Source organism: Sunxiuqinia sp. A32, assembly GCF_052690465.1.
Genome location: NZ_JBQYLI010000010.1, coordinates 1 through 57,671, shown reverse-complemented (window position 1 = coordinate 57,671; position 57,671 = coordinate 1). Strand labels below are relative to the sequence as shown.

Annotated in this window: 45 protein-coding genes and 1 tRNA gene; 30 read left to right on the top strand and 16 right to left on the bottom strand. The window is 38.4% G+C overall.

Features of this window, described 5'->3' with window-relative positions:
• Window positions 1-2: 2 nt before the first annotated feature.
• The gene (locus ACUNWD_RS11720; RefSeq protein ID WP_445587997.1) at window positions 3-2,096 is read right to left on the bottom strand and encodes a GH92 family glycosyl hydrolase; all 2,094 of its coding nucleotides are present in this window, start codon (window positions 2,094-2,096) and stop codon (window positions 3-5) included.
• Window positions 2,097-2,140: 44 nt separating this feature from the next.
• The gene (locus tag ACUNWD_RS11715) at window positions 2,141-3,487 is read right to left on the bottom strand and encodes a Gfo/Idh/MocA family protein (protein WP_445587996.1); all 1,347 of its coding nucleotides are present in this window, start codon (window positions 3,485-3,487) and stop codon (window positions 2,141-2,143) included.
• Between the two features lie 249 nt (window positions 3,488-3,736).
• Here ACUNWD_RS11715 and ACUNWD_RS11710 point away from each other — a divergent pair, with 249 nt between their 5' ends.
• Window positions 3,737-7,738, top strand: coding sequence for a response regulator (locus tag ACUNWD_RS11710; RefSeq protein ID WP_445587995.1), 4,002 nt, complete (start codon window positions 3,737-3,739; stop codon window positions 7,736-7,738).
• Window positions 7,739-7,969: 231 nt separating this feature from the next.
• Entirely contained in the window at window positions 7,970-8,203 is a 234-nt protein-coding gene (locus tag ACUNWD_RS11705) for a GDCCVxC domain-containing (seleno)protein (RefSeq protein ID WP_445587994.1), read from the top strand.
• Between the two features lie 202 nt (window positions 8,204-8,405).
• On the opposite strand, the gene ACUNWD_RS11700 is transcribed toward ACUNWD_RS11705, so the two are convergent.
• Entirely contained in the window at window positions 8,406-8,846 is a 441-nt protein-coding gene (locus ACUNWD_RS11700) for a DUF4395 domain-containing protein (RefSeq protein ID WP_445587993.1), read from the bottom strand.
• 495 nt (window positions 8,847-9,341) lie between these two features.
• Here ACUNWD_RS11700 and ACUNWD_RS11695 point away from each other — a divergent pair, with 495 nt between their 5' ends.
• The 8 genes from ACUNWD_RS11695 (at window position 9,342) to ACUNWD_RS11660 (ending at window position 18,675) form a co-directional block, all read left to right on the top strand.
• Complete coding sequence (locus ACUNWD_RS11695) at window positions 9,342-11,480, top strand: glycoside hydrolase family 36 protein (protein ID WP_445587992.1); 2,139 nt, start codon at window positions 9,342-9,344, stop codon at window positions 11,478-11,480.
• Window positions 11,481-11,562: 82 nt separating this feature from the next.
• Window positions 11,563-11,997, top strand: coding sequence for a PaaI family thioesterase (locus ACUNWD_RS11690; RefSeq protein WP_445587991.1), 435 nt, complete (start codon window positions 11,563-11,565; stop codon window positions 11,995-11,997).
• Window position 11,998: 1 nt separating this feature from the next.
• Complete coding sequence (locus ACUNWD_RS11685; RefSeq protein ID WP_445587990.1) at window positions 11,999-13,105, top strand: chorismate-binding protein; 1,107 nt, start codon at window positions 11,999-12,001, stop codon at window positions 13,103-13,105.
• The gene (gene menD, locus ACUNWD_RS11680; RefSeq protein ID WP_445587989.1) at window positions 13,102-14,784 is read left to right on the top strand and encodes a 2-succinyl-5-enolpyruvyl-6-hydroxy-3-cyclohexene-1-carboxylic-acid synthase; all 1,683 of its coding nucleotides are present in this window, start codon (window positions 13,102-13,104) and stop codon (window positions 14,782-14,784) included. Before ACUNWD_RS11685 ends, menD begins: the two co-directional genes overlap by 4 nt.
• A gap of 8 nt (window positions 14,785-14,792) precedes the next feature.
• Window positions 14,793-15,617 carry a 1,4-dihydroxy-2-naphthoyl-CoA synthase gene (menB, locus tag ACUNWD_RS11675; protein ID WP_445587988.1) on the top strand — a complete coding sequence of 275 codons (825 nt, stop codon included), beginning with the start codon at window positions 14,793-14,795 and terminating at the stop codon, window positions 15,615-15,617.
• 23 nt (window positions 15,618-15,640) lie between these two features.
• Window positions 15,641-16,552, top strand: coding sequence for a 1,4-dihydroxy-2-naphthoate polyprenyltransferase (locus ACUNWD_RS11670; protein ID WP_445587987.1), 912 nt, complete (start codon window positions 15,641-15,643; stop codon window positions 16,550-16,552).
• Entirely contained in the window at window positions 16,549-17,577 is a 1,029-nt protein-coding gene (menC, locus tag ACUNWD_RS11665) for an o-succinylbenzoate synthase (RefSeq protein ID WP_445587986.1), read from the top strand. The genes ACUNWD_RS11670 and menC overlap by 4 nt, the downstream gene beginning before the upstream one ends.
• A gap of 48 nt (window positions 17,578-17,625) precedes the next feature.
• The gene (locus ACUNWD_RS11660; protein WP_445587985.1) at window positions 17,626-18,675 is read left to right on the top strand and encodes an AMP-binding protein; all 1,050 of its coding nucleotides are present in this window, start codon (window positions 17,626-17,628) and stop codon (window positions 18,673-18,675) included.
• An 8-nt stretch (window positions 18,676-18,683) separates the two neighbouring features.
• Here the strand turns inward: ACUNWD_RS11660 and ACUNWD_RS11655 are convergent, their stop codons facing one another.
• Window positions 18,684-19,685: a fatty acid desaturase gene (locus ACUNWD_RS11655; protein WP_445587984.1), complete on the bottom strand. Its 1,002-nt coding sequence runs from the start codon at window positions 19,683-19,685 to the stop codon at window positions 18,684-18,686.
• Between the two features lie 442 nt (window positions 19,686-20,127).
• Here ACUNWD_RS11655 and ACUNWD_RS11650 point away from each other — a divergent pair, with 442 nt between their 5' ends.
• From ACUNWD_RS11650 to ACUNWD_RS11610, 9 genes are all read left to right on the top strand, one after another.
• Window positions 20,128-21,663 (top strand): SUMF1/EgtB/PvdO family nonheme iron enzyme, encoded by a 1,536-nt coding sequence (locus ACUNWD_RS11650; RefSeq protein ID WP_445587983.1) that lies wholly within the window; start codon window positions 20,128-20,130, stop codon window positions 21,661-21,663.
• A gap of 13 nt (window positions 21,664-21,676) precedes the next feature.
• A complete protein-coding gene (locus tag ACUNWD_RS11645; RefSeq protein WP_445587982.1) occupies window positions 21,677-23,026 on the top strand; it encodes a Gfo/Idh/MocA family protein in 1,350 nt (449 codons plus the stop codon).
• A 198-nt stretch (window positions 23,027-23,224) separates the two neighbouring features.
• Window positions 23,225-26,677, top strand: coding sequence for an isoleucine--tRNA ligase (gene ileS / locus ACUNWD_RS11640; RefSeq protein WP_445587981.1), 3,453 nt, complete (start codon window positions 23,225-23,227; stop codon window positions 26,675-26,677).
• A gap of 119 nt (window positions 26,678-26,796) precedes the next feature.
• On the top strand, window positions 26,797-27,171 hold the full coding sequence (locus tag ACUNWD_RS11635) for a TraR/DksA family transcriptional regulator (protein ID WP_445587980.1): 375 nt from the start codon (window positions 26,797-26,799) through the stop codon (window positions 27,169-27,171).
• Between the two features lie 62 nt (window positions 27,172-27,233).
• A complete protein-coding gene (locus ACUNWD_RS11630; RefSeq protein ID WP_445587979.1) occupies window positions 27,234-27,923 on the top strand; it encodes a lipoprotein signal peptidase in 690 nt (229 codons plus the stop codon).
• A 184-nt stretch (window positions 27,924-28,107) separates the two neighbouring features.
• Window positions 28,108-28,181 (top strand) — tRNA-Ile (locus ACUNWD_RS11625).
• 114 nt (window positions 28,182-28,295) lie between these two features.
• Entirely contained in the window at window positions 28,296-28,922 is a 627-nt protein-coding gene (locus ACUNWD_RS11620) for a phage integrase SAM-like domain and Arm DNA-binding domain-containing protein (RefSeq protein ID WP_445587978.1), read from the top strand.
• On the top strand, window positions 28,856-29,266 hold the full coding sequence (locus ACUNWD_RS11615) for a tyrosine-type recombinase/integrase (RefSeq protein WP_445588120.1): 411 nt from the start codon (window positions 28,856-28,858) through the stop codon (window positions 29,264-29,266). The genes ACUNWD_RS11620 and ACUNWD_RS11615 overlap by 67 nt, the downstream gene beginning before the upstream one ends.
• Before the next feature lie 371 nt (window positions 29,267-29,637).
• A complete protein-coding gene (locus ACUNWD_RS11610; protein WP_445587977.1) occupies window positions 29,638-31,620 on the top strand; it encodes a fibrobacter succinogenes major paralogous domain-containing protein in 1,983 nt (660 codons plus the stop codon).
• A 302-nt stretch (window positions 31,621-31,922) separates the two neighbouring features.
• Here the strand turns inward: ACUNWD_RS11610 and ACUNWD_RS11605 are convergent, their stop codons facing one another.
• Window positions 31,923-32,768, bottom strand: a complete 846-nt coding sequence (locus ACUNWD_RS11605) for a DUF4382 domain-containing protein (RefSeq protein ID WP_445587976.1) — start codon at window positions 32,766-32,768, stop codon at window positions 31,923-31,925.
• A 258-nt stretch (window positions 32,769-33,026) separates the two neighbouring features.
• Window positions 33,027-33,380: a hypothetical protein gene (locus tag ACUNWD_RS11600; RefSeq protein ID WP_445587975.1), complete on the bottom strand. Its 354-nt coding sequence runs from the start codon at window positions 33,378-33,380 to the stop codon at window positions 33,027-33,029.
• Between the two features lie 777 nt (window positions 33,381-34,157).
• Here ACUNWD_RS11600 and ACUNWD_RS11595 point away from each other — a divergent pair.
• Window positions 34,158-34,508 (top strand): DUF4260 domain-containing protein, encoded by a 351-nt coding sequence (locus tag ACUNWD_RS11595; RefSeq protein WP_445588119.1) that lies wholly within the window; start codon window positions 34,158-34,160, stop codon window positions 34,506-34,508.
• Window positions 34,509-34,560: 52 nt separating this feature from the next.
• Window positions 34,561-35,232, top strand: coding sequence for a DUF4386 domain-containing protein (locus tag ACUNWD_RS11590; RefSeq protein ID WP_445587974.1), 672 nt, complete (start codon window positions 34,561-34,563; stop codon window positions 35,230-35,232).
• A gap of 42 nt (window positions 35,233-35,274) precedes the next feature.
• On the opposite strand, the gene ACUNWD_RS11585 is transcribed toward ACUNWD_RS11590, so the two are convergent.
• The 4 genes from ACUNWD_RS11585 to ACUNWD_RS11570 are packed head-to-tail and all read right to left on the bottom strand — an operon-like array spanning window position 35,275 to window position 38,887.
• Complete coding sequence (locus ACUNWD_RS11585; RefSeq protein ID WP_445587973.1) at window positions 35,275-35,967, bottom strand: vitamin B12 dependent-methionine synthase activation domain-containing protein; 693 nt, start codon at window positions 35,965-35,967, stop codon at window positions 35,275-35,277.
• Complete coding sequence (locus tag ACUNWD_RS11580) at window positions 35,964-36,857, bottom strand: CobW family GTP-binding protein (RefSeq protein WP_445587972.1); 894 nt, start codon at window positions 36,855-36,857, stop codon at window positions 35,964-35,966. The genes ACUNWD_RS11585 and ACUNWD_RS11580 overlap by 4 nt, the downstream gene beginning before the upstream one ends.
• Entirely contained in the window at window positions 36,857-38,203 is a 1,347-nt protein-coding gene (locus ACUNWD_RS11575) for a uroporphyrinogen decarboxylase family protein (RefSeq protein ID WP_445587971.1), read from the bottom strand. Before ACUNWD_RS11575 ends, ACUNWD_RS11580 begins: the two co-directional genes overlap by 1 nt.
• Window positions 38,204-38,218: 15 nt before the next feature.
• Complete coding sequence (locus ACUNWD_RS11570; RefSeq protein WP_445587970.1) at window positions 38,219-38,887, bottom strand: cobalamin B12-binding domain-containing protein; 669 nt, start codon at window positions 38,885-38,887, stop codon at window positions 38,219-38,221.
• A gap of 140 nt (window positions 38,888-39,027) precedes the next feature.
• On the opposite strand from ACUNWD_RS11570, the gene ACUNWD_RS11565 reads away from it, so the two are divergent.
• Entirely contained in the window at window positions 39,028-39,891 is an 864-nt protein-coding gene (locus ACUNWD_RS11565; protein WP_445587969.1) for a helix-turn-helix domain-containing protein, read from the top strand.
• Between the two features lie 156 nt (window positions 39,892-40,047).
• Here the strand turns inward: ACUNWD_RS11565 and ACUNWD_RS11560 are convergent, their stop codons facing one another.
• Both ACUNWD_RS11560 and ACUNWD_RS11555 read right to left on the bottom strand, forming a co-directional pair.
• Complete coding sequence (locus tag ACUNWD_RS11560) at window positions 40,048-41,277, bottom strand: dipeptidase (protein WP_445587968.1); 1,230 nt, start codon at window positions 41,275-41,277, stop codon at window positions 40,048-40,050.
• Between the two features lie 6 nt (window positions 41,278-41,283).
• Complete coding sequence (locus tag ACUNWD_RS11555) at window positions 41,284-42,705, bottom strand: UDP-N-acetylmuramate--L-alanine ligase (RefSeq protein ID WP_445587967.1); 1,422 nt, start codon at window positions 42,703-42,705, stop codon at window positions 41,284-41,286.
• A gap of 195 nt (window positions 42,706-42,900) precedes the next feature.
• Here ACUNWD_RS11555 and ACUNWD_RS11550 point away from each other — a divergent pair, with 195 nt between their 5' ends.
• Window positions 42,901-43,725: an MBL fold metallo-hydrolase gene (locus tag ACUNWD_RS11550; RefSeq protein ID WP_445587966.1), complete on the top strand. Its 825-nt coding sequence runs from the start codon at window positions 42,901-42,903 to the stop codon at window positions 43,723-43,725.
• Window positions 43,726-43,728: 3 nt separating this feature from the next.
• Here the strand turns inward: ACUNWD_RS11550 and ACUNWD_RS11545 are convergent, their stop codons facing one another.
• On the bottom strand, window positions 43,729-44,592 hold the full coding sequence (locus ACUNWD_RS11545) for an AraC family transcriptional regulator (RefSeq protein ID WP_445587965.1): 864 nt from the start codon (window positions 44,590-44,592) through the stop codon (window positions 43,729-43,731).
• A gap of 145 nt (window positions 44,593-44,737) precedes the next feature.
• On the opposite strand from ACUNWD_RS11545, the gene rhaT reads away from it, so the two are divergent.
• The 6 genes from rhaT (at window position 44,738) to ACUNWD_RS11515 (ending at window position 53,390) form a co-directional block, all read left to right on the top strand.
• Entirely contained in the window at window positions 44,738-45,790 is a 1,053-nt protein-coding gene (rhaT, locus tag ACUNWD_RS11540) for an L-rhamnose/proton symporter RhaT (RefSeq protein ID WP_445587964.1), read from the top strand.
• A 66-nt stretch (window positions 45,791-45,856) separates the two neighbouring features.
• Window positions 45,857-47,071 carry a glycosyltransferase WbsX family protein gene (locus tag ACUNWD_RS11535; RefSeq protein ID WP_445587963.1) on the top strand — a complete coding sequence of 405 codons (1,215 nt, stop codon included), beginning with the start codon at window positions 45,857-45,859 and terminating at the stop codon, window positions 47,069-47,071.
• Between the two features lie 24 nt (window positions 47,072-47,095).
• Entirely contained in the window at window positions 47,096-48,985 is a 1,890-nt protein-coding gene (locus ACUNWD_RS11530; RefSeq protein ID WP_445587962.1) for a glycoside hydrolase family 127 protein, read from the top strand.
• A gap of 2 nt (window positions 48,986-48,987) precedes the next feature.
• Window positions 48,988-49,302, top strand: a complete 315-nt coding sequence (rhaM, locus tag ACUNWD_RS11525; RefSeq protein WP_445587961.1) for an L-rhamnose mutarotase — start codon at window positions 48,988-48,990, stop codon at window positions 49,300-49,302.
• A gap of 24 nt (window positions 49,303-49,326) precedes the next feature.
• Window positions 49,327-52,065 (top strand): glycoside hydrolase family 78 protein, encoded by a 2,739-nt coding sequence (locus ACUNWD_RS11520; protein ID WP_445587960.1) that lies wholly within the window; start codon window positions 49,327-49,329, stop codon window positions 52,063-52,065.
• 59 nt (window positions 52,066-52,124) lie between these two features.
• The gene (locus ACUNWD_RS11515; protein ID WP_445587959.1) at window positions 52,125-53,390 is read left to right on the top strand and encodes an L-rhamnose isomerase; all 1,266 of its coding nucleotides are present in this window, start codon (window positions 52,125-52,127) and stop codon (window positions 53,388-53,390) included.
• Between the two features lie 51 nt (window positions 53,391-53,441).
• Here ACUNWD_RS11515 and ACUNWD_RS11510 read toward each other — a convergent pair whose 3' ends face one another.
• The 3 genes from ACUNWD_RS11510 to ACUNWD_RS11500 all read right to left on the bottom strand — a co-directional run bounded on the left by ACUNWD_RS11510 (window position 53,442) and on the right by ACUNWD_RS11500 (window position 56,639).
• Entirely contained in the window at window positions 53,442-54,428 is a 987-nt protein-coding gene (locus ACUNWD_RS11510) for an NAD-dependent epimerase/dehydratase family protein (RefSeq protein WP_445587958.1), read from the bottom strand.
• Window positions 54,352-55,233, bottom strand: coding sequence for an SDR family NAD(P)-dependent oxidoreductase (locus ACUNWD_RS11505; RefSeq protein ID WP_445587957.1), 882 nt, complete (start codon window positions 55,231-55,233; stop codon window positions 54,352-54,354). The genes ACUNWD_RS11510 and ACUNWD_RS11505 overlap by 77 nt, the downstream gene beginning before the upstream one ends.
• A gap of 665 nt (window positions 55,234-55,898) precedes the next feature.
• Window positions 55,899-56,639 (bottom strand): peroxiredoxin, encoded by a 741-nt coding sequence (locus tag ACUNWD_RS11500; protein WP_445587956.1) that lies wholly within the window; start codon window positions 56,637-56,639, stop codon window positions 55,899-55,901.
• A gap of 528 nt (window positions 56,640-57,167) precedes the next feature.
• Between ACUNWD_RS11500 and ACUNWD_RS11495 the strand changes: the two genes are divergently transcribed.
• Window positions 57,168-57,557 (top strand): hypothetical protein, encoded by a 390-nt coding sequence (locus ACUNWD_RS11495; protein ID WP_445587955.1) that lies wholly within the window; start codon window positions 57,168-57,170, stop codon window positions 57,555-57,557.
• Window positions 57,558-57,671 lie beyond the last annotated feature (114 nt).

Here is a 57,671-nt window from a genome sequence, read left to right as displayed (position 1 = left end):
TGTTATCGTGTTTTAAATCGAATCTGCGCCCCGTGTTTTAGTTCTTTCCAATCTAACCAAAGCGGATTATGTGTTTTCTCATTTACTTGCAGGCGTCGAATTTTAGATGCCTCCATAGAACCTCCAGTAATAATCAATTCTCCTTCGGGCAGTTCAACCGAAACTTTTGAGAATCGGGGAATATTAACAGAAAATCCACCCACGCCCGGTACCATTGGATACAAACCAACAGAGGCAAAAACATACCAGGCTCCCATTGTCCCTAGGTCGTCATTACCGGGTAATCCCGAAGGACTGCTGTTGTACATTTCGTTAAAAATTCGCTGAATTACTTTATTTGTTTTTTCGGGCGAGTTGGTCCAATTGTAAATCCAGGGCACCTGAAAATCGGGTTCGTTTCCGGCAGCAAACCAGTCTTCATCGTACGAAGCATCAAGTCGTTCAAACAAAGTATCGAGTCGTGCTTCTGCTACTTTCTTACCACCGATAGTGTCAATTAACGTTTCCAGATCGTAAGGGACCATCCAGAAATAGTTCTTGTAGGTTGCTTCTCGCCAGTCGTGGTGAATATTTTTCCACTTTCCATTTCCGTTGCGCGAGCATAACCAATTTAGCTGTGGATTATATAAATTTTTCCAATTTTTCGATCGCTGAATAAAAAACGAAGCTTCTTTCTTGTCGTTTAGAGCCTGCTGGGCAAATTGCCCAATCGCATAATCAGCTGAAGTGTACTCTAAAAGTATGGATGCCGGGGCAATTCCTACTTCGTTATACTCTCTTAAGAAAGGTCGAATCTCGCGATCCTGTGAATAAAGCCGAGGAATAGTCGCTCCTTTTTTCATATAAGAGAAAGCGCCTTCCAGATCAAAATTGGTAGCACCAAAAGCATACGAATTTGCAATAAGAATAGGCGTTGGATTGCCCTGCATTATTCCTGTTTCGATGTTTGCCAAAATCCAACGACCATACCCTCCGGCCTGATCAGCAAAATCAACCAACGACTGCATCATATCGCTGGCTTCTTTCGGATAAAGCATCGCTACCAGTTGTGCCTGAGCGCGATAAGTATCCCAAACACTAAACGAGCTATATACATCCCTACCGTGTTGTGCTTTATGAACCTTGAAATCTGCACCAATATATTCTCCGTTAGAATCACTAACCAGATTAGGATGAATTAAAGCGTGGTAAAAATGGGTGTAAAACTGAACGAGATCGCCTTCGTTGTCGCTTGCCACCTTTATCTTTCCAAGGTTCTCGTCCCATACTTTAGAGGCGGATTTGCGGTAAGCATCAAAGCCATTTTCAGTTGCCGACTGGCGCAAATTTTCACGTGCATTTTCAATCGATACAAAAGATATAGCAATACGGTATTCAACTTTACTATCAGTTTGGGTATCAAATGAAAAGTAAGCTCCCGAATTTTTCCCGTAGGCCAATTTTGCGGATTCCAGTAGGTTTCCTTTCATCCATGTTCCAAAATCGCTGGCGTCACGGTTAAACGCTGCAGCAAAATAAATTTTGTAAAGTGTTTCAGCACCACAAAATTCACCTCCATATGCAAAACCTTCGCAAGTTGATGTCGATGTAATCTCTATCCGCGAATTATTTACGAAAGTGGCACTAACTCCAGAGCCGATTAATACAGTCCCTTTTCCCTCATCAAAGGAGAAACGGGCAATTCCCGAGCGCTGATTAACAGTAAGCTCTGCCAGTGTATTATCTTCCATCGATAAGGAAAGAAAGCCAGCATGTGCTTCATTGACTTCAACATAAGGCTGAAATCCGTCCATGTCATTTGGAGATTTCGTCAATTCACCTGCTAACGGAAGAACCGGAAAATTTCCCATGTTGGCGCATCCGGCACCACTTAACTGGGTAATTCCAAATCCTCGTTGAGGGGTAAAAAATCCTGGCGATAACTGTACCATCCCAAATGGATAAGTAGCACCAATATAGCAATACCCGCAGCCGAGTCCATTACCTTCACTTCCGATAAGAGGATCAACCAATTGTGAATAACGCTGGGCGCTTAAGTTCCAAACGCCAATGAATAGTGAAAGGATTAACAGAATTAGAATTTGCCTGGTTTTCATTAATATGGTTTTGTTTAGTTTGTTGATGTGAAAGTCTTTTGTTCTTACATTTTGGGTTCCCAGCCTTTTTCATATTCGCGGCCCCAGAGTTTCATGGCATCTCTGTCGAAAATCCGGCCGGTTTCAGTATCTACCTGAAAAGGTTTTTGAATACGGTAAGCGATATTGGCATAGTGAGTAAGCATTTGGCTCTTAGCTCCCATTTCAATAGGAGAATTTAGCTCGTTTGTCTTACCCCGAATAGCATTAAAGAAATTACGAATGTGGGCGTCAGACATTGAACCTCCACCTCCAAGTGCAACTCCTGATTCTGCTCCATCTGATTTATTATCAGACGCCAGCTTCCCGTTTCTGTCGAAAACTCGGTAACCTCCTCGATCGATGTATACTGTTCCATCTGTACCGTAAACAATAGTTCCCCTTTCTGGACCGTAGGTTGAGTGGCCGTTTCTACTCTTTCCATCCCAGGCAATTACCTTGTCATTTGCGAAACGGAAAGAAGCATACATGGTGTCATACATTTCCCATCCATCGTTTTTAAAGTGACGCTTTGCTGCTTGTACATCTACATACTCTGGATAATCAACATTTAAAGCCCACCGAGCGACATCCAATTCATGAGTCCCGTTATTACCCGATTCTGCGGTTCCCCATTTCCATCCGTACCAATGCCAGTTATAATCCCAGGTGTTATGTCTGTAATCTTCGCGTGGTGCCGGACCTTGCCACAAGTTCCAGTCCAGCCCCTGCGGGATAGGTGAGGATTTTGGAACGATAACACTGTTTCTATGATTTGAATAAAATGCTACTGCTTTGTATGCCTCACCAATTCGGCCGTTATGAATATCATTTATGATAGAAATGGTATCAGATGAAGAACGTTGCTGATTTCCCATTTGAATGAGCTTATTGTATTTCTTTTGCAAGGCAATTAAAATCTCACCTTCTTCCGGATTTTGTGTTCCTGGTTTTTCCAGGTAAACATGTTTTCCGGCTTCCATTGCCATCCATGCTCCCGGAGCATGCCAGTGGTCGGGGGTTGCATTAAAAACAGCGTCCACCTTTTTGTCTGCCAGTGCTTCCCGAATGTCATTTATAAGATTGGCATCTCCACTAACTTTACCAGCTAAATGCTTTCCAACTTTTTCGCGCTGCGATTTCATTACATCACAGATATATGCCAGATCAACATTGTTCTTTTTGTCTTGGACCATATTGTAATATGCGCCCACCCGACGGCCACATCCCATAAAAACTATTTGTAAACGATCGTTGGCTCCTTGTATTCGGGAATAGCTTTTTGCAGACATGCCAAATGCCGAATTTGCAATAACAACACCAGTAGTACCCGCCGCCACATTCTTCAAAAATTTTCTTCTGCTCGATTCCATTTTTCGTTAGTCATTTTTCATTTGCGATTAATAAGATCTCCTCTCTACTTTCTCGCTCTACTCAATTCCCGGCGATTTCATTCTTCGTAAATCTTCTTCATGAAATTTCCTTTTCTCAAAAGTATCATGGCAGAAATTGGTCGTGGGTTGTTTTTGTTTCAGATAGTGTTGTTTTTGTTTCAATTGCTTATTTTTATCCGCTTCAACAGTAAAAACAGAATGCCGAAAAAATATAAAATACACCTAATCATGCTGTTCGCAATGCTAGTGACCTGTTCCCATTCATTTGGTCAGTTTATTCGATTCGACCATTTTGATACACGAAAAGGTCTTTCGCAGAATAATATTAATAGCTTGATAGTTGACTCAACCGGCTATGTTTGGATGGGGACAATTGAAGGAATTACACGCTTTGATGGCAGTAATTTTGATATTTTACGCTCTGTTCCGTCGCAACCAAATACTCTTGAAGGAAACTATATTGAAAAAGTATCGTCTTGCCCCAACGGAAATGTTTGGGTTCATATTCAAGACAGAGGATTAAACTTATACGACGCTTCTACTGAAACCTTTCGGATATTTAATGACTCGTGTTTTTATCCGGCGGATGCAGTACACACAACAAGCCTCGTTTCTGCTCTTGACACCTTATTATGGTTTACTGATCCCACCGGACTTTATACCTACAACCTGGAAAAAAATGAAACCACAAAGCTGGAATCTCCCCTGGGAAGGAATTACTTGATTTATGCCGGAGAGAGCAAAGTCCTGCTATGGGGCTACAAGGGAATATATCTTTACTCACTTACTGAAAAACAAAAAGTCCCAAAAAAGATTGTAGACCAACGAATACGAAATATCTCTCAGGTTTTTAACGATTCCCTGGCAATAATAGATACCGGCTTTTTGGAAATACTCAACATCAAAACTGGCGGAAGAAAAAATGTTCCTTACAACAAGCAATTAGATAACTATTTAAAAGGGAATGGAGTAAGGGCGCTTGCAGGATACAACAACGAAATTTGGCTTGGATTAAGTACATGTCTGGTTCAGGTTATAATGGATGGCGACAAAATAGACCGTGTGTCTAGATACTCTTATGATCCTTTTAGCGAATACTCGTTCCACGGCCAGGGTGCCAGAAACTTTGCCTTTGATAAAGGCGGGAATTTATGGATAGGAACCTCTAAATATGGCGTTAATTTTTACTCCAGGAAAAAGAATCTTTTTAGTCACCATCCCATATCAATACTGTCAAAATCAGACCAGGAAATTGATCCGATCCGAGCAATTTGCAAATCTTCGAATGGAAATATTTGGGTTGGTTTCGATCGGTTGGGCCTGGTGTGTATCTCACCCGATAATCAGCAAGTTTTATACTCCGACATATATTTCCCGGGAAATACAACACAAAGTCTTGAAAACATCCGATCAATCTACGAAGACTCAAATGGTAACCTTTGGATTGGCTCCGGCAAAGGATTATGCAGCTATAACCCAGCAAATAACCATATAGAATCCACCCTAATTAAATATGGGTGGGAATGGCGAGATGTGTGTTATCGTATGCATGAATTTACTCCTGGAAAACTTACTGTTACGAATCAATTCGGAATTGGGATCGTTGACTTAGACAAAGGCGATCTCACAAGAATTAAAATGCCGGCTAATTATGCTCCGTGGTCTATCCGGAGTATTACAAAAGATAGAAATTCAAATTTCTGGTTTGTTTCTGGCGACATAGGAATGTGTAAACTTACTCCTGAAGGTGAACTAACCTATTACACCTACGAAAAGGACAATTTTAGTGATAGCAAACTATATTCCCTGGAAATTGCTGGTGATACAATGTGGATCGGCAGTAATACAGGATTAATGGCTTTTGATTTAGAAACGGAAAGGGTTGTTGCCAGCTTTTTCGAATCCGACGGTTTATCAAACAATTTAATTTATAGCACCATTTGTGTGAATAACGAACTTTGGATGAGTACCAACCGGGGAATCAGCCGACTAAATTTACGAGACTTATCAATTGAAAAATATCTAGGAGATGATCTCTTTATGGATGATGCTTTTTCTCTGGACCCAACCGGCAAGATATATTTTGGTGGTTACGATGGGTTTATAAGCTTTATTCCCGAAGAGATTACAGATAATACGTCGCTACCCAATCCAATAATCACTGATCTTTATTTGAATAATCATAAAATAAAGGTTGGGGAGAAAATTGAGGACCGAATCATCCTCTCTAATTCCATTGAGAAGCTTAATAATCTGGAGCTGGATTACAGCTCAAGCTCGTTCTCGTTGGTTTTCGATGCCTTTCCGTTTGGTTATCCTGACCAAACTATTTTCCGATACCGGCTAAGCGGGCAATCCGATGATTGGGTATTGGTACCTCAGCAATCAAACCAGGCAGTGTTCTCAAATCTTCCGCCAGATGATTATGTTTTTGAAGTTCAGGCCAGTGAGAATGGCCAGGATTGGAGTTCTGCAAAACAGCTTAATCTATCAGTCATTCCTCCTTTTTATAAGACAGCCTGGTTTAGAGCGCTAATGATATCCTTCAGTATTGTTGTATTCTATGCTATCCAACGAATTCGTTTCCACACTATTAAACGATGGAATATTCAACTTGAGAAAAGGATAAAAGAACAAACCTTTTCTATCGAAGAGCAAAAAAATAAGATCATCGCTCAAAAAGAAAAGATGGTAACGCTGAATGAAAAATTACGCGAATCTGATCAAGCTAAACTACGCTATTACACCAATCTTTCGCATGAATTCCGTACTCCGTTGACGATTATTTTAGGAAATATAGAAGGACTAAAAGAGCAAGGGGTCAACCAGTTTATCCTTAAAAATATCAAAAAAAGTTCAGATAGGTTATTCCGACTTGTGAACCAATTTATCGATCTCCATAAATATGACCATGGAGAACTTAAACTTCAAATTTCGAATTTCGATATTGTTTCATTCACAAAAGAAATTGCAGATACTTTTAAGGAATACGCGCTTCGAAAAAATATTCAGATTGAAATTTTAAAACAAAATGATTCTATACACCTTTGGCTAGACAAGGATAAAACCGATAAAATTATTTATAACATTCTGTCAAATGCCATAAAATACACGGAAGATGATGGTTCCGTTTTTATCGACTTTGAAAAACAAGAAAATGGTGTTGTTATTAAAATTACCGACACTGGTGTTGGCATATCAAAAAAGGAACAGAACAAGATTTTCGATCGTTTTTTTAGAAGCGAGAAAATAAATAATCATACCGACGGGCATGGCATGGGACTTACTTTGGTAAAAGCCCTGGTTGAAATCCAAAAAGGAAAAATTAGTTGCTCCAGTCAAGAGGAGATTGGAACAACATTTAAAGTCTTTTTCAAATATGGGAGGGAGCATTTTGAATCTTCTGGTATTATTGAAGACGAGACCGTATCGACAATAAAAGAAATAGCCCTACCAACTACCCCCTCAATTGATCCAGGAAATCCGTCAGGCGATGAAATCCTCTTAGTAGAAGACAATCCTGATTTGATGGAATACCTCTCCTCTCTGCTAGGGAAATATTACAAAATTCAGTCAGCTACAAACGGAGTAGAAGCGCTCGAAAAACTTGAAGAAAGTATTCCTGAGCTAATAATTACTGATCTAATGATGCCTATAATGGATGGTCTAAAATTATCGAAAGCTGTGAGAGAAAAGCAGGAAACCCGCTTTGTCCCTATTATAATGTTAACTGCGAAAACCGATGTATCCTCGAAAATTGAAGGTTACCAAACCAATATTGATGATTACATTGAAAAACCATTTAATCCGAATCTCTTGCTTTCCAGAGTTAATAATATTCTGAAAAAATATCAGACCATTAGGAATGATGTTGAACAATTTTCGGCGACAAGAAACGACGGCTGGAGTGAGGATGATAAATTATTCTTTAAGAAAATTCTGATTCTTATAGAAAATAACTATTCTTATCCCGAGTTTAATGCAGATGCTTTAAGTAATTTAATTGGAATGAGCCGGGTGACTTTTTATCGACGTATGAAAAAGCTGAATCAGGGAAATCCGGGAGAGTTTATTCGAAAATATCGCTTAAGGAAAGCCTCAAATCTCATAAAAGAAGGAGGAATAGCAATTAGCGAAATATGCTCAGAAGTAGGATTTCAGAGTCTTCCTCACTTTCGAAAATGTTTTAAAGAAGAGTTTGGTGTTATCCCTTCAAAATTTTCAGATTAGATGCAATAAGGTTAGCTATTCTGAGAGGCACTTTTATACCTTTTATAAATTATCCGAGGGTGTTGCCTCCGGTGTTTACAGGGTTGAACAGAAAGACTTTATGTTTCATTATAGCAATACATGTTTCTAGTTGATTGCCAGAATGTTTTGCGAAGATGTTCAAAAAAAATATTTTTATTGTCTGGAGAAATTAAGATCATATTTCTATTAAATAGTATAACAAATATTAGTATGGAATCCTTTGACGTTCAGGGATTAAAGCCAATTATACTTAAATCTGTGATTACATGTACTGAATGTGGTTTTCAGAAAGAAGAACTCATGCCGGAAAATGCATGCAGTTTTTTCTATGAATGTACAAGTTGTCATACAATTCTAAAACCGAAAGAAGGTGATTGTTGTGTGTACTGTTCGTATGGAACAGTTCCCTGTCCACCAATTCAGCAAGGTAAAGATTGTTATTAATGAAGAGTTGGAGACGTTAAAATACCTGTATGTAGCGGTATTCTTCTGGCAAACAATCAAATAGTAGTCATCTAAAAAGTTAAATAACTTCGCGCCCTTCCTGAATCATTGATAACGAATTTTGAGAAAAGACGCTACTTTTTTGTTTAGAGCAAAAAAAACCGGCACAAGGCCGGCATCGAGAAAAGTATATGTGGAAATATTAATTCTTGTAAAAAGGTAATACGAAGTACGAGTAAATAGTACATCCAACGCAGATTGCAAATACAAACTCAAGACTTGCGAAAAATCCTAAAATTCCTGCCACGACTATCGCTGCAGTCCCAGCGTTAAAGACAAAGAGCAGTGAGATAATTGTTGACATTACAAAGCCCATACGTGCCGCAAATATCTTTGGAGCCTTATCAATTGGTTTGAATGGTAAATTCAAGCCATTGCTTAGTCTTGAACTAAGGTAGCTAATAGGACTGTATTTAATTTTCGTAAATGCTCTCATGTAAAAATCGGCAGCCAGAAAGATTAGTAATAATGCAGAATTAAACACAAACCCAAGGATAATTGTCAATACTGCAAATAATGCATTTAACCTGGTGACTTGTTCGTTTATTCGTTCGTCAGAAATTGGGCAAAAAATATTTTTCATGATTTCTAAATATTATTCAACTAACTCTAATGCTCTATTTTGCTTGCGCATTTAAAAGACAAAGGTATCTTTTTATTTATTATTCGGAATTATTCTAAATAATAAAATGTATTTATTAATAGTTTCTTTACTTTAGTACTCTTTATAGAAAAAATCAGCGTTCTATTTAATACTAGTTCAAGACCTGTCTTTATTCTAATTATCGGGTATATAAATTGGTGTAAAAATTGTTGAAATTAGTCAGATTGAATTTGAACATACAATTTTTTGTATGAAATGAGTGTTTGGCTATGAGAGCAATTGTATAATAAGCAGACCTTTAATTCTGTTGTTTGCGTTGTTTTTTGAATAATCGGAACCTTTTGTATAACATGTTGGCATGTATGTATTTGAATGTCAGAAAGGAGGAGGGATGTATTTTTTAAATCAGGATGTGTGTTCTGTGTTAAAATTTGTTAATTTTACGGCTTAATCTAACTTAACTAATAGTAGCGAATGACTTCAAAACCTATCGAGCGGAGAAGTTTTCTCAAATTAGTAACCGCTGGCGTTGGCGCAAGTCTTGTGTCTCTGCCATATTTCTCACAAGCGATAAATGCTGAAAACAGCCTTAGTCTGCTTAAATTTAGACTAGGGAAACCAGAATGGGTTCTTCATGGTGACGGAACTTTTGATTTGGTTGCGGGTGATATACGACTGGTCAATTGTCGACCTACCATTGACGGGCAAAGTATTTTTGTGAAGAATACCTACATGGGCGATTCTCCAAAAGGGAAAAGAATAATTTATCAGCTTGATCAAGGATTTGTAATGCTTGATCTTAAAGTAAATTCAGGCTCAGTATCTATTGGTGCTGAGTTGAGCGGAATGCGTGAAGCTCCCCATTGGTTTTGTCCACTTGGGGAAGCCCGAATTGAAGGGGTGAAAAACTTCTTCAAGCAGGGATTTGGTTATGGAGGACAAACTGGTATTTTCGATTTTCCTAAGTCAACAAAGCAGAATTGGGGAAATAAGTTGGGGGAACAGGCATGGGCGTACGATTCATTCCTGACCACCGCATTAATTGCTGAAAGCGAAGAAACCATTGCAATTGGAAGTTATGAACAGCATGATTTTATTCAGCGAAGTACCTATTATAACAGACCTCACAGACAGGGTTTGGTTGATCGAAATCCTGATAAGGAATCTGTTTTCTTTGAAACGGGTTTTGTTACCGAAAATATTCCTCTGAAAGATGACTTCATTAAATTGCCTGACATTTTCATCTTTTATGGAAATCAAGCGTTTGAAACAATGCGTCATCTTGCCTGGAACATTTCTGAAAATGTTGGAGCCAGAAAAGACACAAAAACAAGCTATCATTGGCTTTCAGGATCTGAGTCAAATGAGGATTTCACCTATGACACACTGTTAGAACATCTAAGTTATCTGGATGGGCTTGAGCCGAAGGTTCCGCTTCATACAGTACAAATTGACAAAGGTTATTGTATTCCTGGCGATTGGCTGGAGCCAAATGATAATTGGAGCAAGGGGATGGAAAATGGTGCTCGTGAAATATTTCAACGAGGCTATCGGGCTGGTATTTGGATTGCTCCGTTCATGGTTCATGATAAGAGTAAATTATTTAAGCGTCATCAGAACTGGCTTGTTCAGGACAGGGATGGAAATCCAATTGTCGAGAAAGAGGATGCTGATGGTAAGTACTATGCATTAGATGCAAGCAACCCAGATGTAAAACGATATATTGAGCGTGTGTTTAGGTCCTTCCGTAAAATGGGCTTTACCTTTTATAAGATAGATTATCTTGAGTGGGGTATGAAAGATAACTTCAATATCAAGCGTCACGATCGTACCAAAACATCGGTTCAGATTCTTACTGAAGTGTTGGATGTTATAAGGGAAGAAATTGGAGCAGGCAGTTTCTGGTTGTCAAGTATGTCGCCATATGCTCCGTTAATTGGATATGCCGATGCCATGCGCATTAGTAATAATGTGAAATGTTCGTGGGATGAAGAAGGTGTCGGCAATATGCTGAATGAAAGTTACTATTGTCAATATTTCAATAATGTATTTTGGCAAAATGATCCGGATGTAATCTACATTAAAGACAATGATTGCAATTTGACCAGTAACGAAAAGAAAAGTCTTGCTTTGTGGTCCGGAATCCTTGGTGGAGTAATTTCAACATCAGATATTTTCTCTGATTGGAGTGATGAGCAACTGGATTTCTGGCGATATTTATTGCCACAGGAGCGACCTCAGAGCGCATCAATGCCTTATTGGGCGCAAAGTAGAAGATGTAAGCTAGCACTACGTCGTTTTAAAGATCCTCGATCTTGGGCCTTGCTCATTTTTAATGATACGGACGAATCCGTGCAGGAAACGTATAATATTGATGATATCACCGGACAACGAAATGCATGGGTTTATCTATGGGAGTTGGGCAATAGTACTGGTCTTGGAAATCTTGATCAAATTACGGTTAGTCTTGACAAGCATGAGTCCAGATTGCTATTTCTGAGTGATGGTAACTCCAATCCACCAGAAGATTTATCATTGGGAGGTGTTTCTTTGAAAAAGTTCCAACGGAAATATGAACGGGAATTAAAGAGAGAAGCAGATAAAAAAGACTGATCTCAGTATTAATCCAAATTGAAGAGAGAAGTCTTTTCTTAAATGAAAACTTAGCGTTATTTTAGGGGCTAAATAATAGTTTATGGATTTTAGTCTGCTTACAATAGATACTCCACTTGAATTAATCAATGAGGTTACTAAAGAAAGTTTAGTTGGAAACCTGGGAATACTAATTACCCGGATCGAAGATGGCGAAGTGGAAGCTTCGATGCCACTAAGTCGTAAAACCTGCCGACCTGATGGCATGTTGCATGGTGGCTCAAGTTTGGCATTGGCAGAAACTTTGGCTGGTTTGGGAAGTATGTTGTTGGTCGATTCGAAAGATGTTGATGTGAGAGGAATTCAAGTAACCGGAAATCATACAGGTTCTGTTACCGAAGGAGATGTAACTGCAGTCGCAAAAATAATACATCGCGGAAACCAGACACATATTTGGAATGTTGATGTGAAAAATCAGGATGGGCGATTAATCTCGACAGCAAGAGTTACTAATATGATTGTTAACAGGAATGATTGATATGGAAAGCTTAGATGAATTTTTGGATTCACTACTAAGGAAAGACTGTTCATTTGCGATATGGTCAATGCCTGGAAGTGAAATCCTTGAAATTCTGATATCAGAGGAGGAGGATGTCATTTATCCGGAACAGTTTAGGAAACTAAATGGGCAAGAGGGCTTTGTGTTTGCACCTTATGAAATTAGTGGGAAGAATCCATTGGTTTTAGTAAAGCCCGGAATTTATAAAAATGGGCTGAAGAATATACTTGCAATCGATTTAACCCAATTTGACGAAAAGGATACTGCTACTGAGCAAATAACGAATCATTTTATCATCGATAAAGCTGAGTATTTATCGGACATTGATTCAACCATTGATGAAATAAAAAGCAGCAAATTATCAAAAGCGATCGTATCGAGACTCATTCCCATTCAACGGAAAGAAGAATCTATTGGGAAGTTGTATATGAAACTTTTTCAGCAAACACCCAATGCTTTTGTGTATCTTGTAAATATTGCAAAAGCTGGTAACTGGATGGGGGCAACACCAGAGGTTCTGTTAAAGTCTGAAGGGAAAACAATGGAGACTGTTTCATTAGCTGGGACTCAGTCACGAAGGAAAGATGTTGATTATAGCTGGCACACGAAGGATATTGAAGAACAGGCTTTTGTTTCTCGTTACCTGTTAGATGTTTTTCACCAATTTAATATTCATCCTTACACAACTATTGGACCTGAAACCTTAGAGAGTGGCAAGGTTGCTCATTTAAGTACCACTTTCCGTTTTTCGGAAAAAAAGCTAACTCAAAAGCTCGGTGAGTTTATTGCAGAATTGCATCCTACACCTGCTGTTTGTGGTTATCCAAAATTGAAAGCTAGTAAATTTATTGAGAAGATAGAAAGACACGATCGACGCTATTATACCGGATATCTTGGTCCGTGGCGTTTAAATGATTCCGTTAGAATATTTGTAAATTTGCGTTGTATGGAAGTTACACCAGATCAATATATATTGTATTCAGGTGGAGGAATCACGTCAAGATCGGTTCCCGAAGAAGAGTGGGAAGAGACAAATAATAAAGCAGGAACATTAATATCGGCTATTGAAGCTGTTCAAAATACATGATATCAACAAAAAAGCACATTCAACAATTAGCACAATTGCTACTTTCTAAAGGGATTGATGATATCATCATTTCTCCAGGATCACGAAATGGACCACTTACTCATACTTTTGCCGGGTGTGGATTGTTCAATTGCCGAAATATTGTGGATGAGCGGAGTGCTGCTTACTTTGCAATGGGGTTGGCACAAGCCAAACAAAAACCGGTTGCAATTGTATGTAGTTCAGGTACTGCACCATTGAATTATACTCCAGGGGTTGCTGAGGCTTTTTATATGAATGTGCCACTGATTGTGTTGACAGCCGATCGTCCTGAATACTGGATTGATCAGGCAGAAAGCCAATGTATTCGGCAGAAGAATATCTACCAAAATTTCACAAAAAAGGAAATCAGTTTGCCTTTGGGTGAGTCTGATAAGGAATTATGGTTTGCTGCAAGGCAAATCAATGAATGTTTAAATGTTGCTGCATCAGGCGCTCCTGCTCCGGTGCATATCAATATACCGTTGGAAGAGCCTTTGCACGATTTGTTGGATGCAGAATTACCAGTTGTTAAAACAATTGAAATGGCTACTTCAGAGTCAAAATTGTCTGATGCTGAAAATGAAAAGCTAGCAGCAATCTTTAGTGATTCAAAGAAGGTGCTGATTCTGGCCGGGCAGCATATTCCAAATCCAGGATTGGAAAACCAGCTGAGTGGGTTGGCTTCAGAATCTGGAGCTGTTGTTCTGAAAGAACATCTGGCGAATCTGGATGATCCTATATTTTGCAGTAGTATTGATGCAGTAATGGCTTCTATTTTAGAAGATAAACCGGAAGATTTTCAACCTGACCTATTGATTAGTTTTGGGGGGCAATTTGTTTCCAAATCGCTAAAGCAATTTCTGAGGAAAAATAAACCTGCAAATCACTGGCATCTGAGTTTATCTGATGAACACTTTGATACTTATCAGTCATTAACTAAAGTGATCAAAGTGGATGCATCTGATTTTTTCGAAAAGTTGCTGGATGTTGCAGACTCAAAGGAAAACTCCTACCATAAACTATGGAAGAATAAGGAAAGTCAAGTGAATTTACTTCGCGATCGGTTTCTTGACAAGGCTGATTTTTGTGATTTAATTGTATTCGATGAGTTAAGGAAAGCAATTCCTGAAAATTCGGTAGTCCATCTGGGAAATAGTTCTCCGGTGCGATATGCGCTAATTTGTGATCCGGTGAAAAATGCACACTATTTTGGCAATCGAGGAACCAGTGGTATTGACGGTCCATTATCGACGGCTGTCGGATTTGCGTCAGAATCAGAAAAACTCAATACAATTATTTTGGGCGATTTATCATTTTTCTATGATTCAAATTCGCTCTGGAATAATTATATAGGAGGCAATTTGCGGGTCATTGTCATCAACAATAGAGGGGGAAATATCTTTAGCATGATCAAAGGGCCGACTGATTCTCCGGCTTTCCGGGAGCATTTTTTTACCGAGAATAAATTCAAGGCAGAAGGAATAGCAAAAACTTTTGAATTAGATTACTTCAAAGCAGAAAGTCTTGATGAACTTCAAGTTAGCTTGAAGGAATTTTATTCACCCGAACAGCAAAAAGCTGCATTGTTGGAGATTTTTACAGATGCAGAGGCAAACACTCAGCAGTTTCGTGAGTTGTTTAAGTATGTAAAACAATAAAATAAGATATGAGCACAAAAAGACAATGGGAAACCATCAAAGAATATGAAGATATTTTCTTCGACTATTATGAAGGAATTGGAAAAATAACCATCAACCGCGAGCGCTATCGCAATGCATTTCGTCCAACTACCGTGAATGAAATTAGTGAGGCATTGCGTATTTGTCGCGAAGATCAACGAATTAATGTGGTTGTCTTAACAGGAGCAGGCGATAAAGCCTTTTGTGCAGGTGGCGATCAAACAGTGAAAGGCAAAGGTGGTTATATTGATAAGGACGGTATTCCACGACTGAATATATTGGAGGTGCAAAAGCAAATTCGCAGCATGCCGAAACCAGTGATCGCAATGGTTAATGGTTTTGCCATCGGTGGAGGTCATGTTTTACATGTGGTTTGCGACATTAGCATTGCCAGCGAAAATGCCATCTTTGGGCAAACCGGTCCCAAAGTTGGAAGCTTTGATGCAGGCTTGGGATCTTCTTATTTGGCCAGCATTGTTGGGCAAAAGAAAGCTCGTGAAATTTGGTTTATGTGTCGCCAGTATTCTGCAGCCGAAGCTCTGGAAATGGGCTTGGTCAATAAGGTTGTTCCATTTGAGCAATTAGAAGATGAGACAGTTGCCTGGGCACAAAAAATGCAGGAACATAGTCCTTTGGCATTGCGCATGTTGAAGCTTGGATTGAATGCAGAGCTTGATGGGCAGATTGGTATTCAGGAGTTTGCGGGTAATGCAACATTGCTATATTATCTGACTGAAGAAGCACAGGAGGGCAAACACGCGTTCCTCGAAAAAAGGAAGCCTGACTTTGGTAAGTATCCTAAATTTCCATAAGTCGATCAAAATTTAAATTGTAAATGGCAAGCGCAAAAAGTTGGATTAAAGCAGCACGACCACGCACCCTTCCATTGGCACTTTCAGGTATTTTGATGGGGTGCGGATTGGCGTGGTTTTATGGAGCGATTGATTGGAGGGTTTCATTGCTGGCGATTATCACTGCAACCCTAATTCAGGTGTTTTCCAATTTTGCCAATGATTTTGGCGATAACCAGCGAGGCACCGACAATGAGTTTCGATTAGGCCCTACCCGAACCATGCAAAGTGGGGAAATTACACATTCAGAAATGAAAAGAGGGATGCTCATTATTGGTGGGATGAGTCTGATTTTTGGTATTTGGTTAGTTTATACAGGAACATGGCACTTTTCAAAAGTGGCCTTTTTTAGTTTTATAGGTTTGGGGATTCTTTCCTTGTTTGCTGCGTATTTTTATACGGCAGGCAAAAAATCATATGGGTATGTTGGATTGGGCGACTTGGCGGTTTTCCTTTTTTTTGGTCTGCTGCCGGTGATCGGCGTTTTCTATTTGAATGCTAGTTATATTGAATCAGCTATTTTGCTCCCGGCAATCAGCATGGGGTTTTTTAGCACGGGTGTGCTCAACCTAAATAATATGCGGGATATTCAGAATGATCGTGAGTCGGGTAAAATCACATTGCCTGTTCGGATGGGATCCGGAAATAGCAGAATTTATCATGTCTCGATGATTTTTTGGGGATGGTTTGCGGTTGTCGCGTTTACGTATCACCAGCAAGACTCGCTTTGGCAATGGTTATTTTTACTAACTTTACCACTGTTTATTTTAGATCTGATTAAAATTTTTCGAATCAAAGAAGAGAAGCAATTGGATCCCTTTCTCAAGAAACTATCACTTTCGACCCTGGCTTTTACCTTGCTATTTTGTTTAGGATTAATACTTGCAAGTGTATGATTGCCCATTTCAAAAAACATGAATTACAATTCAAACAACCAGCTGGCACGTCTCGTGGTGTTTATCATTCAAGAACAGTTTGGTATTTATTTTTAGAAGATAATGGAATTACTGGTATTGGTGAATGTGCGCCACTGCCCGGTTTAAGTAAAGAAAAGCCTGAAGAGGTTGAAGCCGTTTTAAAGGAGATTTCCAATGATCCGCAAAGATTTGTAGATGACCTTTCATTACTTCAGGATATCCCATCCGTTAAATTTGGACTAGAAACTGCCTTGCTTGATTTAAGAAACGGTGGGAAGCAAATCATTTTTCCATCTGATTTCACAAATGGACAAGCTGGAATTCCCATTAATGGTTTGATTTGGATGGGAGATGAAGATTTCATGGTGAAGCAAATTCAGGAGAAATTAAACGCTGAGTACAGCTGCATCAAGTTGAAAATAGGGGCCATTGATTTTGAAAAAGAATTGGAATTGCTTCGAATTGTAAGGAGTGCGTGTTGCGAGAAATCGCTGACGCTGCGTGTTGATGCTAATGGTGCTTTTCAGCCGGCAGAGGCAATGGAAAAGTTGAATGCTTTGGCGAAATTCGATATTCATTCCATTGAGCAACCAATTAAAACTGGACAGTGGGAGGAGATGGGAAAATTGTGTGATGAAACTCCCATTCCAATTGCGTTGGATGAAGAGTTAATTGGGATTAATAAAAGAGATGAAAAAGAAAAATTGCTTGATACCATTCGGCCTCAATTTTTGGTATTAAAACCAAGCTTGCACGGAGGAATTGCTGGATGTGATGAATGGATTGAATTGGCCAACGACCGCTCCATCGGTTGGTGGATTACCTCTTATTTGGAATCAAATATTGGATTGAATGCGATTGCCCAATGGACTTACACAAAGCAATCGAAGATGCATCAGGGATTGGGAACGGGTCAGCTTTTTACAAACAATATTAATTCTCCGCTTGAAATTCGTGGCGAACAACTTTGGTTTGATCCGCAAAAATCCTTTGATTTGCTATAAATGACTGATTTTAACGATCAGGCATGTCATAATTAGCAAAAATTTAATATGAACCTTTTCCCAAAACAGATCAAATTATTCGGTATTCAAAAATCTATTTCAGAAATTTTGAATGGAGAACGATCAACAATTGAATGGGAAAATGGATGGTTGGATTTCATTTCGGAATGGTATAATCAATATGATTTTATAGACGTGAATACATCGGGGAGTACCGGTTCTCCGAAAACAATCCGATTAAAAAAAGATTTTGTAGCAGCCAGCGCCTTGAGGACGATTCGATTTTTCGGATTGAAACCAAGGGATAAGGTTTTGCATTGCCTTCCCTCGAAATATATTGCTGGTAAGTTAATGGTTGTTCGTGCGTTGATTGGAGAACTGGATTTATATGTTGTCGATCCTGCAACTGATTTCAACTTTTTGGCTGATCTTCATTATAAGTTTGCAGCCATGGTTCCAAATCAGGTAACTAAAATGCTTTGTTTGGAACGTGCACCTGGAAATCTGGATTCTTTATTAATTGGAGGTTCTGCTATGCCACAAAAATTAGAAGATAAATTGAAGGATGTTCCGACAAGATGCTATTCCAGTTATGCGATGACTGAAACAGCCACCCATATTGCATTGCGAAGTTTGAATGGAAAGCAGAAGGATGACTATTACCAGTGTTTGGATGGCATTGTGGTGAGCTTGTCAGAGGAAGGTTGTCTAAAGATAAAAATGCCAGGATTGGAGGGCGAGTTGCTTCAAACCAACGACTTGGCAGAATTGAAAGATGAAAGGACATTTAAGATATTAGGGAGAGCTGATAACGTGATCATTTCGGGTGGAATTAAATTCAATCCGGAACAAATCGAAAAAAAACTGGAACCTTATATTTTGCAGCCGTTTATTATTTCCTCTTTACCTCATGAAAAACTTGGGCGTCAGTTGATATTGATTATTGAAGGGAGTGAATCAAATTTAGATTTGGGAAAACTTCAAACGGTATTTGAAAGTCAGCTGGAAAAATATGAATGCCCCCGGAAAATCAGGTGTGTTGATCTTATCCCTAGAACACCAAATGGAAAGTATAAAAGGGATGCCTATTTTGGTTGATTTTTGATTTAGCTGTAGGCGACTAATTTTTGTTTCTTTTCATCCCACAACCGAAGTTTTAATGATTTTAGACTTATGCGAAAAGTGACGGGCTTCACTTGTTGAAAGATTGGGATATCCTTGTAGCATTTTTCAAGATGATAGTTTGGAATGCGCGCATTGATGTGATGGATATGGTGAAATCCAATATTTCCAGAGAACCAATGTAATATTTTTGGAAATTTCAGGAAAGAACTTCCACTTAGTGCCACTGTCTGAAAATCCCATTCTGAATTTCTAAACCAGTTTACATTTTCATATTGATGTTGCAAATAAAATAGCCACAAACCAATCATTGAGGCAATGTACAAGATAGAAAGTTGAACGATTAGATATGTTCCAAATCCGATAATTGATCCCATTACAATAAAAATTGAGATTAGGATCAGGTTGGTATAATAGACGTTCATCCGCTCTTTTCGATCCATTCCTTTTTTTGTCAGTCGATTCATCACCAGAAAAAGGAATAGTGACCCAATTCCGAAAAATACAAACGGATTCCGGTAAATCCTGTACTTGAATCGTTTCCATTTGTTAGCGTTTAGATATTCTTCACGAGTCATGGTCCATACATCACCTTCTCCCCGTTTGTCGAGGTTGCCTACCGTAGCATGATGTCGCATATGTTGATTGTGCCATTTATAATAAGGGGTGAATGCAAGGATTCCGAATAACATTCCGATAATCGTATTTGCTTTTTTTGATTTGAAAAAGGAACCGTGCCCGCAGTCATGGAAAATAATAAATAGTCTGACCAGAAATCCAGCTGCCAGAATAATTAAAAATGCCGATATCCAGTATGAAATTGTAAAACTGTAAAAAATAAGTATCCAAATACCAATGTAGGGAAGGAACGTATTAATGATCTGCAATATACTTTTTCGTGTATCTGGTTTACTGTATTGTTCAAGCTTCTTGTAAAGGAATGATGTTGAAGATACCTTGTTTTTTATTTTGTTGTTAGAGTTCATAATAATATTGATCCCTACTCTTTAAACGAAATTTTGGCACATCAGGTTTTGATTTGTCGACTTAATTTTAAAGAATAAATAAGAATATTTAATAACTGTCTTCTTAATAATTCCATAACTCACTTATAATATGCTAATAATTTTCAGTTAAGAAATAGCCCGTAGCTTTACGTGTGCTAGGTTTGAGTAAATACATAAATAACATATACAAAATAATCGGAGTGTTTATGGAAATATTCAATAAGCGTTAGCGATTATGATTGACTTCCCTTCCCTGTAATGTTTTATTCCCAGAAGGTTGCTTCCCAGGCAGCCTTTTTTCATAAAATATTTTGAATTTTTAAAATCACTGCATGTTTTGCTATCTCAACATTCTTAAAAACCAATGAATTTGTTAAATTTGGGCTCGAACTAAAAACCTTTCAAACCTAATTGCTTAAAAATGCCTAAAAGACTACAGAAATTTTTTCAAAAGCGAATTTTGTTGGTGTTGTTTATTGGCTTTGCTTTTGGAATTATTGTACTTATCGGATTTAATAAATCGGTAGAATACACTTCGACGAATGAATTCTGTGAATCCTGTCATGTTCACCCACATGTGACCGAATCCTGGAAGCTTTCCACTCACCATGACAATCGAGGGGGTATCCATGTAAGCTGTGTAGATTGTCACTTACCACCTAAAGGAGAGGGGTATTTGATCGAAAAAATAAAAACCGGAACACGTGATGCATATGGATATCTGTTTAAGGATCATGAAAGTTTTAATTGGGAAGCAAAATCAAGTAAAGAGCATGCACAGCATTTTGTCTATAAAGCATCTTGTGTGAAGTGCCATGTGAACCTATTCCCGTTAACGCTTAATCCTGAAGGACAGGATGCTCACCTATATTATTCACAACATGAAGATGAACTTCGATGTATAAATTGTCACTTGCATGTTGGACACTATGATCCAAATGCCAAGCATGAATCAAATGTTGGATTTGGAAAAGATGGACAAGTGAATAAAGAGATTTATCAAGAGCCAACGCTGGTTGATGCTCTTGAAACTTTTGAGGAAAAAGTCCCGAATTCCACTGTTTCATTTAAAATGGTTGCAATCCCAGGAGGAACATTCACCATTGGTAGTGCACCCGATGAAGCTTTCCGAGAAGAGGACGAAGGGCCACAAAAGCAAGTTGAAGTAAGTCCATTTTTTATGGGTGAAGTTGAAGTTAGCTGGAATGAATTCTTGGCTTTTTATGGACAAACCGGGGCTGAAGGTAGAAGTACCGATACAGAAGGTAGCCGGTCGGAAATGGAGGTTGATGCAATTACCGGTCCAACTCCACCATACGGGCAACCAGATCAAAACTGGGGATTAGGGACCAGGCCAGCTATTACGATGAGCTATCATGCTGCTGAGACGTATTGTCGATGGTTGTCAAAAGTGACTGGAAAAACGTACCGATTACCTACCGAGGCTGAGTGGGAATATGCCTGTCGGGCTGGAACACAAACTCCATACTTTTTTGAAGGAAATCCAAAAGATTTTTCAGAGAAAGGATTGTGGAATAAAATATTTGGTGCTGATACAACCAATATCTATTCGTACGTTGTGTACGAAGCTAATAGCATGGATAAAACCCAAACACCTGATGGCGCCAGGCCAAATCCATTTGGATTGAAAAATATGCTTGGGAATGTAGCAGAGTTTTGTTTGGATTGGTATGCTGAAGATGCGTATCAAAAATTAACCGTTGGAGCCAAAGATCCAAAGGGGCCGATTAGCGGAGAAGAGCACGTAGTTAGAGGTGGATCTTTCAAAAGCAGTCCGGGAGATGTTCGTTCTGCTGCCCGAGATTTTACGAAATCTGAGGCATGGCTTAAAACCGACCCACAAATGCCAAAAAGTATCTGGTGGTATTCAGATGTAAACACAGTGGGTTTCCGAGTCGTCTGTGAATTTGATAAGAATACTGGAAATCGTAACTAAAACTAAACTAATTATGAGCGAACAAAATTTTTCTAGAAGACGTTTTTTGGCCAATGCTGCAGCAGTAAGTGCTGTCGGTATAGTTGGAGCTAATGCTCTGGTTTCTTGTGCTGAAAAGAAAAAAACTGTTGAATTAAATCTTCCACCTCTTTTGGAGCAAGCTCCCGATGGTAAACCTATAAAAGCTGGTGTTATTGGCTGTGGTGGCCGTGGATCAGGTGCTGCATTGAATTTCCTTGAAGCAGGACCAAACTTAATCATTCATGCTTTGGGTGATGTTTTTCAGGATCGTATTGATGATTGCCGTAAAAAATTGAAAGACCAGGCCAATCATGAAGTTGATGATGAAAATATTTTTGTTGGATTTGATGCTTTTGAAAAAGTAATTGACTCGGGTGTTGACGTGGTGATTTTAGCAACACCGCCACACTTCAGACCACAACATTTTGAAGCTGCTGTTCAGTCCCGTAAAAATGTATTTATGGAAAAGCCTGTCGCTGTTGATCCTATTGGTATTCGGTCAGTAATGGCAACTGCAAAAAAAGCAGAATCACTTGGATTGAAAGTAGTAACCGGAACACAACGTCGCCACCAACGTGACTATATTGAAGTATACAAGCAAATTGCCAATGGAGCAATCGGTGACATTGTTAGTGCAAATTGCTATTGGAACCAATCAAAACTTTGGCATCGTAATCCAAATGCAGACTGGAGTGAAATGGAATATATGATTCGTGACTGGGTGAACTGGTTATGGTTGTCAGGCGATCACATTGCAGAACAGCATATCCACAATATAGATGTGATTAACTGGTTTACGGGCAAACATCCATCTAAAGCTGTAGCATTTGGTTCGCGTCAGCGTCGCGTGACGGGTGATCAATTTGATAATTTCAGTGTTGACTTTGTTTATGATGACGGCATGCACATGCATAGTATGTGTCGCCAGATTAATGGCTGTGCAAACAATGTTTCGGAGTTTGTAATGGGATCCAAAGGATCTTCAAACTGTCAAAATACAATTTGGGATGCTACTGGTGCTGAGTTATACAAATATCCATATCCATTAGATGAAAATGGACAACCAGAGCGTAATGTGAAGATTAGTCCTTATGTGCAGGAACATATTGATCTTGTTACTTGTATTCGTCAAAATATTCCGGTGAATGAAGCAGAGCAGACTGCAGTCACAAATATGTGTGCAATCATGGGACGGACTTCGGCTTACACTGGCAAAGAAGTAACCTGGGATGAAATGATGAACTCTGATATGAAACTAGGCCCAGATGTTTATGTAATGGGAGATGTTGGCATTGTTGATACTGCTACTGTACCCGTTCCGGGAGAAGCTGCAGACGCTTAGATATATTCAATAATCAATTCGAAAGGGTCCGTTTCCTGTATTTGGGAAGCGGACTTTTTTAGTATCAAACAAGTGTGATTGATCTCTATGGATTCCAATATTTTGATTCCAACTGATTGTTTCAAAAAGCGGGACTTACCATCCTAAAAAATTTCTATATTTGTAGCTTTTTAGAAAATACGTCAAAAGAGGGATTCCATGAGCGATAAATTCCGCGAATACAAGCAATTAGATCTTTCCCAGGTAAACAAGGAAGTGTTGAAAAGATGGGAAGAAGATGATACTTTTCACAAAAGCATCTCAACTAGAGAGGGCAATCCAACATTTGTTTTTTATGAAGGACCTCCTTCTGCGAATGGAATGCCGGGCATTCATCATGTGATGGCCCGTGCGATTAAAGATACTTTTTGCCGTTACAAAACCATGAAAGGCTTTCGGGTTCACCGGAAAGCTGGATGGGATACTCACGGACTGCCTGTTGAGCTTAGCGTGGAAAAATCCCTCGGAATCACCAAAGAAGATATTGGCTCCAAAATTACCGTTGAAGAATATAATGCCGCCTGTCGCCGTGAGGTGATGAAATATACCAAGGAATGGGAAGAACTTACCCGGCAAATGGGATATTGGGTGAATATGGATGATCCTTACATCACTTACGATAATCGTTACATTGAAACGGTTTGGTGGTTGCTTAAAAAGCTTTTTGATAAAGGAATGCTGTACAAAGGGTACACCATTCAACCTTATTCGCCTGCTGCCGGAACTGGACTTAGTTCGCATGAATTGAATCAGCCGGGTTGTTATCGGGATGTGAAAGATACAACGGCTGTCGCACAATTTAGTGTGATCAGAGACGAAAAATCAGAATTTCTGTACGAAGGTGTTGATGCTCCTCTATATTTCCTTGCATGGACAACAACCCCATGGACTTTGCCGTCAAATACAGCATTGTGTGTTGGGCCAAAAATCACCTATGTGAAGGTTCGCACGTTTAATCCTTATTCAGGAGATCCGGCGACTTTAATTTTAGCAAAAGATTTGCTGAATGTGCATTTCAATCCAAAGAATGCAGAGCTTTCATTTGATGAATATAAACCGGGTGATAAGAAAATTCCATATCAGGTTTTAGCTGAGTATTCAGGAGCGACCTTAGCCGGGGTTAACTATGAGCAGCTAATTGACTGGGTGAAACCTGACGGAGATGCTTTCCGTGTAATTACCGGTGATTTTGTGACAACGGAGGATGGTACTGGTATCGTGCATATTGCTCCAACCTTTGGTGCCGATGATGATCGTGTTGCCAAGCAAAATGATATTGTGCCTCTTTTAGTGATTGATAAGGAAGGCAAGCCACAACCATTGGTCGATCGCAAAGGCCGATTCTTTTTGACTGAAAAGATGGATGATGCATTTGTTGCGAATAATGTCAATCAGGCAACCTATGCTGATTTTGTTGGGCGATATGTGAAAAATGAATATGATGAAGCATTGACAGGTGATGATTCTACTGTAGACATCGATATCGCTGTGATGTTGAAGAAAGAAAATAAAGCTTTTAAAGTTGAAAAACACGAGCACAGTTATCCTCATTGCTGGAGGACGGATAAACCAGTTTTATACTATCCGTTAGATAGTTGGTTTGTTAAAACTACAGCAGTAAAAGATAAATTGATTGCCTTAAATAATACCATTAACTGGAAACCACAATCAACCGGAACCGGACGTTTTGGAAACTGGTTGGAGAATTTGGTAGACTGGAATTTAAGCCGCTCCCGCTTTTGGGGAACGCCACTGCCAATTTGGAGAACTGAAGATGGTACAGAAGCAAAATGTTTTGGATCTGTTGCCGATTTAGTTGCTGAAATTGAGAAAGCCATTGAAGCTGGTGTGATGGATAAGAATCCTTACGAAGGATTTGTGGCAGGTGTTAATACCTCCGATAATTACGATAAAATTGATTTACACCGTCCTTATGTGGATGACATTGTTTTGGTGAGTGAAAGCGGACAAAAAATGTTCCGTGAGCCAGACCTTATTGATGTTTGGTTTGATTCTGGTGCGATGCCATATGCACAACATCACTTTCCATTCGAAAACAGTGAAAAGTATAATCCAGCACAAGGGAAGGGTGTTTTCCCCGCTGATTTTATTGCTGAAGGTGTTGACCAAACTCGTGGATGGTTCTTTACTTTACATGCAATTGCAACCATGATAGATGAATCGGTGGCATTCAAAAATATCATATCAAATGGTCTGGTGCTTGATAAAAACGGCAATAAAATGTCGAAACGTTTGGGGAATGCTGTCGACCCATTTGATACGATTGAAAAGTACGGATCAGATCCATTGCGTTGGTACATGCTGACCAATTCTCAGCCATGGGATAATTTGAAATTTGATGTTGGTGGAATTGATGAAGTTCGCCGCAAGTTTTTCGGAACTCTATACAATACTTATGGCTTCTTTGCTCTTTATGCAAATGTGGATAGTTTTAGTTATCAGGAAATTGACATCCCGGTTTCACAGCGCCCAGAGCTCGATCGTTGGATTATCTCGCTGCTCAATTCATTGATCAAAGAAGTTGGTGAAAGTTTGGAAACATATGAACCTACTCGCGCGGGGCGTGCCATTTCCGAATTTGTAACCGAAAACCTAAGTAACTGGTTTGTGCGCCTGAGCCGGAAACGTTTCTGGGGTGGGGAATACGATCAGGATAAGCTTTCAGCCTATCAAACGCTTTATAGTTGTTTGGTAACAGTTGCAAAATTAGCTGCTCCAATCGCACCTTTTTATGCCGATTTGTTGTATGCTGATTTAAATAAAATTACGAAGAAGGAGGATGATCAAAGTGTTCACCTCGCGAGCTTCCCTATAGCTGATGAATCATTGATTGATGAGGATTTGGAAGAGAAAATGGCAATTGCTCAAAAAGCATCTTCTATGATTCTTGGACTACGTCGAAAAGAAAAGATGAAAGTTCGTCAGCCATTGGCAAAAATAATGGTTCCGGTATTGAATCCTCATTTTAAACATCAATTTGAAGCAGTTGAAAATATTATTCTGACGGAAGTTAACGTTAAGGAAGTTGAATATATTACAGATACAACCGGCATCATTAAGAAAAAGATTAAGCCAAACTTTAAAACTCTGGGGCCAAAGTATGGTAAAATAATGAAGCAAATAGCCGGTGCTGTTGCTCAGTTTAGCCAGGAAGATATTGGTCAGTTAGAAAAGGATGGTAGCTTTCAGCTTACCGTTGCCGAACAGTCAGTCTCACTGGGATTGGATGATGTTGAAATAATGACTGAAGATATTCCAGGATGGTTGGTATCCAGTGAAGGTGGTTTAACAATCGCATTGGATATTAATTTAACTGAAGAGTTAAAACAAGAAGGTATTGCGAGGGAATTTATAAATAAGATACAAAATCTTCGGAAGGAAAGTAATTTTGAAGTAACAGATCGTATCAAGCTGAAAATTAGGAAAGATGAATTCTTCAGTTTGGCGGTGGAAAATTTCAAAGATTATATCAGTAACCAAACGTTAGCCAATGAGTTGGTTTTAGTTGATGAACTCGAGGAACAAGAAGTTAATAAAGTTGAGATAGATCAAAATGTTGAAGCGTTTATTCAACTTGAAAAAGTAGGGTAAATAAAGTGTGAGTGGGTATGTTTAATGACCTGTTTCAATTCAAAATATTTTTATAATTTAGGGTCGGGAATAAAAAAGCATTCCTTACGTATCCGCTTAACAAACTAAAATTTTGGGGTATGACAGAAAAAACCAGATATTCAGATGCTGAGTTGGCGGAATTCAAAGAATTAATCTTAGGTAAGCTTGCAAAAGCTCAGAAAGATTATGAGATGTATAAGAATTCGATAACTCACGGTGATGGGAACGATACCCAAGACACATCACCCACTTTTAAAGTCTTGGAAGAAGGGGCAGCTACCCTATCCAAAGAAGAGGCAGGTAAATTAGCTCAGAGACAACTTAAGTTCATTCAGCATTTGCAGGCTGCGCTTATTCGTATCGAGAACAAGACATACGGAATATGCCGCGATACCGGAAAGCTGATTTCTAAAGAGCGTCTGCGTGCGGTTCCTCATGCCACCCTTAGCATAGAGGCAAAAAACAACCAGTAGGGAAATTGTATCAAAACAATAATCAATGATGATTGGAAGTTTTTCCTTCCAATCATTTTTTTATGAATTATATAAAGGTCATGACCAAGTTACAAAAATCACTCATCATCGTCTTTTTGGTACTGATTGTTGATCAGTTAGTGAAAATTCTGATCAAAACAAATATGTACTTGGGTGAAGAATTTTCAGTAATGGGAGACTGGTTTCTAATCCATTTTGTTGAAAATAATGGAATGGCTTTCGGAATTGAGTTTGCGGGCGATTATGGAAAGATTTTTCTTAGTGTTTTCAGAATTATTGCTGTAACAGGAATTGGCTGGTACATGCTTAAGCTTGTAAAACGAGATGATGTTCCAATGGGCTTTATTGCCTGCATTGCCTTAATTTTTGCCGGCGCTATTGGAAATATTATTGACAGTGCTTTTTATGGAGTAATCTTTAATGAAAGTTATGGCAAAGTAGCAGAGCTTTTCCCTGATGGTGGTGGTTACTCATCTCTTCTTCATGGTAAGGTGGTGGATATGTTGTATTTCCCACTTTTCTCTGGCCGTTATCCTCAATGGTTGCCTTTTGTTGGCGGGAACGAATTCCTGTTTTTCAGACCTGTGTTTAATATTGCAGATTCATCCATTACCATTGGAATTTTTTCCGTAATTCTTTTTTATTGGCGATTGTTCAGCCAGCTAGATAAAAAGGTTAAAGAAGAGAATGAAGAAGGTACCATTGAAGCCACCTCTTCGGAAGATAACTAGCTTACTTAATTTTGAATTTTTTGCTTGATAAATTAACAGTAATGTTGTAAACTTGCAATCCGAAAATTGAAAGTAGTTTTCGTTGTTCATTATAGAATTTCATTTTACAATGAATAGAGACTTAGCTCAGGAAGTCGTTAATTTACCTGACCGTTTTATTGAAGTATTTAGAATTAAATATTTAGGGCCTATAGCTCAGTTGGTTAGAGCACCTGACTCATAATCAGGTGGTCCCTGGTTCAAGCCCAGGTGGGCCCACTTCATTATCAAGCAGTTACATTAATTTGTAACTGCTTTTTTTATGCAAAAATCTCCGTTTTTCGTGCATTTTACCCCTTGTATGTAAACCAAGATGTAAACCAAAATTACATCATGAATGCATCAATCTCTGTAGTCCTGTATCGCTCTAAAACACTAGCTAATGGAGAGAATCCCTTAATGGTTCAAATCTCTAAAAATGGAAGGAGAAAATACCAAAGTTTGGGCGTTTCTGTAAACCAAAAGTTCTGGGACTTCAAAAAGAACCGCCCAAAACCTGATTGTCCTAATGGTGAATATATACAGCAAATCATTTTTAACAAGGTCTCAGAACTCCAAAAGCAAGTCTTGAACTTTAGTGTGGAAGAAAAGGAGTTTACCGCTGGAAATCTGTTAAAAGGAAAGATTCAGAAAGTTATTGAGTCAAAAGTTGAAGAATTCTTTTATGAACTAATAAAGCAGTTTGAAAATGCTGGAAAGGTTGGTAGTAAGAGGATTCATAGAGAAACTTTAAATTCAATACGGACATTTTCAAGGGGAAATATGAACTTCACTTTTTCTGATATTGATTTGGAGTGGCTAGTTCGTTATGAAAAATGGCAATTGTCAAATAACAATAAGCCTACTACTATTGGGTTGAGATTTCGCACATTGAGAAGTGTTTATAATAGGCGATCAAATACAATATATCAGGTAAAAAAGGGAAAAAGGTTTCTGTTATATTCATTTCTGATGCTGTAAAAATCGTTGAAAAATATAGCTATAGGACAACGCAAAAGGGTTATTTATTTCCTATACTGGATAAAAGGAGACATTTAACTGCACAACAAAAGCATAATAGAATTCGTAAAGTGTTAGGCAATACAGATAGGGCGTTAAAACAAATCGCCAAACTTGCTAAAATTAACATGAATTTATCTACTTATGTCGCCAGACATTCATTTGCTACCATTCTTAAAAACTCAGGTATAAACTTTGCCCTTATTAGTGAGGCACTTGGACATTCAGAATTATCAAAGACTCAAATCTATCTGGATTCCATTGAAAACTCACAAGTAAATGAAGCAATGAAACATTTATTGTGAATAAATTATCCGTCTTAAATATAATATTTGAGGCGGATAGTATGCTTTTATGTTATTATAAGCAATTTTTTTTGTCTAGGTGGCATTGTTAGCTTAAACATACAAAGTTGTTCTCAACTTCAAATCAAGCGACTAATTCCCTCATTGATTATTGGTTAATTGTCTCGTTAGCTATTATGACGGTCAGGAGTAAAAGCTAATAAACTTTCTTAAGTTGTAACACATTACGTGGCAAAGAAATTGACATTTGTTCGATATATTATTAGCTTGCAACAGTTTTTTAATTAACAAAAAAGAACTCTGGATGAATATTAAACCCAATATGTAATGTTGGGGTTTTGTCTGATCATTAATAAATGTTATAATAAACTATGATCCTAAGTAAATCAAAATTAAGAATCTTTTTTACCATTGTATTAATATTTAGTGTATTTGTAAGTTGTAATAAAGACTCTATCACAGAAGAAGATTCTATTTCAGAAGAAGCTCCTGTCACAGAAGATGAGCAAGTTCAGATTAAAAAAGAAATTCTGATAGATAAAATCTCAGAATTTATGCCAGCATCAATAGTGAATGATATTAATGCACACCTAGAAAAAGTTAGTGGTTCCATGAATAATTACTCAGAGTATATTGATTCTTGTGAGCAAGACTTGGACTTTTTAATAAGTACAATTGAAGCTAATTATTCTTTGAGTGAATTTACTGATGCATTAAATAATGTATTAGAAAATCAAACATCTCTGAAAAATGCTAGTTATCAGTCGTATGAGCGATTAGGCTACGCTAAATCTGTCGAAGTTGATCCAGGAGTCTCTGGTAGCTTTGGTGCTATATTATATGGTGAATTACATGCTTTAGGAGGTGGTGGAATTAAGATTATTTATGATTTTGTAAATCTGGATAAAGAAGTGTATTACTATACTCTTAGCTCAGGGGGTTATTCATTAGGTCTAGGGTTGGCTGCAAAGTTAGAAGCGAGCATTGGATTTACAGGTGTAAATGAACTTTTGGCAGGTATTCCGTATCATCAACCTGGGGCAGGTCTAAATAAATTTGAAGGACCAACAAAGGGGCATACCTATTCAATTAGTGGGGCATTGAGAATTTTATTAGGAGCTGATGTCGATTTAGGAATAGGAATTAGTAACGAAGCTTATAGTGATAAATCTCTCCCTCTTGCTAAAGACATGGCTCAAATCAACAATGGTATAACTAGTTATAGTTTTGTATATGGTGGTTCTCTTAGTGCTGATCTTGGTGGAGAATTTAGATTAGCATACAGTTCTGATCAAATTGGAACAATTTCTTATGGATTTGAACCTTCTTATAAAACTTTTCACAGTGATCGTTTTAGAGCAGGGTTGCGAATGGCAAATGAATTACTTAGCAGTTCTCCAATGGAATCAGTAATGCCTGCATCTATGGGGGCTGACCTAGAGGCTGCTGCATTAGCTATTATTTATGGGAATAAGATTTTTTCACTTGGTGATGTAACTACCCCATCTGTAGCTACAATATCAGTGGATGAAGTTACAACCGTTGGTTGTAATGTAAATGGACTTGTGGCAAGAGATGGTGCGTCTTCAATTACTTCTCAAGGTTTTGTGTGGAGTGCTTCAGAAGATCCAACTTTAGAAAACAATGTTGGATATATAGAAAGCAGTAATATTGGCATGGCAGAATATGAATGTAAAATTTCAGGACTACAACCAAATCAACTTTTTTATATAAGAGCATATGCAACAAATGAGGAAGGGACAATATATGGGGAATCAATATGGTTTAGGACTAATACAGATAGTGAAAGTTTTATTGATCCTCGTGATGGCAATCCTTATAAAACAATACAAATTGGAGATCAGGTATGGATGGCAGAGAATTTGGCTGACGATATTGGTGATGGTTGTTGGACATTTGATAGTATAGAAAGTTATGTAGAGACTTATGGTAGATTGTATACATTGGAAGCTGCTATCCGTGCTTGTCCTGATGGATGGCATTTACCATCGGATGCAGAATGGAAACAATTAGAAATATTTATTGGTATGAGTCAAAGTGAAGCAGATAATACAGGCTTTCGTGGGACCGATGAAGGATCTAAATTAAAAGCAACAAGTGGATGGGGGCCTGATAGCAATGGTACAGATGATTATGGGTTTTCAGGTCTTCCTGCTGGCAATTTATATTACCCTGGTAGTTTTGCAAATTTTGAGAAGGTTGGTTACTGGTGGTCTTCAACAAAAATTAATTTTTCTAGTGCTTATGTAAGGGGGCTAACACGTATCAGCACTATATCACGAAGGGAAATGTATATTGAAGATGGCAATTCTGTTCGTTATGTTAAAAACTAACCTTTGATTAGAATTTAATACAATAAAATGAGCAACTAACACAACGAAACATAAAAGAATCCTCATCAAATGATGGGGTTCTCTTATATGTTAACTTGTCCTGTTTCTTATAAAAATTAGCTATCGAATTTATTTTAAAATATAAAAGCAGAAAGTGTAATACTTCTGCTTTTATAATTGATCCCCCCAGAATTAAAACTTTGAAAAGGACAATATTAAATAAAGAATTTAGTTATTAACCTTTTAACCCTGAGGGGATAATTCGGGGAAGAATATTAAATCTAATTCAAATTTTATAGAAGTTATTCAGTGGCTTGCAGATCAAAATCCACTAAAGTTGAACCGCCAGCAACTACATTTACTCCTATTATTGTTAGAGACGTGTAGCCTTCTAAATCAATGGTCAAATAGTAAGAGCCTTCAAGCAATCCTACAGCCTTATAATTTCCATCAACATCAGAGAAAGATGATGTGACGAGGCTATCTTCTTCTGCTTCAACAGGCAACCATACTTTAACTAAAGCGTTTTCTAGTGGAGTTTCTGCAATGTCAGTTACATTTCCTTCAATACGGCCAGCAATACCTAAATTAACTGCACGTACTACCGGCTTAAAGTTAAATCCACTAACACTTCCATTTATTACACTTCCTTTAACAACAAATGATTTGCTTACATCAAAATCAAGCAACGCATCTGCGGTTTGCCCATCAGTAATTTTAATTGATGGTTGTAATTTTATTTTTAGTCCGCTGGATGCTCCACTTGGGACTGTAAGATTAAAATCAGTATCATCAGTTAGTACTACACTTGCTTCCACAATATGTAAACGAATCATATCATATGCGCCAGCTTCCAATTCTGATGAAGCAAGTAACTCTGTAATTCCATTGGATAATTGAAGCAGATCAATTTCCATTTCCTCTTCAGAGAGCACTATAAATGAAGCTTCTGTAGTGTCACTTTCTTGTTTTTTTATGTCAATACGATCAATTGTTACAATCGTTTTAGATACTAATTCAATTGGGAATGGTGCATCAGTCAATAAAACATTCAATTGTCCTGTACCTCCCGAATTATCTTTATTACAGGAAACAAAAGTGAATGCGGAAATAACAACAATACATAGAGTCAGTTTTAACCTTTTCACAGTCATTTGTTTATTTGAAAATATAATTATGTATTCACAACGTTTCTAATTATATGCTTTCAAAAACAGATACCCTACTTGAAAAGAGCTTTTTTTTTCAGATAATTTGATGCGAAATTCTCAAGTTAATCATAGTTGTGTGCTCAATCCATTGATTGTTAGATTGGTTGGTGGAATTTAAAAATCAGTTGAAGATGGGATACTTGCTAAAGTAGCGCCATTAATTGTGAAACGAATAGGCGATTTAGTTGAAGGAGACTAGTTCTGGCTTTTTAAATTACTCAAAACTGCAGCGGCAACAAGCACATGAGCAGTAGAGCCGCTGGTCATAATCTGTTCAGGTAAGGCGCCTTTTTCTGTCCATATTGAGCCGGTTCCAGTCGGTCCTTGCCAACTACCTCCATAATATCCATCATTTGTAATATCTTGCGATGCTATAGATCTGGCCGTTGAAAGAAGAAGGTTATCATTTGAAGCAGCAAGCGAAGGATCAGCGACTATTTCTTTGGCAAAATCACTCATAAAAGCACCCTCTGTCCATGCATCACGATCATTCTGGTAAATACCGTTGTTATCATACGCAACAGAAATAACAAGTGAAGTTTTCTTCACACGATTTAGATAAGTTTCATCATTTGTGATCTCATATAGCCGTTTCGAAATTACGCACATTGCTTGATTCCCTGCAAGAAACGAAACACTTTGTGCCTCATTGATTAATCCCGGTAAAGATGAAATTTATTATGAAAACAGTGGGAGTTAAGAAACAAAGCTACCCTGAAAACGTGGAATGATTTATATGTCTGGTTGCTTTTTTAAGAACAACGCAAATGGAATGGTCAATATGAAATAAATTCAATTAGTTATGCATTAAACCCAGGTGTGTCCGCATTTTTCGCAAACTGTTGGTTTACGTCCAGCGAGTAAAGACAACAAACCAAGTGGGAAAAATAGAATTGAGACGATAATCTGTATAATGTAAAAACCGCCTTGTTTTGTTAAGTGTCCACATTTAATACACGAAATTCTTTTTTGTCTTCCAAGCAATGATACTAGAATAACTGCTGGAATTAGCAATATGACTAGTATGATGATAATTTCTTGAGGCCCGAACATACTTAGTAAAACCATAATTAATATTGTCTTTGTTAGTCATGCAATATAGTAAAATATGCCGTGCAAAACATAATAATGATGGCTATTATTGAATTTAATTCTCTTCATCAATAAACGGGAAACTTACGCTGTCTATAGTTGTCGATTATTTCCAGTTGGTTTCTTCTCAATTATCGTGAATCAATTAAATCCATCAAACAAATCCATGCGTTATCCTGTTGCTATAATTCAAAGTTATTTCATAATTGCGTAATTATCAGGAGTGTGGATCTAATGTTAAAAATTGAAGAGGCAGGCATGTTCATTTTAGCTTTCTATTTGAGTATTCTGCTGGGGTATACTTGGTGGGTGTTTGTTCTGTTTTTATTGGTACCAGATATCAGCATGATCGGATACCTGTTTGGGAATAAGGCAGGAGCGAATATTTACAGCTTTTTTCACCAGAAATCTTTAGCTGTACTTGTTGGCATTGTTGGTTATGTAGTTGACATACCCGAACTTACTTTTTCCGGAATTATTCTTTTTGGACACAGTTCGTTCGACAGATTAACGGGATATGGTTTAAAGTATTCTAAAGGATTTAATTATACTCACCTCGGAGCTATTAGGAAAAACAAACAATAAATATTAATTATTAGCAATAAGTATCATGAAATCAATCCAATCTAACAGCTTAATGAAAACAAATGCACGAACTGCCGGAGTGCTTTATTTGATAATAATACTCACTGGTTTGTTTAGTGAAATGTTTGTTCGTTCAACAATCATAGTTTCTGGCGATGCCACTGCAACTGCCGGAAATATCCTGTCTAATTCGTTCTTATTTCGAATCGGGTTTCTTAGTGACCTGATTATGGTGATGAGCGATGTGGGAGTTGCTTTACTTTTATACCTGGTTTTAAAACCGGTTAATCAAGGGCTTTCTATGTTAGCAGCTTTTTTCAGACTAGCACAGGCCACGGTTCTCGGAATCAATTTGCTCAACTATTTTATGCCAATTTTGCTTCTAAGTGCCGGCAATCAATTCAGTACATTTTCTCCGGATCAAATCAATGAATTGACTCTTTTGTTCTTAAATGCGCACTCCTATGGCTATTTGATTAGCGGCGTGTTTTTTGGAATTAGTTGTGTCATTCTCGGACATTTGATTTACAAAGCGGAATATTTCCCAAAGTGGTTGGGAGTTTTAGTTTTAGCAGCTGGGATTAGTTATCTAATCGATTGTCTGGTTAATTTTCTTTTCCCGGAACTTGCCTCAACCAGTGAAATATTGGTCGTTACGGTTGCGGTAGTTTCAGAATTATCCCTTTGCCTGTTCTTACTGATAAAAGGAGTAAAGGATAATTAGCTGGGGCGAGTGGGCTGATTTTATCGTTCGACTAATTGCCTTTTACCGGGTGCTTACATTTCGGTAAATACAATTTTGAAGATTGCAGAGAGAACATTGATAGTCACGAAACTTCACATTTTGACCGATACCAATAATACCACTGACTGATTTTACAGGAGTCATTAAATATGAGGGGGTCAGGCTAACTCCGCCAGTTGATCCGTTGAATAAGGAAAACAGGTTTGGCTGGTCGGATACATTCCAGTGGCAGTAGCCGGGGCTGTAACGATTTGTAATTTTATCACCTGTTTGGTTCACTTCTTCTTTTATAATATGCTGAATTTTATCGGCAACGGCTTCGGCGATCACACTTCCTAAAACGTCGTAAACATAGCCAAAAACAGGATCTTCTCCCTTCATGAGTTCTGCAGATTTTTTACTGATTGTTTGCCCCGCAGTACAAATGAAGAACGCTAGTTTTGTAGCTCCGGTCAATTCTTTGCAGATTGTTTTTCCAACTTTAAAAACCACATCATTGGCAACGATTGATTTTTCAGAACCTTTTATCTCACATTGGTTGGCAAGATAATACGAGCCATGAATGTCGTCCAGATTTTTGCAATCATCCAAAGCTTGATGCAAATAGCTTAAGAATGGTTCAGGCAAATCCTGAGACTCATAACCAAGCACCTGATTTACCTCAGATAAATCAATGGTAAGTTCATCAAAACGGAAATTATTAGTGTAGATCATTTTCTGCAATATTCTTCGTATAAGATCTGTATGTTTTCTTTTTGTTTAAAGTTGCCAATCATAACAAATTCAGTTGGTCCCGAAATGTTTGAAACTTCTTCAATATTAAAAGAACCAAAAACTCCCTGAAGAAAAACAGTTTTGTTATCATCTAATATGATAAAGCCCTTTGCTCGAATACTTTCATGGCAAGTTAAGAATTTCATTAAGTTTTTCCTGCTTATTTTCCAGCTACTTCGGATAACAACTGATTCAATATCAGGTCTGCCCATTGATTTCTCATTATTAGCTGGAAATAAATTCAAAGCTTTCTTTTTGTTTGTTAACTCAACCTGTCCGTATTGGGCTTGTACGATTCCGGCAAAGGGATTGTATTCTTTAATTTCTGTGATAATGGTATCGATTGGAGTTTCTGCCAAATCAATCTTATTAATGATAATGGTATCAGCGCTGCGAAGTTGATGTTGAAATCGTTGTTTCAATGAAGGTATTCGATTATAGTTTTGTGCATCTACAAGGCACCATGTATGTTCCAAATACACTTTACCTTTGAGCTTTTCAGCTTGAAATACCTGCCCAACTCCAATGGTGTCTGATAAACCGGAGGTTTCCATAAGCAAAACATCCGGTTTTACATTTTCAATAAATGTTGAAAGTGAATCAATGAATGAACCCAATAGGCAAACGCAAAATACCGATCCATTATTAATCTCAAGGATATCGTATTCATTGGTCTGTAAAAGTTTTCTCCCGTCAATATTGACCGGAGAAAACTCATTTTGTATAATCGCTATCTTACCAGTGTTGTTAATGCCTTTGAGGAAATGAGTTAAAAAAGAAGATTTACCACTTCCCAAAAAACCAGTAACAAGATGTATGGGTATGCTCATTAACTTTGTGCTTTTTCAATTGCTGCAATTATCTCAGATTTTGGAGGAATTTGGCTAATGAATTCAACTTTCCCGTTGATGCAGGTTGTTGGCACATTTTGAACACCCAAAGCCATCATCATCCGAATGCCATCCACATCTTTAATCTTGTGCTCATTTACAATTACCTTTTTCCCGAAATCAGATGAAGCCTGTTGAACAGCTTCTACCATGTATTGGCACGGAGCACATGATGCTGAATCAAGAGTGATAATATCGATGATCACTTTCCCGTCTTCAAAGTGCCCGTCCAGACTAAGCGGTTGGAGCGATGAGGTGTGTTCCATCTCCCGGGTTACTTGTTGAGCATACTCATCGTACACTAATTCCGTAACTGCCTGAAGATTTTCTACGGGAGTGTCCATTGGTAGGTCACAACCTGGAGCAAGAATAAATCCTTTTTTGCCACCGAGATCCAAACAATTTACAGCTTCCTTTTTTGAATCAAGTTCGTTGCCAAGAAGCAGAACACTGGTTAGTTTCAGGTTTCCACCGAAGCTAATTCCTTTTTGAAGCGCGATATCTTTTACAAAGTCCAATGGAATATTTTCATCAATTGAAATATTATCCGGTTTGCAATCGCACATCACTTCAATATTTTGCTGCGCATGGCCACAAACAAAGAATGAACTGTATTTTCGTTTTAAACGGACGAAATCAAAAATCTTTTTCGCATATGGGCTCACAAAAGTTTCGAAGGACATTGGATCAATCTGGCTGGTCATTGGGTCCACAACGGCAATAACATCGCATCCTGCGTCAATTAACATTTCAGAAAATTTCACACCGAAATCAGCACAGAAGTCCATCAATTCTCCAACATATTCAGGATCTTCAAATAGCTTCATAAAAATATCAGTACCCAACAAGTGAAGAGCCAGCGTAAATGGTCCTGTGATTAAGCCGTACAGCGCAATGTCAGGATACTTTTGGCGCAATATTTTTGTTGCTTCAAGAACCGTTGGGAATCTGCCGTCATTCTCGGTTGGCAGTGAAAGTGATTTGAGTTCTACGCCATTTGCCAATGGATGCGAAATTACGGCTGGAGGATTTTCTTTACTCCAGGCCAATTTACAACCCAGTATTTCGGCTTCAATCTGCAAATCAAAAGCTACCGGAATCCCATCAGGTTTGTAAAGTTCAATTGCTTTTGAAATTCCATCAACGATGATTTTCGAATCCTTAAGATATGCTTCAGCATCTACATCCATCAATTTACCACCGTGCACTCCTACAAATGGAACCCAGGGACTCCTTTCAACTTCTTCTAATCGTAATGCACGTTCAATTAACTTTAAACCTTTCATTGAGATCTTTTTGGGTTATGCAATTTTAGCGTTTAAAAATTCTACTACTCCTTGTGGGTCGGGTGAATAATTATCAGCACCAATCTTTAGGCAGAAATCATCATTAACAGGAGCACCGCCCACCGTAACCAAAGTGCCAGGGAATGCTGCTTTAATATCTTGCGTGATTTTCCCCATATTCACCATGGTTGTTGTTAATAATGCAGAAAGGCCAACCACTGCACCTGGGTTTTCTTTTAGGGCTTCCAGATATTTTTCTGCACTCACGTCGGTGCCAAGATCAATTACCTTGTATCCATTTCCTTCCACCATCATGGCAACCAGGTTTTTACCAATGTCGTGCAAATCTCCTAACACGGTGCCAACGATAAACGTTCCTTTTTGCTTGGCTTCGCCAGATGCAAAGAATGGTTTAAGGTGTATCATGGAGGTGCTCATCGCTTTCGCAGACATTAATACTTGCGGTACGAAAACTTTATTTTCGCGGAATTTCACACCCACTTTTTCCATGCCTGGCATTAATCCGTTGGTTAAGATTTCTTGTGCCTTTACACCACCGTCCAATAACTGGCGGGTAATTTCGTCAGCTCCATCTTGTCCTTTCATTTGAGGTGGAAAGGGTGAAGCTTTATTAATTTTTCCAAATTCTATGCATTCGGCTAATTGATTTAATAACTCGTTCATAACATTCAGATTTAGTTTTATTTGCAAATCTATGGCCAAAATTAAAGTCAAAAAATAGTGTTTTTTTAGAAAAAGATGGAAAATATTACTTTTATTTGATGAAGTATCAATCTTGCTCATGAATAAAAGGAAACGAAAGTATGTTGGTTAAGAAGCGATTTTCAAAAATTCCAACCTTTGTGAATGAAGCCCAAAAGATGGATCCGTTGACGGCGGATCTTTATTTGTGTGAGACTTCGGAACTACTATTTGGAAAAAAAACGGCTTGGAAACCTGATGGGCAGTTGCAAAACCATATACTAATCTATTGTACAAAGGGAGAGGCAGAATTGATACTAGCTGCTGATCATGTTATCTTGCGACAAGAGCAATATTGTATCATTCCAAAAGGCTTCACATTTGAAATGATAACCCGTCAGATTGAGCCTTCCGTTTTCATTACCTGTCAGTTTAACGGTTCGAAAAGCAATATTCTTGAGCAAGATTTTACTGTTGTTCGTGATCTGGTCCCTTCTATTAGTAACCGGGTGGCTAATCGGAAAATGCTTTTTGATGAGATATTCAGTAACCTCTCGAGAGGCTACCTGAATGCGAATATGCATTATATCAATTTTACGTTTGCCCACTTGCTGGCCACTTTTGTATTTGCCTCCAAAACAAGTGAAGATATTGAAGTTGAGGAAAACCCGGTGATTCAGCAGACCATTCGATTTATGGAGCAAAATATTGATAAAAAGCTTTCCTTGAAAGAAATAGCTGATGAAGTGGGATATTCGTTTACTTATCTTTCAACCATCTTTCGAAAAGAAACCAACTACAGCCCATTGAGTTATTTTTCTCATTTAAAGATTACCAAGTCGTGTGAATACCTCGATCAAACCAAACTGAAAATTAAGCAAATTGCCTTTATGCTTGGATACAGCGACCCGTACTATTTCTCCAAAGACTTTCAAAAGAAAATGGGGGTTTCTCCGCGGAATTACCGGAATCGAATGAAAGGGTGAGGTAGAACTTCTGTGCAGTTTATCCTTCCCATAATGCAACTTGTCCGTTTTTTCGGTTAAATTAATCGCCTTAAGGTTTCCTTTGGATAAACCTTTAAAAAACTGATTGACCTCAGGGCGAAGCTATTTTGAACAGATAAAGAACTTAATGGAAATCTAAATTTTGCTTATTGAATTGGAAACTTCCTCCACTTGTTTCATTACGCGTAGTAAATTTCGTCCCCAAATTTTGTGGATGTCTTCTGCAGAGTAGCCTCTTTTAAAAAGTTCATAGGTAATGTTTGGAAATTTGGAGACATCTTCACAATCAGCGATTCCGCCACCTCCATCAAAGTCGCTGCCAATACCCACATAGTCAACACCAACCAACTGTACAATGTGGTCAATATGATCAACAGCATCGCTAACTGTTGGCATTTTTTTTGGTAGCTTCTGAACTTCATCCCACCGTTTGTTGAAGGCTTCTTTTTCGTCTTCGTTCATGTTTTTATAGGTGGTTCTGTATATTTGGTGAAGCTTTCTTTCTTCCTCATATCTTGCAGTGGTGGTATCGGGTTCTTTGATATAATTGTCGAGGATGCAGAGTTGAATAACCCCACCTTTTGCAGCAAGTGCTTTTATCATTTCGTCGCTCATGTTTCGGTCGTGTTTGCAAACCGCCCGTGAGCTTGAATGGGATGCAATTACGGGTGCTTTACTATACTGCATCACATCGAAAAAGGACTGATCACTCATGTGCGAAACGTCAATCATCATTCCCAGGCGGTTCATCTCGACAATAACTTCTTTTCCAAAATCACTTACTCCATGGTGCTCCGGTTCTTCCGCATCGCTTGATGAATCGCAAATGTCATTGTGAAATGAATGGCAAAGGGTCACGTATCGAACTCCACGGTTGTAAAACTCCTCCACTCGCTCAATGTTTTTTCCAATTGGAAATCCATTCTCCATGCCAATATAAATGGCCCGTTTTCCTTTTTTCGCAATCCGTTCAGCATCATTTGCGTAGATTGCCAGTTCCGCCTGATCCGGAAACTGCTCAAGCATTGAGTGGATGGAATCCAGCATTTGATTGGCTTTGTTATATGCCTGCTTGTAGTTTTCTTGCGTTCTGGGTTTTTGCCCGGTGAAAACTCCCATGAACATGGCATCCAGCCCACCTTCAACCATGCGGGGGAAATCAACCCGGCTATTTGGGGCTTCGTGCCTTTCCGAGATGTTAAACCCAGGTTTCAATAATTGATATGGCGTATCATTATGGGTGTCAATAGTCAAGGAGTTTTGGTGAATTTTATGGACCATTTTCCATATTCGATCATCATTTTCCTGACTGTTCGCAACGAATGAGAAAAAAACCAAAATTGGGAGAAGGAGTAGTTTATTCATGGAAGCTTATATTGAACGATTTTGATGAGAATACCACTTTTCGTTGTTTTTAAAGTTTACCGGATCACCGGTTATTTTCTTTGCAAATTCTTTAAGATCCTGTCCTGAGAAATTTCCGGAACTCATAATCAGTAAATTTTTTGATTGCCAATTCATTTTCTGAAGCATGGTGAACAAGGGTTCTGGTTCAGTAAAGACTTTTAGTGTGTCATTTGCAAATGCCTTTTTAACTTCTTCCCTGGAGATTGGCTCCAATCGTTTATGCTCAATCGTTTTTGGGTTGAAAAAAACAAAAGCCTGATCAGCAGCATCCATGCAAGCTTCGTATTGCGGTAGGAATTCTTTTTTCAGTGAACTGTAAGTATGGAGTTCCATCACGGCAATTAATTCCCGATTAGCGTATTGGCTTTTTACAGCATCTGTTGTAGCCTGAAGTTTCGAAGGTGAATGTGCAAAGTCGTAAAAGACCGTGCAATTTTCATTTTCAGAGAGAACTTCCAATCGTCGTGCTGCGCCCTTGAAACTAGTCATCGCCCGATAAAACTGATCATCCGTTATTCCAATTTCATTACAGATATGCCTGGCACCTGAAATATTTTGCAAGTTGTGCTTTCCAAATACCTGCATTCTTATTTTTCGTTCTCCATGAACCAAATAAGTAACTCCATCTTCAATAATTGATGCATGTGAATTATAAGGATATATTGAAATATCATCCCGCAAATCGTCGGCTATTTGCTGAAGATTTTCATCTTCTTCAAAATAGATCAATGAGCCATCTTTCTCGATCATATCTGCAAAAATCCGGAACTGATCTACATAATTGTCAAAAGTTGGAAAAACGTTTATGTGGTCCCAGGCAATGCCACTCAGTAGAGCCACATGCGGATGATATAAATGGAATTTTGGTCTCAGGTCGATGGGTGATGATAAATACTCATCTCCTTCGAAAACAGCAATTTTGGTGTCTTCTTTCAGCGACACCATGGTGTCAAAACCTTCTAGATTTGCGCCAACCATATAATCAAAATCAACATTATTGGTCTTTAACACATGCATAACCATCGAGGTAATGGTTGTTTTGCCATGACTTCCACCGATAACAATTCGTTTTTTGTCCTTTGTTTGTTCATAAAGATATTCGGGGTACGAATAAATTTTGACCCCAATTTCTTTGGCTTTTTTTAACTCTGGATTATCTGGATGGGCATGCATCCCTAGAATTACTGCATCTAATTCGCGGGTAATCCGATTGGTATCCCAACCTGTTTCTTTTGGCAGAAGTCCGTGTTTTTCCAATCTGCTGTTTGATGGCTCAAAAATCTCGTCATCGCTTCCGCTAATATGGTAACCTTTTAGGTGGAGGGCAATTGCTAAATTATGCATCGCGCTGCCACCAATAGCTATAAAATGAATGCGCATAGTCATAGTATGAAAAATCAAAGATAACATTCATTCTTTTTATACTTAAAAATTTAGCGAATGAATGTAGACCGAATTTAATCTTATTTTGAGGATATCATTTTTTTAAAGGAAAGGCGATTGTTTAAACCTTGTTGGACATCAATGGTTATCTTTTTTGTCTGTGACTTTTGTATTTTTGTCATTCCAAAATTGAGAGATATGAAGTTGATACCGATACATGCAGGACATTTTTCGTGTGATGGTGGTGCATTATTTAGCGTGATTCCAAAGCCATTGTGGTCGAAAGTTTATCCGGCAGATGAAAACAATGTGACCAAATTAACGCTTCGGTGCCTGTTAATTGATGCAGGAGAACGAAAGATTTTGATTGAAGCTGGTGTTGGCGATCACTATCCGGAGAAAGTAAAACGCAATAATGGACATGAAGAAGTAGATGCACTTCCAAAATCTCTGGCAGCTCATGGATACACACCAGATGATATTACTGACGTATTATTTACTCACCTGCATTGGGATCATTGTAACGGCGCGGTTATTAATGATGGTGAAAATTATCGCCTGCTTTTTCCAAATGCGACACATTGGTGCGGCAAAGTTCAGTGGGAGCATTCCAAAATTTCAAATATGCGAGAAAGGGCCGCATATTATCCAGAAATCCTCAATTTTTTAAAAGATGAAGGAAACATGCAGTTGGTTGAAAATGATGGGGAGTTATTTTCAGGAGTTTCTGTTAGAATGTTTGATGGCCATACACCTGGGCAAATGATTCCATTTATTGAGTTTGATGGGAAAACCTATGTATATATGTCAGATTTGATTCCGACTGCAGCGAATGTGCCAATTCTTTGGCTTGCTTCATACGATCTGTACCCTGTAACTTCAATGGAAGAAAAAGAGAGCTTTTTGAAAGAAGCTTCAAAGAAAAATTACGTGCTGTTTTTTGAGCACGATTTTTATAACGAATGTGCCACTGTTGAGTGGACAGATCGGGGAGTGAAAGTCAAGGAAACATTCAAATTGTAAATGCTATTTTCTCAAATCAGTTGGACTTTTGCCAACTTTATTTTTAAACAGCCGGCTGAAATAATGGATGGATTGGAATCCCAGGTCATAACTAATTTCCTTTACACTTTTATCGGTTGCCAATAAAAGCTCCTTCGCACGCATAATCTTCAATTCAAGATGGTATTTATGCGGTGAAACACCCGTGTAGTTTTTAAACATTTTGCGAAAATAGGAATACCCAATATTATAGTCTTTTGCTATTTGCTCCATCTCCAGTTGTTTCTCAACATTTTGCCTGATCTTAAATCTTGCATCTTCAATGATGGAAGCAATGCGCTTGCCGGTAAATTCCTTTTGTTTTTCAAAGGAGATCAAATAGCCAAGCAGTTTTACAATCAGACCAGATGCGATTTGTTGAAAGCCGGGTTTCTCCTCATGCACCAAGTCAAATATTTTAAAGTAGGTGTCAATAATTTCTTCCCGAATTCCAACATTAAGGATTGGCTGGTGGCTGGAAAATAATGGATGAGCTAAAAATTGGTTGCCCATTTCTCCGGCAAAACCAATATAATGTTCTTTCCATCCAGTTTTATTATTTGGTTTATAGCGATGCCAAACTCCCGGTTGAATGATGAAAATACTTCCGGCTTTGACCGGGAATTTTCCTGCATTCGTCTCTAAAATTCCATTGCCTTCAGTGATGTAATTTATTTGGAATTCTTGCAGTATACGTCCATTGTCCCAATTAAAGTGGTATCCTGTGGGATGTTTTATAGGTGGATAGAGCTGGTTTCCTTTTGCCTGGAAATATCCGGCAACATTTAAAAACAATCCCCAACTCTTGTCTTCCTCACCAGCTGTTAAGTATTTAAAGAAATCCTTCATAGTTGTGTCAAAAAGTGCAAGTGATCTGCCAGTTTGTGTATTGATTGATTCTTATTATCAGCATACTTTTGAAGTCTAACTTATGAAATATTAAAGTCAAAATTACTAAATTACTGTTTTAAAACAGAATTAATCTAACTAAACTATGCATGCGATCTTAGGAATTATTTACCACTCTATAGGTGGATTTGCTTCTGGAAGTTTTTACATGCCTTTCAACAAGGTTCGTAAATGGAAGTGGGAAACGTATTGGATTATTGGAGGTTTATTTTCGTGGTTTATTGTGCCGCCAATTGCTGCCTATTTCACCGCTCCCGGATTTACCGATTTTATATTAGCGACAGATAGTTCTGTTATTTCCTTTACTTTCCTGATGGGATTGTTATGGGGAGTTGGCGGTTTGACCTATGGACTTGGCGTCCGATATTTGGGAATGTCGTTAGGGAACTCGGTAACTTTAGGTTTTTGTGCTGCTTTTGGAGCCATTGTTCCCCCTGTTTATTATACAATTAATCCTACAGAAGGTAAAATATCAATCGCTGATATGATGGCGACTTCTGGAGGGCAATTGGTCCTGTTGGGAGTTGTGGTTTGTGTCATTGGTATTGCAATTTCGGGTCGTGCAGGGATGTTGAAAGAAAGGGAAGTTTCGGAAGAGCAAAGTAAAAAAAGTGTTGCAGAATTTGCTTTGGTTAAAGGGTTGATCATTGCTATTTTTTCCGGCATTTTAAGTTCATTCATGAATTTTGGTATCGAAGCCGGCAAGCCAATGGCGGAAGCATCTGTTGCTGCAGGTAATAATCCCCTCTTCGCAAACAATGTTTCTTATGTTGTTATCATGTTGGGTGGCTTAGTGACAAATCTTGTTTGGACAACTATTTTAAACATCAAAAATAAAAGTTATAAAGACTTTGCTGATAAATCCGCACCGCGTTTAAAGAACGTTATTTATTCTGCTATGGCGGGTACTACCTGGTTTCTTCAATTCTTTTTCTACGGAATGGGTGAAAGTAAATTGGGCAACGGAGCCAGTTCCTGGATTCTGCATATGTCTACGATTATCCTAACAGCAAACATGTGGGGTGTTGTCCGAAAAGAATGGAGTGGAACGTCTAAAAAAACCAAAACAACTTTTGTTGTTGGTATTGTTGTGATCATTGGATCCGTCTTCTTGGTTGGAATTGGTAATTCAATGTAAACCAGCTCATCTATCAAGACTTATCTCAGTCGGCATAACGTAAACGGACTAAAAGGAAATTAGAAAATGGTAAAGTTTTCGTTACATAAGGCAGTAATTCTTTTGTTTATTGTTCTTGCAGGTGCTGTTTTTTTATCCTGCAGTTCATCAAAGCAGAAAAAGTATTTTGTTGCTTCGTATTATTTTCCCAATTATCATATCGATAAACGAAACGAACAGGTACACGGGATAGGATGGAGCGAGTGGGAGCTGGTGAAAAATGCAAAGCCCCGTTTCGAAGGGCATAATCAACCTCATATTCCTATGTGGGGATATACTGACGAAGCGAATCCGGAAGACATGGCTCAAAAAATTGATGCTGCATCGGGTCATGGCATTGATGCTTTTATATTCGATTGGTACTATTACAACGATGGGCTTTTTCTTGAGCGGGGGCTTGAAGAAGGTTTTATGAAAGCTCCGAACAGCAGTCAAATGAAATTTGCCTTGATGTGGGCCAATCATGACTGGATTGATATTCATCCGATGTCGTTGGATGAAAAACCGGAATTGCTTTATCCCGGGAAACTGAGTCCCGAAGTATTCGATGAGATGACTGATTATGTGGTAGAGAAATACTTTAGTCACCCTTCGTACTGGAAGATTAATAACCGTCCATATTTTTCGATTTACGATTTGCAAAAGTTTCTGGAAAGTTTCGGCTCTGTTGAAAAGAGCAGGGAAGCATTGAACCACTTTCGTGAAAAGACCCGGCAGGCAGGTTTTGACGGGCTCAGCCTGAATGCTGTGATCTGGGGAAACCCGATTTTACCGATTGAAAATGAACCTGCCGACATGGTGAAGCTGGTTCATGATTTGGGTTTTGATAATGCAACTTCGTATGTATGGATTCATCACGCCCGGCTGGATCAGTTTCCGCAGACTTCATATAATGAGGCTAAAAAACAATATCTCGATTTTGCGGCTAAGGCGATGACGGAATATTCGATTCCTTATTTTCCGAATTTAACGATGGGCTGGGATGCCAGTCCGCGTTGTAATCAGGCAGATGAATTTATTAGTAAAGGTTATCCTTTTATGGCGACTCTTTCAGGGAATACACCGGAAGAATTTCGTAAAGCTGCAGAAGACATCCGGCAACTTTGTGCCAACAGAAAGGAAAATGAAAGGATAATAACAGTCAATTGTTGGAACGAGTGGACAGAAGGTTCGCATCTCGAACCTGATACCCAAAATGGGTTTAAATATCTGGAAGCTTTGAAGGAAGTTTTCAAAAACTGAATTACATCTAACCAACTATAAACAATGAAAAATTTAACTTCAGTTTTATTGCTTTTTATTCTTTTTTCAATAACATGTTTTGGGCAAAAGGAGTATGTGAATCAGGCTGTTGTAAATTATTTTAGTCTCATTCCTGCTGATCACACTGTGTTGGAAGGTTATTTGGGTGATAAAATCAATTTGTGTATTGAAAATCGCGTTAAAGTACAGGATGCTGAGTATCTGATTGAACCTTTCAGGCGCCGGGAAGAAACTCGTTTTTGGCAAACGGAATTTTGGGGGAAATGGATTACCTCTGCCATCGGAGCATATCAGTATAATCGTGATCCCGAGATGCTGAAAATAATTCAGAAAGCAGTTGCCGGATTGTTGGCAACACAAACCCAGGAGGGTTATATCGGTAATTATGCTCACGATGCTCATTTGCAGCAATGGGATATATGGGGCAGAAAATACACGCTGCTTGGCTTGCTGGCTTATTACGATATTAGTGGGGATAAAAATGTGCTGATGGCTGCGACAAAATTAGTTGACCATTTAATGACTGAAGTTGGTCCCGGCAAGGCAAATGTTGTCAAAACAGGCAATTATAGAGGCATGCCCAGCAGTTCAGTTCTGGAACCGGTTATTTTGCTTTATAAACGAACAGGCGAGGAACGATTCCTTGATTTTGCTAAATACATTGTTGTTCAATGGGAAACACCAGATGGGCCTCAGTTAATTAGCAAAGGATTGGCGGGAATCGATGTGTCTGAGCGCTTCCCTGTTGATACTGTTTGGTGGGGCTGGGACAATGGTCAAAAAGGGTACGAAATGATGTCGTGCTACGAAGGTTTGCTAGAACTGTACCGGATAACTGGTGAGCCATTGTATTTGCAAGCAGTTGAAAAAACTATTCAGAATATAATCGAAACAGAAATAAATATCGCAGGTTCAGGTTCTGCGTACGAATGTTGGTATCACGGGGTTGAGACCCAGATTTATCCTTCGTATCATACCATGGAAACTTGTGTGACCATGACATGGATGAAACTTTGTAATAACCTATTGCAAATGACTGGGAATCCGATCTATGCCGACCAAATTGAAAAAAGTGTGTATAACGCATTGCTCTCATCCATGATGCCAGATGGCTCTAATTTTGCCAAGTATAGTCCGTTGGAAGGAAATAGAGGACTGGGTGAAGGCCAATGTGGAATGCATATCAACTGCTGTATTGCAAATGCTCCACGAGCCATGGTGTTACTACCGGTTTTTGCTGTTATGAAAAGTGCGGAAGGAGTTGCCGTTAACCTGTATTGTCAGTCTGAATCAAAAGTTCAGCTATTCGGTAAGAATAATGTGTTAATAAAACAAAGCACCGACTATCCGGTTTCCGGAACCATCAAAATCGACATATCACCAGAAAAGGAATCTGAGTTCTCAGTCGATTTGCGGATCCCTGCATGGTCGGCTCAAACACAGGTAAAAGTTAACGGAGAGTCTGTCGGTGAAATTACCCCCGGAGTTTATCAAACAATTCGTCGGGTTTGGAAAAAAGGAGACCAGATTGAATTGCAATTGGATATGCGTTGCCGGGTTGAAAAGATCAGTCATCAGTATGCACTGGTCCATGGTCCAGTGGTTTTAGCCCGCGACTCACGCTTCAATGATGGTTTTGTGGATGAAACATCAGTTGTGAAGCAAGAGAATGGATATGTGGAATTAGTTCCGGATTCAAATCATCCTGAAGCGATGTGGATGTCGTTTACTGCGCCGCTGGTTTTGGGCACGAATATGGAACTTGATTCCGGCGTGAAGAAAGTCCATTTCTGCGATTACGCATCGGCTGGCAATACATGGACAAAAGAAAGTCGGTATAAAGTGTGGCTGAATGAGTCATTGGATGTAATTAAAGAAAAAACAAAACAGTAAAGATGATGCGGCTTGCTTTTAAAATGCACCTGAATGAAGGTCAAAAAGAAGAGTACAAGAAACGGCACGATGAAATCTGGCCAGAGCTCAAAACATTACTGAAAGACGCTGGAGTGAGTGAATACTCGATCTTTTTAGATGAAGAAACCAATACCCTTTTTGCTTTTCAAAAAGTGAGTAATAAAGGTGGATCACAGGACCTTGGACAAACTGAAATTGTAAAAAAATGGTGGGATTTTATGGCTGACATCATGAAGACTAATCCTGATAATTCACCAGTTACTATTCCTCTTGAGGAAGTATTTTATATGGAATAACTAATCTTTTAATATCTACTTATTATGAATCAAAGAAATTATTTAATTAGAACTGCGGCGATATTGATCCTTGCAATGGTTTCTACCAGCATGCTAGCCAAAAATACCGTAAAGAGCCTGGTTGCTGAATATCTTGTAAACCCTATTGGGATTGATGTAAAAGAGCCAAGACTAAGTTGGCAGATTACTTCTGACGGAAGCAATGTATTACAGTCGGCTTATGAAATTCGCGTAGCAGACTCACCTCAGGCTTTAGCGAGTAAAAATAAGTTGATTTGGAGTTCAGGGAAAGTGGAGAGCAATCAATCCGTAAATGTTATTTATGGTGGCCCGGCATTGAAGTCAATGCAGCGTGTTTATTGGCAGGTACGCATCTGGGACAACAACAATAAAGTTTCAAAATGGAGTGAGCCTGCTTTTTGGGAAATGGGTATACTGGAACCTGAAAGCTGGGAAGCTAGTTGGATTACGATGGAGGATGAGAAAAGTGTAACTTCTCTTCCCTGTCATTATTATAGAAATGAATTTTCAACATCTAAAAAAGTTAAATCCGCAAGAGTTTACGTAACATCACATGGTTTGTATCAGCTATTTCTGAATGGAAAGAAAGTAAGTGATGACTTATTCACTCCTGGATGGACAACCTATAATAAACGACTGCAGTATCAAACCTATGATGTAACCTCTCAAATAGGTAGTGAAAATGCAATTGGGGCAATACTTAGTGATGGATGGTATCGTGGGAAGATTGGTTGGGATTATCAAAACGGTTACTATGGAGATCAATTAGCATTGCTACTTCAATTGGAAATTAATTACACAGATGGAACCAGCGAGACTTTTACTACTGGTGATGAATGGAAAGTTGCTACCGGACCAATTTTATCATCGAGTATATATGATGGCGAAACTTACGATGCTCGTTTGGAAATAGAAGGATGGTCTGCAACGGGATTTGACGACGGGAAATGGCAAAATGCAGAAGTAACGAATCAACCAAAAGACATTTTAGTTGCTCCTCAGGGAGTTCCTGTAAAAGCCACTCAGGAAATTAAGCCTATTGAAATTATTACTACTCTGAAAGGAGAACTTGTGTTTGATATGGGCCAGAATATGGTTGGATGGGTGCGAATGAAAGTGCAAGGCAAAAAAGGAGATCAGGTTGTTTTGAAATTTGCTGAAGTCTTAGATAAGGAGGGAAATTTCTACACGGATAACTTACGTTCTGCAGAATGCACTGATACGTATATTTTGAAAGGAGTTGGAGAGGAAGTTTTTGAGCCTCATTTTACTTTCCATGGTTTTAGGTATGTGAAATTGGAGGGCTTCCCAGGAATACCTGAGCTGGAGGATATCACTGGTGTCGTAATTCACTCCGATATGGATAGGACAGGAACATTCACTTGTTCAGATCCATTAATCAATCAGTTGCAGCAAAATATTCAGTGGGGTCAGCGAGGTAACTTCCTGGATGTGCCAACCGATTGTCCTCAGCGTGATGAGCGACTTGGTTGGACAGGTGATGCGCAGGTGTTTAGTATGACGGCAGCCTATAATTTTGATGTTGCTGCTTTTTACACAAAATGGATGAAGGATGTTGCAGCAGACCAACTTCCTAATGGTAAAGTTCCACATGTTATTCCTGATGTTTTAAGAGGAGATGGTGGTTCCACTGCTTGGGCAGACGTAACAATCATTGTTCCGTGGACTGTTTATAAGATCTATGGAGATAAACGCATTCTGGATGAGCAATATGCAAGTATGAAAGCTTGGGTGGAATATATGAAATCCGATGCCGGAGATGACTATTTGTGGACTGAGGGTAGTCATTTTGGAGACTGGTTGGCTTACGCAACGATAAACTCTGACTATCCGGGGGCAACAACCGAAAAAGACTTAATCGCGACCGCTTACTATTATAATTCTACTAAATTATTGGGCAAAATAGCAGGGATTATAGGGAATAAGGAGGATGCTGAAAAATACGATTCGTTAAGCAGCAAGATAAAAAAAGCATTTGTATTGGAATATGTTACGCCTAACGGAAGATTGGTTTCGCACACTCAAACAGCTTATGCTTTAGCTTTGGCTTTTGATCTCCTGCCTGAAAATTTGAAGGGGAAAGCAGCTGAGTATTTCGCGAACGACGTGAAGAAATTTGGACATTTAACGACAGGTTTTGTTGGAACTCCGTTGCTGTGTAACACACTTTCTGCAATCGGGCGTGATGACCTGGCCTTTATGCTTCTCAATAGAAAAGAATACCCATCCTGGCTATATCCAGTGACGAAAGGAGCCACCACTATTTGGGAACGTTGGGACGGACAAAAGCCAGATGGCACTTTCCAGGATGTGGGGATGAACAGCTTTAATCACTATGCTTATGGAGCTATTGGTGAGTGGTTGTACGGACATGTTGCCGGGATTAATGTTGATGTTGAAAACCCTGGATATAAGCACATTCTTTTCAGCCCTCATGTTGGTGGTGGATTGACCAACGCGAATGCAGAGTTTATGTCGATGTATGGAGAAGTGAAATCTTCGTGGAAAATAGAGGGGCAGGAGTTTGTGTATGAAATTGTTATTCCCGCAAATACAACAGCAACCGTGACGTTGCCTGAAGCAAAGGTAGAACAAGTTACAATTAACTCTTCAGCCTTAAATGAAAATGTTGATGATTTAAAAGAACAGGGTAATGCCGTAGTGCTAAATCTGGGTTCTGGAAGCTATCAATTTCGCTATCCCGCAGATAAATTGAAATAACTCTGTTGGCAGCCAGCATAATTGAAATAAAAAATCTAAAAACTACTAATAACAAACAAATGAATAAAGAGAGAATTGAAAAAGCCTACGAGTTAGCCAAAGAGCATTATGCATCTATTGGTGTTGATACTGAAGAGGTGTTGGAGAAGATGAAGCGTATTGTCGTCAGTTTACATTGCTGGCAAACCGACGATGTTGGCGGTTTTGAAACTCCAGATGCGGAACTTTCAGGAGGGGGTATTCAGGCAACTGGAAACTATCCTGGAAAGGCGAACAGCATTGCGGAGGCCAGGGCTGACCTTGAGAAAGTGTTATCTTTGCTGCCAGGTGATCACAGGTTGAATCTGCATGCGATTTATGGTGATTTTGGAGGGGAAATCGTTGACCGCGATCAAATTGAGGTAAAACATTTTCAGTCGTGGATTGATTGGTGTAAAGAACAAGGAATTGGCATGGATTTCAATGCATCATTTTTTTCGCACCCAAAAGCAGCTGACGGTTTCACACTTTCCAGCAAAAATGAAGAAAATCGTAAGTTTTGGGTGGAGCATTTGACGCGGTGCCGTGCGATTTCTGCTGAAGCAGGGAAGCAATTGGGGACTCCTTGTGTGCACAATACCTGGATTCCTGATGGATCGAAAGACACCCCAATTGATCGGAATGGTCATCGCGAGATTTTGAAAAAGTCTTTGGATGAGGCTATGGATATCGACTATCCAAAGGAGTATATGAAAGATGCGGTGGAAAGTAAATTGTTTGGGATCGGTGCAGAATCAATGACTGTTGGTTCACACGATTTCTACCTGGGATATGCAATTAGTCGTAATAAAATGATCTGTCTGGATAATGGTCATTTCCATCCAACAGAGCAGGTGGGTGATAAAATTTCAGCTTGCTTACAGTTTGTTGATGAAGTGTTGCTCCACGTTACCCGTCCAATCCGTTGGGATTCTGACCATGTGGTGACATTGAATGAAGATGTTCAATTGATTGCATCTGAGATTGTGCGGAATGATTACATCGACCGAGTAAAAGTTGGACTTGACTTTTTTGATGCTTCCATCAATCGCATAGGCGCTTACGTTGTGGGAACACGTGCGGCAAAAAAGGCATTTATGATTGCATTGCTTGAGCCAACAACCGCTTTACTTGAACTGGAAGAAGCTGGTAAGAACTTTGAGCGATTAGCAATGTTGGAAGAGCTTAAAACCATGCCTTTCAGTGCTATTTGGAATTATTATTGTTTAATAGAAGGCGTTCCTGTAGGTGCTGATTATATTGCTGAAATTCAAAAATATGAGCAAGAGGTTTTAGATAATAGATAAAAATGTTAGGGAGTGAAGGCAGGGGCGATTAATGTATCGTTCCTGCCTTTTCTATTTTAGGTAATCAAATTCATCAAACCATTCCAATGCATCTTGAATGGCTATTTCGACACGAGTTTGTTTTAGTCCAAGTTCAGTTATTGCCTTTTGAGCAGAGTAATAATTATCGGTAACGAGCAGCTGTGAGTTAATTCGATTGAGCTTGGCTGGCAGGGTAGTTAAATTTTCATATATACTACCAATATTTCCAGCTAAATCAGTGATGGGTTTTGGAATTTGAATTTGTTTTTGAGGATATCCACACACTTGTCTCATTTTACCGAAGAATTCATTGTAGCTAAGGTTTTCATTCGCAAATAAATAGCACGACCCGTTTTTGCCTTTTGCAATAGCATTTATTATTCCATCCGAAACATCTTCAACATGAATAAAGTTCTTTCCTCCCCGGGGGCAGGGCATGAGTTTTTTACCATACGCCATCAATAACATTTGCCCACTACTCGGTTTTGCGTCATACTTCCCCAACATAAAAGTTGGATTAACAACAGTGGCGGGGAATTGATATTTCTTAGCAAAGTCTAGAACCAATTTTTGTGCTACGTATTTACTTTGCATATAGCCTGATTTACTTTGCTGAAGAGTAAATGGTGAATGTTCATTTCCCGGGTTTTCCTTGGTTCCCGGTCCAAACACATTGGCAGAACTTACATGAATAAATCGATCAATTCCTTCCTTCCGACTTTCTTCCAATAAAAGTTGAGTTGCATGAATGTTGATTTTTTCATAGTGTTCAAAATCATTTGGCCATTGGGAAGTGTTTGCGGCAGCATGGACCACAGCTTGACAATCTTTTAATGCTTTCTGAAGATCATTGTGATTGAGAATATTTCCTTTGAAAATTTCGACACCAACTCCTTTTAGCGAAAGTAAATTGCTGTTTGGGCGCACAAAGGCTTTTGCCTCAATATTTTTCTGCAACAGCTTTCGGATCAGGTTGCTTCCAAGCAGACCGTTTGCTCCGGTTACCAGTATTTTCATTGGTTTTCTTTTTTCTGAGATCTCGTTTGAAAATTGCAGTACCTACAAAAATTCGAAAACTTTCCGGTACTATTCGAATAAAGAAAGCATTGAACTGATTCATAAATCCAGGAATAATTACGGATTTTCCTCTCAGTAATTTTTCAATAGCAATTTTTGCAATCTGCTCAGCGTTCATAATGGAAAGCTTCACGTAGAGGGTTTGTCCATTAATTCGTTTGGTCACATCCGAATTGGTTTTAATGGGCCCCGGATTTAGAACGCTTATTTTCACATTTGTATCAACAAGCTCGGCTTTTAAACCTCGAGTAAAATGATGAATAAATGCTTTTGATGCCGGGTATATTGTTTTAAAAGGGACCGGTGAGAAAGCGGCAAGGCTGGAAACATTTAAGATGTATGCTTCTTCGCGTTTTTTGAGTTCTGGAAGCAAAAGCCTTGTGAGCATGGTCATTGCCCGAATATTTAGCTGGATCATGTTGTCCAGGTATGTCAGGCTTGACTTGTCAAATAATTGTGTGCCACCAACCCCTGCATTATTGATGAGCATATTTATCGTGAAATATTCTTTAACCCAGCTGGTTAGTTGTTGCAATGCTTTAAAATCAGCTAAGTCCGCTTCATAATAAGAAACCTGAATAGGATAACTTGATTTTAATTCATTGGCCACTTGCTCAAGATTCTCGTCAGGGAGTGATACCAGAATTAGGTTCATCTTCCTTTTAGCACATTCAATGGCAAGTTCCTTCCCCAATCCTTTGCTGGCACCGGTTATAAGAGTGTATTGTTGTTTTGTATCGTTCATTCTATCTATATTTTAATTCCCTTTTTATACCTACCTAATGTTTTGTTCGCAAAATTGTTTAGCGCGTAATAAACTTAATTGTGGTGTTGTTTGTCAGGTTGTCTAGGTTGGTAAAAATATTAAAGCAGTCATTTTGCTCTACAGAGCTTTCAGTTGTTGGTATGTCAACTGATAGAAAGCAAACAAATCAGAGGCAGAAAATCAAGGTAGACAGAAAGCATGATATTGTTCGACTATCCTAGTTGCAAAACATTGTTATAAATTGTAATTGAAATTTCGCATCAAAATACGATTATGTAATTGATGAGATTATCTACTTACAATGGTATTATTGTTACACAGCTTCAAAGCAAAGTTACCTGAAATTTAATGGAATCTCCTCAGATTCCGCAAAAATGCACTAAAGGTTGCATAATTTACATTAACTAATTTAAGATAATTGCACAAGTGTATTATACTTCTTTGCTGGGGTATGAGTCAATTACGGAAGGGGAGCGAATTCAGAAATTATTTCTTTGACGGGGGGTGAGGGAAGTTGTGTTATTCTCAGTTTTTAAAATAGAGATTAGTCTCAATCCAACAATTTAATCTCTCAACTATTTGAGAGCTAACTCTATTGTAAAAACAAAGATTTGATGCTGCTTTTCTTTGATTTCTATGAAAAATTAATTTTTGTCATTAAGGTTTTCAACCTTTTTAAACCACATTCGATTTCCTACATTGTAATACTCTTCTCCCATAATTGGATTTTCTGAAAGTTGTTCTTGCGTATATGGGTAATACGGAACTAAAACATCATCTCCATTATTCCAGTTCGCTGGAGTCAAAACCTTTGCTTCGTCAGTCGTTTGTAAGGCGGCAACAATGCGTTTAATTTCATCAATATTTCTTCCAACACTCATTGGGTAAAAGTTAATTGAACGCACAATATTGTTTGAATCAATGATGAAAACACCTCTAACATCCTCTGTTGTGCTTGTTGGTTCATGAAGCATACCGTATTGTTTTGAAATAGTATGCTTTGAATCATCAATAATAGGGAAGTTTATTTGTTGCGGTCCGCGGTTTTTGTAATCCAATTCTTCTAAATGTGCTTTCCACATTTTATGCTGACTGATCACATCAGTTGATACAATAGCAACTTTAACTCCCATCTTTTCAAAGTCTTTTTCAGAATAGGCTAATTCCAGAAGTTCTGATGAGCAGACTGGCGTAAAGTCTCGTGGGTGACTAAAAAGAATCTTCCAGTTTTTTCCATAGTTATCAGGGAATGTGATTTCTCCATTTGTGGAATTGGCTGTAAATGAAGGCGCCTTTGCCCCAATTAGCGGAATTGTATAATCTTTAGAAATTGCTGCTCCTACCATAATAGTTGACAGGATAATTGTAAATAATATTCGTTTCATAAAGGTTAATTTTAAATAAATTAAATACATGAATAGGTAATATGTTGTACTCACTTTAATGAGTTTTGATGATTTTTGATTTTCAAAATAAATATTCAGCAGAAAGTTTATTTAACATTTCTACATTAGAGAGGGCTAAAGATAATCGTTGTCTTTATTCAGATTAAATAAAATTAGACTACTAAATTACGACATGTAAATGCCGGAAGCATATGCTGTATAGCATGTTTGAAAAATGCGATTTTACTTGCTTTGTCATTTTGATTTTTAAACTGCGAGTTCAAATCAAAAAGGCAGATTAGCGGATTAAAAAATCTTTTAATCTTTGCAAACTGACAGATTTTAGCTTCGTTGTGAACGTATCTAGAAAAAAACATATGAATATCTTTTAATGATTAATTAACATTGAAGCAATGATTTTTGTCAGATAGTTGGGTGATTCTGCATAGAACAGGTACAAAAAAGGGCAAAGAGACGCAACTCCAATTCAAATTTTGTCATCTGTTTATTGTTTTTAATTGAATTCTTATGAATACTGTTCGGGAAGTAATAGTATATTTTGTATTTACCTTACTTTTTGTTGCTTGCTTTGAAGATGAGTTAACCGATAATTCTCTACGCTATTTGAAGGAGGAAAATGATTTTATAATTGAAAGTGATGGTTCGGAGGTCTTATTTATTATAAATGATTGCGGGTATAATGAACTGAAAGCAATTGAGAAGAATGGGCAAAAGGTGGAGGTTGTTAAAACTTTCAATAGTTTAATGAAATTGCCATGTGTACTTAAGACTGATACGATCTCATTAGGTAATTTGGAAGAAGGAGAGTATCAGTTGGACTATTACTTAATCGATCGTAATTCATTTTTGGAAGACAGTGTCTCGGTTCATACTTCGAAAACATTTTTAATAAAATGAAAAAAGAGGCCGTCTCAAAACAAGTTTTTGGGACGGTTTTTTTTTTCTTTCTCATTTGGTTTTTTCCTGGTTCTATTTTTAGTTTTCCATTTATTTGGACCTTAATCGTCTTTT

Excerpts from the sequence above, each read along its gene's own strand:
- ACUNWD_RS11720 (WP_445587997.1), bottom strand. The coding sequence starts at position 2,096 with ATGAAAACCAGGCAAATTCTAATTCTGTTAATCCTTTCACTATTCATT.
- ACUNWD_RS11715 (WP_445587996.1), bottom strand. The coding sequence starts at position 3,487 with ATGGAATCGAGCAGAAGAAAATTTTTGAAGAATGTGGCGGCGGGTACT.
- ACUNWD_RS11710 (WP_445587995.1), top strand. The coding sequence starts at position 3,737 with ATGCTGTTCGCAATGCTAGTGACCTGTTCCCATTCATTTGGTCAGTTT.
- ACUNWD_RS11705 (WP_445587994.1), top strand. The coding sequence starts at position 7,970 with ATGGAATCCTTTGACGTTCAGGGATTAAAGCCAATTATACTTAAATCT.
- ACUNWD_RS11700 (WP_445587993.1), bottom strand. The coding sequence starts at position 8,846 with ATGAAAAATATTTTTTGCCCAATTTCTGACGAACGAATAAACGAACAA.
- ACUNWD_RS11695 (WP_445587992.1), top strand. The coding sequence starts at position 9,342 with ATGACTTCAAAACCTATCGAGCGGAGAAGTTTTCTCAAATTAGTAACC.
- ACUNWD_RS11690 (WP_445587991.1), top strand. The coding sequence starts at position 11,563 with ATGGATTTTAGTCTGCTTACAATAGATACTCCACTTGAATTAATCAAT.
- ACUNWD_RS11685 (WP_445587990.1), top strand. The coding sequence starts at position 11,999 with ATGGAAAGCTTAGATGAATTTTTGGATTCACTACTAAGGAAAGACTGT.
- menD (WP_445587989.1), top strand. The coding sequence starts at position 13,102 with ATGATATCAACAAAAAAGCACATTCAACAATTAGCACAATTGCTACTT.
- menB (WP_445587988.1), top strand. The coding sequence starts at position 14,793 with ATGAGCACAAAAAGACAATGGGAAACCATCAAAGAATATGAAGATATT.
- ACUNWD_RS11670 (WP_445587987.1), top strand. The coding sequence starts at position 15,641 with ATGGCAAGCGCAAAAAGTTGGATTAAAGCAGCACGACCACGCACCCTT.
- menC (WP_445587986.1), top strand. The coding sequence starts at position 16,549 with ATGATTGCCCATTTCAAAAAACATGAATTACAATTCAAACAACCAGCT.
- ACUNWD_RS11660 (WP_445587985.1), top strand. The coding sequence starts at position 17,626 with ATGAACCTTTTCCCAAAACAGATCAAATTATTCGGTATTCAAAAATCT.
- ACUNWD_RS11655 (WP_445587984.1), bottom strand. The coding sequence starts at position 19,685 with ATGAACTCTAACAACAAAATAAAAAACAAGGTATCTTCAACATCATTC.
- ACUNWD_RS11650 (WP_445587983.1), top strand. The coding sequence starts at position 20,128 with ATGCCTAAAAGACTACAGAAATTTTTTCAAAAGCGAATTTTGTTGGTG.
- ACUNWD_RS11645 (WP_445587982.1), top strand. The coding sequence starts at position 21,677 with ATGAGCGAACAAAATTTTTCTAGAAGACGTTTTTTGGCCAATGCTGCA.
- ileS (WP_445587981.1), top strand. The coding sequence starts at position 23,225 with ATGAGCGATAAATTCCGCGAATACAAGCAATTAGATCTTTCCCAGGTA.
- ACUNWD_RS11635 (WP_445587980.1), top strand. The coding sequence starts at position 26,797 with ATGACAGAAAAAACCAGATATTCAGATGCTGAGTTGGCGGAATTCAAA.
- ACUNWD_RS11630 (WP_445587979.1), top strand. The coding sequence starts at position 27,234 with ATGAATTATATAAAGGTCATGACCAAGTTACAAAAATCACTCATCATC.
- ACUNWD_RS11620 (WP_445587978.1), top strand. The coding sequence starts at position 28,296 with ATGAATGCATCAATCTCTGTAGTCCTGTATCGCTCTAAAACACTAGCT.
- ACUNWD_RS11610 (WP_445587977.1), top strand. The coding sequence starts at position 29,638 with ATGATCCTAAGTAAATCAAAATTAAGAATCTTTTTTACCATTGTATTA.
- ACUNWD_RS11595 (WP_445588119.1), top strand. The coding sequence starts at position 34,158 with ATGTTAAAAATTGAAGAGGCAGGCATGTTCATTTTAGCTTTCTATTTG.
- ACUNWD_RS11590 (WP_445587974.1), top strand. The coding sequence starts at position 34,561 with ATGAAAACAAATGCACGAACTGCCGGAGTGCTTTATTTGATAATAATA.
- ACUNWD_RS11585 (WP_445587973.1), bottom strand. The coding sequence starts at position 35,967 with ATGATCTACACTAATAATTTCCGTTTTGATGAACTTACCATTGATTTA.
- ACUNWD_RS11580 (WP_445587972.1), bottom strand. The coding sequence starts at position 36,857 with ATGAGCATACCCATACATCTTGTTACTGGTTTTTTGGGAAGTGGTAAA.
- ACUNWD_RS11575 (WP_445587971.1), bottom strand. The coding sequence starts at position 38,203 with ATGAAAGGTTTAAAGTTAATTGAACGTGCATTACGATTAGAAGAAGTT.
- ACUNWD_RS11570 (WP_445587970.1), bottom strand. The coding sequence starts at position 38,887 with ATGAACGAGTTATTAAATCAATTAGCCGAATGCATAGAATTTGGAAAA.
- ACUNWD_RS11565 (WP_445587969.1), top strand. The coding sequence starts at position 39,028 with ATGTTGGTTAAGAAGCGATTTTCAAAAATTCCAACCTTTGTGAATGAA.
- ACUNWD_RS11560 (WP_445587968.1), bottom strand. The coding sequence starts at position 41,277 with ATGAATAAACTACTCCTTCTCCCAATTTTGGTTTTTTTCTCATTCGTT.
- ACUNWD_RS11555 (WP_445587967.1), bottom strand. The coding sequence starts at position 42,705 with ATGACTATGCGCATTCATTTTATAGCTATTGGTGGCAGCGCGATGCAT.
- ACUNWD_RS11550 (WP_445587966.1), top strand. The coding sequence starts at position 42,901 with ATGAAGTTGATACCGATACATGCAGGACATTTTTCGTGTGATGGTGGT.
- ACUNWD_RS11545 (WP_445587965.1), bottom strand. The coding sequence starts at position 44,592 with ATGAAGGATTTCTTTAAATACTTAACAGCTGGTGAGGAAGACAAGAGT.
- rhaT (WP_445587964.1), top strand. The coding sequence starts at position 44,738 with ATGCATGCGATCTTAGGAATTATTTACCACTCTATAGGTGGATTTGCT.
- ACUNWD_RS11535 (WP_445587963.1), top strand. The coding sequence starts at position 45,857 with ATGGTAAAGTTTTCGTTACATAAGGCAGTAATTCTTTTGTTTATTGTT.
- ACUNWD_RS11530 (WP_445587962.1), top strand. The coding sequence starts at position 47,096 with ATGAAAAATTTAACTTCAGTTTTATTGCTTTTTATTCTTTTTTCAATA.
- rhaM (WP_445587961.1), top strand. The coding sequence starts at position 48,988 with ATGATGCGGCTTGCTTTTAAAATGCACCTGAATGAAGGTCAAAAAGAA.
- ACUNWD_RS11520 (WP_445587960.1), top strand. The coding sequence starts at position 49,327 with ATGAATCAAAGAAATTATTTAATTAGAACTGCGGCGATATTGATCCTT.
- ACUNWD_RS11515 (WP_445587959.1), top strand. The coding sequence starts at position 52,125 with ATGAATAAAGAGAGAATTGAAAAAGCCTACGAGTTAGCCAAAGAGCAT.
- ACUNWD_RS11510 (WP_445587958.1), bottom strand. The coding sequence starts at position 54,428 with ATGAAAATACTGGTAACCGGAGCAAACGGTCTGCTTGGAAGCAACCTG.
- ACUNWD_RS11505 (WP_445587957.1), bottom strand. The coding sequence starts at position 55,233 with ATGAACGATACAAAACAACAATACACTCTTATAACCGGTGCCAGCAAA.
- ACUNWD_RS11500 (WP_445587956.1), bottom strand. The coding sequence starts at position 56,639 with ATGAAACGAATATTATTTACAATTATCCTGTCAACTATTATGGTAGGA.
- ACUNWD_RS11495 (WP_445587955.1), top strand. The coding sequence starts at position 57,168 with ATGAATACTGTTCGGGAAGTAATAGTATATTTTGTATTTACCTTACTT.